The organism is Sinomonas notoginsengisoli, assembly GCF_021554725.1.
GTDB lineage: Bacteria > Actinomycetota > Actinomycetes > Actinomycetales > Micrococcaceae > Sinomonas > Sinomonas notoginsengisoli.
Map to the genome: position 1 here is coordinate 57,672 of NZ_JAIZDP010000005.1, position 57,671 is coordinate 115,342.

At 70.1% G+C, this 57,671-nt stretch carries 47 protein-coding genes (2 of these 47 cut by a window edge); 26 read left to right on the top strand and 21 right to left on the bottom strand.

Features of this window, described 5'->3' with window-relative positions; translation table 11 throughout:
* Positions 1-2,120, top strand: the 3' portion of a protein-coding gene (mfd, locus tag LF262_RS10240) for a transcription-repair coupling factor (RefSeq protein ID WP_372462767.1). 1,507 nt of this gene lie to the left of the window's left edge; the window shows 2,120 of its 3,627 coding nt (coding positions 1,508-3,627); the start codon falls outside the window, past its left edge; the stop codon is at positions 2,118-2,120.
* 60 nt (positions 2,121-2,180) lie between these two features.
* Here the strand turns inward: mfd and LF262_RS10245 are convergent, their stop codons facing one another.
* Positions 2,181-3,374 carry a pyridoxal phosphate-dependent aminotransferase gene (locus LF262_RS10245; RefSeq protein ID WP_235780224.1) on the bottom strand — a complete coding sequence of 398 codons (1,194 nt, stop codon included), beginning with the start codon at positions 3,372-3,374 and terminating at the stop codon, positions 2,181-2,183.
* A gap of 104 nt (positions 3,375-3,478) precedes the next feature.
* On the opposite strand from LF262_RS10245, the gene LF262_RS10250 reads away from it, so the two are divergent.
* Entirely contained in the window at positions 3,479-4,405 is a 927-nt protein-coding gene (locus LF262_RS10250; protein ID WP_235780225.1) for a 2-hydroxyacid dehydrogenase, read from the top strand.
* Between the two features lie 88 nt (positions 4,406-4,493).
* On the opposite strand, the gene LF262_RS10255 is transcribed toward LF262_RS10250, so the two are convergent.
* The 5 genes from LF262_RS10255 to nirB all read right to left on the bottom strand — a co-directional run bounded on the left by LF262_RS10255 (position 4,494) and on the right by nirB (position 10,361).
* A complete protein-coding gene (locus LF262_RS10255) occupies positions 4,494-4,724 on the bottom strand; it encodes a hypothetical protein (protein ID WP_235780226.1) in 231 nt (76 codons plus the stop codon).
* A 20-nt stretch (positions 4,725-4,744) separates the two neighbouring features.
* Positions 4,745-5,443, bottom strand: a complete 699-nt coding sequence (deoC, locus tag LF262_RS10260; protein WP_235780227.1) for a deoxyribose-phosphate aldolase — start codon at positions 5,441-5,443, stop codon at positions 4,745-4,747.
* 61 nt (positions 5,444-5,504) lie between these two features.
* Entirely contained in the window at positions 5,505-6,674 is a 1,170-nt protein-coding gene (locus LF262_RS10265) for a uroporphyrinogen-III synthase (protein ID WP_235780228.1), read from the bottom strand.
* Entirely contained in the window at positions 6,671-7,753 is a 1,083-nt protein-coding gene (cobA, locus tag LF262_RS10270; RefSeq protein WP_235780229.1) for a uroporphyrinogen-III C-methyltransferase, read from the bottom strand. Before cobA ends, LF262_RS10265 begins: the two co-directional genes overlap by 4 nt.
* A gap of 1 nt (position 7,754) precedes the next feature.
* Positions 7,755-10,361 (bottom strand): nitrite reductase large subunit NirB, encoded by a 2,607-nt coding sequence (gene nirB, locus LF262_RS10275; RefSeq protein WP_235780436.1) that lies wholly within the window; start codon positions 10,359-10,361, stop codon positions 7,755-7,757.
* Between the two features lie 338 nt (positions 10,362-10,699).
* Here nirB and nirD point away from each other — a divergent pair, with 338 nt between their 5' ends.
* The 3 genes from nirD to LF262_RS10290 all read left to right on the top strand — a co-directional run bounded on the left by nirD (position 10,700) and on the right by LF262_RS10290 (position 11,859).
* On the top strand, positions 10,700-11,089 hold the full coding sequence (gene nirD / locus LF262_RS10280; protein WP_235780230.1) for a nitrite reductase small subunit NirD: 390 nt from the start codon (positions 10,700-10,702) through the stop codon (positions 11,087-11,089).
* A 72-nt stretch (positions 11,090-11,161) separates the two neighbouring features.
* Positions 11,162-11,371: a helix-turn-helix domain-containing protein gene (locus LF262_RS10285; protein WP_235780231.1), complete on the top strand. Its 210-nt coding sequence runs from the start codon at positions 11,162-11,164 to the stop codon at positions 11,369-11,371.
* 32 nt (positions 11,372-11,403) lie between these two features.
* Positions 11,404-11,859: a Clp protease N-terminal domain-containing protein gene (locus LF262_RS10290; RefSeq protein WP_235780232.1), complete on the top strand. Its 456-nt coding sequence runs from the start codon at positions 11,404-11,406 to the stop codon at positions 11,857-11,859.
* A 165-nt stretch (positions 11,860-12,024) separates the two neighbouring features.
* On the opposite strand, the gene LF262_RS10295 is transcribed toward LF262_RS10290, so the two are convergent.
* Complete coding sequence (locus LF262_RS10295; RefSeq protein ID WP_235780233.1) at positions 12,025-13,884, bottom strand: phospho-sugar mutase; 1,860 nt, start codon at positions 13,882-13,884, stop codon at positions 12,025-12,027.
* A 13-nt stretch (positions 13,885-13,897) separates the two neighbouring features.
* Positions 13,898-14,695 carry a purine-nucleoside phosphorylase gene (locus LF262_RS10300; RefSeq protein WP_235780235.1) on the bottom strand — a complete coding sequence of 266 codons (798 nt, stop codon included), beginning with the start codon at positions 14,693-14,695 and terminating at the stop codon, positions 13,898-13,900.
* Positions 14,696-14,850: 155 nt separating this feature from the next.
* On the opposite strand from LF262_RS10300, the gene LF262_RS10305 reads away from it, so the two are divergent.
* The 3 genes from LF262_RS10305 (at position 14,851) to LF262_RS10315 (ending at position 18,322) form a co-directional block, all read left to right on the top strand.
* A complete protein-coding gene (locus LF262_RS10305; RefSeq protein WP_235780238.1) occupies positions 14,851-16,275 on the top strand; it encodes an NAD(P)H-quinone dehydrogenase in 1,425 nt (474 codons plus the stop codon).
* A gap of 90 nt (positions 16,276-16,365) precedes the next feature.
* The gene (locus LF262_RS10310; protein ID WP_235780239.1) at positions 16,366-16,893 is read left to right on the top strand and encodes a hemerythrin domain-containing protein; all 528 of its coding nucleotides are present in this window, start codon (positions 16,366-16,368) and stop codon (positions 16,891-16,893) included.
* 103 nt (positions 16,894-16,996) lie between these two features.
* The gene (locus tag LF262_RS10315) at positions 16,997-18,322 is read left to right on the top strand and encodes a benzoate/H(+) symporter BenE family transporter (RefSeq protein ID WP_235780240.1); all 1,326 of its coding nucleotides are present in this window, start codon (positions 16,997-16,999) and stop codon (positions 18,320-18,322) included.
* Here the strand turns inward: LF262_RS10315 and LF262_RS10320 are convergent.
* Genes LF262_RS10320 through LF262_RS10330 form a run of 3 tightly spaced genes read right to left on the bottom strand, consistent with a single transcriptional unit; the run spans position 18,288 to position 23,619 of the window.
* A complete protein-coding gene (locus LF262_RS10320; protein WP_308190521.1) occupies positions 18,288-19,853 on the bottom strand; it encodes an FAD-dependent oxidoreductase in 1,566 nt (521 codons plus the stop codon). The two genes, LF262_RS10315 and LF262_RS10320, sit on opposite strands and share 35 nt — an antisense overlap.
* Positions 19,850-22,093: a molybdopterin oxidoreductase family protein gene (locus LF262_RS10325; protein ID WP_308190522.1), complete on the bottom strand. Its 2,244-nt coding sequence runs from the start codon at positions 22,091-22,093 to the stop codon at positions 19,850-19,852. The genes LF262_RS10320 and LF262_RS10325 overlap by 4 nt, the downstream gene beginning before the upstream one ends.
* Complete coding sequence (locus LF262_RS10330) at positions 22,090-23,619, bottom strand: MFS transporter (protein ID WP_372462763.1); 1,530 nt, start codon at positions 23,617-23,619, stop codon at positions 22,090-22,092. The genes LF262_RS10325 and LF262_RS10330 overlap by 4 nt, the downstream gene beginning before the upstream one ends.
* Positions 23,620-23,797: 178 nt before the next feature.
* Here LF262_RS10330 and LF262_RS10335 point away from each other — a divergent pair, with 178 nt between their 5' ends.
* Positions 23,798-25,207: an MFS transporter gene (locus LF262_RS10335; RefSeq protein WP_235780243.1), complete on the top strand. Its 1,410-nt coding sequence runs from the start codon at positions 23,798-23,800 to the stop codon at positions 25,205-25,207.
* A gap of 120 nt (positions 25,208-25,327) precedes the next feature.
* On the opposite strand, the gene LF262_RS10340 is transcribed toward LF262_RS10335, so the two are convergent.
* The 9 genes from LF262_RS10340 to LF262_RS10385 form a co-directional block, all read right to left on the bottom strand.
* On the bottom strand, positions 25,328-27,142 hold the full coding sequence (locus tag LF262_RS10340; RefSeq protein WP_235780244.1) for an acetyl/propionyl/methylcrotonyl-CoA carboxylase subunit alpha: 1,815 nt from the start codon (positions 27,140-27,142) through the stop codon (positions 25,328-25,330).
* A gap of 129 nt (positions 27,143-27,271) precedes the next feature.
* Positions 27,272-27,958 carry a Maf family protein gene (locus tag LF262_RS10345; RefSeq protein ID WP_235780246.1) on the bottom strand — a complete coding sequence of 229 codons (687 nt, stop codon included), beginning with the start codon at positions 27,956-27,958 and terminating at the stop codon, positions 27,272-27,274.
* A gap of 416 nt (positions 27,959-28,374) precedes the next feature.
* Complete coding sequence (locus LF262_RS10355; protein ID WP_235780247.1) at positions 28,375-30,024, bottom strand: LuxR C-terminal-related transcriptional regulator; 1,650 nt, start codon at positions 30,022-30,024, stop codon at positions 28,375-28,377.
* 110 nt (positions 30,025-30,134) lie between these two features.
* Positions 30,135-32,753, bottom strand: coding sequence for an MMPL family transporter (locus tag LF262_RS10360; protein ID WP_235780249.1), 2,619 nt, complete (start codon positions 32,751-32,753; stop codon positions 30,135-30,137).
* 74 nt (positions 32,754-32,827) lie between these two features.
* Complete coding sequence (locus LF262_RS10365) at positions 32,828-33,439, bottom strand: TetR/AcrR family transcriptional regulator (protein WP_235780250.1); 612 nt, start codon at positions 33,437-33,439, stop codon at positions 32,828-32,830.
* A 284-nt stretch (positions 33,440-33,723) separates the two neighbouring features.
* The gene (locus tag LF262_RS10370) at positions 33,724-35,142 is read right to left on the bottom strand and encodes a dicarboxylate/amino acid:cation symporter (RefSeq protein WP_235780251.1); all 1,419 of its coding nucleotides are present in this window, start codon (positions 35,140-35,142) and stop codon (positions 33,724-33,726) included.
* Between the two features lie 158 nt (positions 35,143-35,300).
* On the bottom strand, positions 35,301-37,052 hold the full coding sequence (locus tag LF262_RS10375; RefSeq protein ID WP_372462764.1) for a DUF885 domain-containing protein: 1,752 nt from the start codon (positions 37,050-37,052) through the stop codon (positions 35,301-35,303).
* Between the two features lie 50 nt (positions 37,053-37,102).
* Entirely contained in the window at positions 37,103-37,360 is a 258-nt protein-coding gene (locus tag LF262_RS10380; protein WP_235780253.1) for an acyl-CoA carboxylase subunit epsilon, read from the bottom strand.
* Positions 37,357-38,949, bottom strand: coding sequence for an acyl-CoA carboxylase subunit beta (locus LF262_RS10385; protein ID WP_235780255.1), 1,593 nt, complete (start codon positions 38,947-38,949; stop codon positions 37,357-37,359). The genes LF262_RS10380 and LF262_RS10385 overlap by 4 nt, the downstream gene beginning before the upstream one ends.
* 265 nt (positions 38,950-39,214) lie before the next feature.
* Here LF262_RS10385 and LF262_RS10390 point away from each other — a divergent pair, with 265 nt between their 5' ends.
* From LF262_RS10390 to LF262_RS10450, 13 genes are all read left to right on the top strand, one after another.
* Positions 39,215-40,111: an SDR family oxidoreductase gene (locus LF262_RS10390; protein WP_268933769.1), complete on the top strand. Its 897-nt coding sequence runs from the start codon at positions 39,215-39,217 to the stop codon at positions 40,109-40,111.
* A gap of 80 nt (positions 40,112-40,191) precedes the next feature.
* On the top strand, positions 40,192-41,094 hold the full coding sequence (locus LF262_RS10395; protein ID WP_235780256.1) for a biotin--[acetyl-CoA-carboxylase] ligase: 903 nt from the start codon (positions 40,192-40,194) through the stop codon (positions 41,092-41,094).
* Positions 41,087-41,677 (top strand): PH domain-containing protein, encoded by a 591-nt coding sequence (locus LF262_RS10400; RefSeq protein WP_235780258.1) that lies wholly within the window; start codon positions 41,087-41,089, stop codon positions 41,675-41,677. The genes LF262_RS10395 and LF262_RS10400 overlap by 8 nt, the downstream gene beginning before the upstream one ends.
* Entirely contained in the window at positions 41,677-42,921 is a 1,245-nt protein-coding gene (locus LF262_RS10405; RefSeq protein WP_235780260.1) for an adenylate/guanylate cyclase domain-containing protein, read from the top strand. The genes LF262_RS10400 and LF262_RS10405 overlap by 1 nt, the downstream gene beginning before the upstream one ends.
* 177 nt (positions 42,922-43,098) lie before the next feature.
* On the top strand, positions 43,099-43,863 hold the full coding sequence (locus LF262_RS10410) for a PP2C family protein-serine/threonine phosphatase (RefSeq protein WP_235780262.1): 765 nt from the start codon (positions 43,099-43,101) through the stop codon (positions 43,861-43,863).
* A 291-nt stretch (positions 43,864-44,154) separates the two neighbouring features.
* On the top strand, positions 44,155-46,482 hold the full coding sequence (ligA, locus tag LF262_RS10415) for an NAD-dependent DNA ligase LigA (RefSeq protein ID WP_235780440.1): 2,328 nt from the start codon (positions 44,155-44,157) through the stop codon (positions 46,480-46,482).
* On the top strand, positions 46,479-47,381 hold the full coding sequence (locus tag LF262_RS10420) for an inositol monophosphatase family protein (RefSeq protein WP_235780267.1): 903 nt from the start codon (positions 46,479-46,481) through the stop codon (positions 47,379-47,381). Before ligA ends, LF262_RS10420 begins: the two co-directional genes overlap by 4 nt.
* Before the next feature lie 5 nt (positions 47,382-47,386).
* Positions 47,387-47,917 (top strand): GNAT family N-acetyltransferase, encoded by a 531-nt coding sequence (locus LF262_RS10425; protein WP_235780268.1) that lies wholly within the window; start codon positions 47,387-47,389, stop codon positions 47,915-47,917.
* 95 nt (positions 47,918-48,012) lie between these two features.
* Positions 48,013-48,309 carry an Asp-tRNA(Asn)/Glu-tRNA(Gln) amidotransferase subunit GatC gene (gene gatC, locus LF262_RS10430; RefSeq protein ID WP_235780269.1) on the top strand — a complete coding sequence of 99 codons (297 nt, stop codon included), beginning with the start codon at positions 48,013-48,015 and terminating at the stop codon, positions 48,307-48,309.
* Between the two features lie 3 nt (positions 48,310-48,312).
* Positions 48,313-49,890 carry an Asp-tRNA(Asn)/Glu-tRNA(Gln) amidotransferase subunit GatA gene (gatA, locus tag LF262_RS10435; protein ID WP_235780271.1) on the top strand — a complete coding sequence of 526 codons (1,578 nt, stop codon included), beginning with the start codon at positions 48,313-48,315 and terminating at the stop codon, positions 49,888-49,890.
* A 2-nt stretch (positions 49,891-49,892) separates the two neighbouring features.
* Positions 49,893-51,404 carry an Asp-tRNA(Asn)/Glu-tRNA(Gln) amidotransferase subunit GatB gene (gatB, locus tag LF262_RS10440; RefSeq protein WP_235780273.1) on the top strand — a complete coding sequence of 504 codons (1,512 nt, stop codon included), beginning with the start codon at positions 49,893-49,895 and terminating at the stop codon, positions 51,402-51,404.
* An 86-nt stretch (positions 51,405-51,490) separates the two neighbouring features.
* On the top strand, positions 51,491-51,862 hold the full coding sequence (locus tag LF262_RS10445; protein ID WP_235780275.1) for a VOC family protein: 372 nt from the start codon (positions 51,491-51,493) through the stop codon (positions 51,860-51,862).
* 95 nt (positions 51,863-51,957) lie between these two features.
* Positions 51,958-52,500, top strand: a complete 543-nt coding sequence (locus LF262_RS10450; RefSeq protein ID WP_235780279.1) for a hypothetical protein — start codon at positions 51,958-51,960, stop codon at positions 52,498-52,500.
* Here the strand turns inward: LF262_RS10450 and LF262_RS10455 are convergent.
* Positions 52,497-53,426: a LysR family transcriptional regulator gene (locus LF262_RS10455; RefSeq protein ID WP_235780282.1), complete on the bottom strand. Its 930-nt coding sequence runs from the start codon at positions 53,424-53,426 to the stop codon at positions 52,497-52,499. The genes LF262_RS10450 and LF262_RS10455 overlap by 4 nt on opposite strands.
* Between LF262_RS10455 and tdh the strand changes: the two genes are divergently transcribed.
* The 4 genes from tdh to LF262_RS10475 all read left to right on the top strand — a co-directional run.
* Positions 53,425-54,471: an L-threonine 3-dehydrogenase gene (gene tdh, locus LF262_RS10460; RefSeq protein WP_235780285.1), complete on the top strand. Its 1,047-nt coding sequence runs from the start codon at positions 53,425-53,427 to the stop codon at positions 54,469-54,471. The genes LF262_RS10455 and tdh overlap by 2 nt on opposite strands.
* A 70-nt stretch (positions 54,472-54,541) precedes the next feature.
* Positions 54,542-55,765, top strand: a complete 1,224-nt coding sequence (locus LF262_RS10465) for a glycine C-acetyltransferase (RefSeq protein ID WP_235780287.1) — start codon at positions 54,542-54,544, stop codon at positions 55,763-55,765.
* Positions 55,766-55,882: 117 nt separating this feature from the next.
* Entirely contained in the window at positions 55,883-57,010 is a 1,128-nt protein-coding gene (locus LF262_RS10470; RefSeq protein ID WP_235780288.1) for an NAD(P)/FAD-dependent oxidoreductase, read from the top strand.
* Positions 57,011-57,021: 11 nt separating this feature from the next.
* Positions 57,022-57,671 carry the 5' portion of an amidohydrolase family protein gene (locus tag LF262_RS10475; RefSeq protein WP_235780289.1) on the top strand. The gene runs 613 nt beyond the window's last position, so 650 of the gene's 1,263 nt are visible here — the first part of the coding sequence; its start codon is at positions 57,022-57,024; its stop codon lies beyond the right edge, outside the window.

Genomic DNA, 57,671 nt, shown 5'->3' on the forward strand with positions numbered 1-57,671 from the left:
GCGCCGCGGGGACCCGCGACATGCGGAAGATGCCCTCCCGGCGGCGCAACGCCGTCGACCCTCTCTCGCTCCACTCGGGCGACTTCGTGGTGCACGAGCAGCATGGGATCGGCAAGTTCGTCGAGCTCGTGCAGCGCCGTGCCGCGGGGGCCGGTCCCGACACGACGCGTGAGTACATGGTCCTCGAGTACGCGCCGGCCAAGCGCGGGGCGCCGGGCGACAGGCTCTTCGTGCCAACCGACCAGCTCGACCAGATCACACGCTACGTCGGCGGGGACACGCCGGCGCTGTCCAAGATGGGCGGCGCCGACTGGGCGTCGACCAAGTCCAAGGCCAAGAAGGCCGTCAAGGAGATCGCAGGCGAGCTCATCCGGCTCTACTCCGCGCGGATGGCGTCCAAGGGCCATGCCTTCGGCCCGGACACGCCGTGGCAGCGTGAGCTTGAAGAGGCCTTCCCGTACGTCGAGACGCCGGACCAGCTCACCTCCATCAACGAGGTCAAGGCGGACATGGAGCGCGAGGTCCCGATGGACCGCCTCGTGTCCGGCGACGTGGGCTACGGCAAGACCGAGATCGCCGTGCGGGCTGCCTTCAAGGCAGTTCAGGACGGGAAGCAGGTAGGCGTGCTCGTGCCCACCACCCTGCTGGCCCAGCAGCACTTCGAGACGTTCTCCGAGCGGTTCTCGGGCTTCCCCGTGCGCATCCGGGCGCTCTCCCGGTTCCAGACCGCCGCAGAGGCCAAGGACACGCTCGAGGGGCTCAGGAACGGCTCGGTGGACGTGGTGATCGGCACGCACCGGCTCCTCTCCAAGGAGGTCCACTTCAAGGACCTCGGCCTCGTGGTCATCGACGAGGAGCAGCGGTTCGGGGTCGAGCACAAGGAAGAGCTCAAGAAGATGCGGACCAACGTGGACGTCCTCGCGATGTCTGCGACCCCGATCCCGCGCACGCTCGAGATGTCCCTCACCGGAATCCGCGAGACCTCCACCCTCGCCACCCCGCCCGAGGAGCGGCACCCCGTCCTGACCTACGTGGGTCCGTACACCGACAAGCAGGTTTCGGCGGCGATCCGGCGCGAGCTCATGCGCGAGGGCCAGGTGTTCTTCGTGCACAACCGCGTCTCCTCGATCGAGAAGCAGGCGGCGGCCATCCGCGAGCTCGTGCCCGAGGCCCGGGTTGAGGTTGCCCACGGGCAGATGTCCGAGTCCCGGCTCGAGAAGATCATCGTGGACTTCTGGGAGAAGCGCTTCGATGTGCTCGTCTGCACCACGATCATCGAGACCGGGCTGGACATCTCCAACGCGAACACCCTGATCATCGACCGGGCCGACCAGTACGGGCTCTCCCAGCTGCATCAGCTGCGCGGCCGCGTCGGGCGGGGGCGCGAGCGGGCCTACGCGTACTTCCTGTTCCCTGCGGAGAAGCCCCTCGGCGACGTCGCGCTCGAGCGGCTCAAGGCCGTGGCCGCCCACAACGAGCTCGGCGCCGGTATGCAGCTGGCCATCAAGGACCTCGAGATCCGCGGCGCGGGCAACCTGTTGGGCGGGGAACAGTCCGGCCATATCCAGGGCGTGGGCTTCGACCTGTACATCCGGCTCGTGGGGGAGGCCGTTGCGGACTTCCGCGGCGAGGGCGAGGAGAAGGTCGCCGAGATGAAGATCGAGCTGCCGGTCAACGCCCACCTCCCGCACGACTACGTACCGGGCGAGCGGCTCCGCCTCGAGGCCTACCGCAAGCTCGCCGCCGCGACGGATGACGCCGGCATCTCCGAGGTCATGGACGAGCTCACCGACCGGTACGGCGAGCCGCCGGCGCCCGTGCAGAACCTCGCGGCCGTGGCCCGTTTCCGGGTCCGGGCCCGTGCGGCCGGGCTGACCGACGTGGCGCTCCAGGGCACCATGGTCCGGTTCGCGCCCGCGGACCTGCCCGAATCCAAGCAGATGCGGCTCACCCGCATGTACAAGGGAGCCCAGTACAAGCCGGCCCTGAACGCGGTGCTCATCCCCAAGCCCAAGACCGCGCCCGTGGGCGGGCGAGACCTGATCGACGGTGAGATCCTCGCGTGGGCGGACCAGGTGGTCGAGGCGATCTTCGCCCCGGCCCCCGCGCCCGCCGCATGACGCAGCGCGTGACGGGCGGCGCAGGACGGCCGGCGCCCGGCCAGCCCACGGTGGATCTGCTCAGCCTTCGAGCCAGGACCGGAGCAGGCCGAGCCCCTCACGGATGTCGTCCACGGGCAGGCCCGAGTAGGCGAGCCTCACGTACGAGCGGTCCTCGCCGGGCTGTGGCCGGCCGAAGTGCAGCCGCGTGCAGAAGGAGACGCCGGTGGCCTGCAGCGCCTCGGCGGCGAACGTCGGCAGGTCGCTGATGCCCTTGAGCGTCATGGCCTCGGTGACGTCGGGAAACAGGTAGAACGTTGCGTTGGGCTTCGCGACCGTGACGCCCGGCATCGAGTTCAGCAGGTCGACCGCGGCGTCGCGGCGCGCCTCAAGCTCGGCGAGGATGGCCCGCGGACCCGCCTGGTCGCCGCGGAGCGCCTCGACCCCGGCGTGCTGGACAAAATGGGTGGTGCAGGACTCGTTGTTCGTGTTCAGCTTCGCGATGGCGGCAGAGACGTCCGGGGGTGCGACCGCACACCCCAGCCGCCAGCCCGTCATGGCGAACTTCTTGCTGAACGTGTACAGGATGACCGTGCGCTCCGCCATGCCCGGCAGCGCGGCGATCGATTCGGACGTGCCCGAGTAGCGCATCTCGAAGTACGCCTCGTCGGAGAGCACCCACAGGTTGTGGCGCTGAGCCAGTTCGGCAATGGCCCGCCGCTCCTCGGCGGTGGATTCGGCCCCGATGGGGTTCTGGAGATCGTTGTACACGATGGCCTTGGTCTTGGGCCCGATCATCGAGGCGACCTGATCAAGGTCGATCGCGAAGCCCGTCCCGGTGGGGATGTACCGGTAGGGACGCGCCACGCCGCCGAAGTACTCGATCTGGCTCTCGTAGATGGGGTAGCCGGGGTTCGGGTGGAGCACCTCGTCGCCCGGGTCCATGACGGCTTGGATGAACTTGGTGATGACGGGCTTGCCACCGGGGTGCACGGTCACCTGCTCGGGGCTGATCTGCATTCCGCGCGCCGCCCCGATGTCCTCGGCGAGAGCCTCGCGCAGGAGGGGAATCCCCGGTCCGGGGCAGTAGCCTGTCTTGCCGGCACCGATGGCCTCGTCCATCGCGTGGACGATGTTCGCAGGCGTCGGCAGGTCGATGTCCCCCAGGTGGAACGGATAGACACGGTGACCGGCAGCGGCCCACTGCTCCGCGGTGCGCGACACTTCGAAGGCAGTCTCTGTGCCCAGTCTTCCCAGCCGTTGTGCGAGTTCCACGTTCCACCCTCGTTCTGACACGACGGGCCCTTGAGCCTCAGGGGCCCGGTGCCGCCATCCTACGACTGTCACGGCGCCCAGCATCGGGGTATAGGCTCCGTTGCATGGCACCCAGAGATCTCGTGGTCAGCATTCCGGACAAGGCCCTGGGGCGTGCTTTCGGGGAAGCGCCCGAGGGTGTGGAGGTCATCGAATGGGACATGTCCAGGCCCGCTCCGAGGGCCGAGATCGACATTGTGGTGCCGCCCTACATGAGCGCACCGACCCTTCTGGCCGCCCTCGACGGCGTCGCCACTCGGCTCGTGCAGAGCCAGTCGATCGGGTACGACGGTGTGGCCGCGGCCCTCCCCTCAGGGCACGTGTTTGCCAATGCGGTCACCGTGCACGAGACGTCCACGGCCGAACTGGCGGTGGCGCTCATGCTCGCCGTGCAGCGGGGCCTGCCGGACTTTGTCCGAGCCGCTTCCCGGGGCACGTGGGCGCCGGCCCGGTATGCCTCTCTCGCTGACCGGACGGTGCTGTTGCTGGGCTACGGCGGGGTGGGCCGGGCCATCGACGAGCGGCTGCGCGGGTTCGAGACGACCGTGCTGCGCGTGGCGTCGCGTGCGCGCGACGAGGGCGGGGTGCATGTGCACGGGATGGACGAGGTGGACTCGCTCGTGCCGCAGGCCGACATCGTTGTCGTCGGCGTGCCGCTGAACGAGACGACGACACGCCTCGTCGACGACCGGTTCCTCTCTCTCCTGCCGGAGGGTGCCCTCCTCGTGAACATGGCCAGGGGACCCGTTGCGGACACAAACGCGATCCTCGACCATGCCCGGCGCGGCCGGCTGCGGTTCGCGCTGGACGTGACGGATCCTGAGCCCCTCCCGGATGGGCATCCCCTGTTCGCGCTGCCGAACGTGCTTCTGAGTCCGCATGTCGGCGGGGCGTCGAGCGCCATGACGCCCAGGATGGCGCGGCTGCTGCGACGCCAGGTCGAGCGAATGCAGCGCGGCGACGAGCCGGAGAACGTGGTGGTCCGGAGCTGAGGCGCGCCGCTGGGCTCCCGGACTAGGACGCCAGACGCCCGCCGTCTCCCCAAGGGAGGCGGCGGGCGTCTGCGACGAGTGCGTCGGTCTAGTGGCGGTGCTCGCTGCCGCTGTCGTTCCTGGCCATGAACGTCATCGGGATTCCGAACGTGGCGGCGAAGAGCAGGATGAGCGCGGCCATCGGCCAGACATTCGTGAAGTCAAGGAACTGCACGAGGTACAGGCCCACGAGGAAGAGGACCATGAAGATCACGAAGAAGATGATGCTGCCGCGGAGGGGGTTCGGCTCGAGGGTGCGGTTGTACTGATCGTCAGACATGTCTCTCCTGTACGGTGCGTCTAGTAGCCGCCGGTGCTCTGCAAGCCACCGGTGACGATGGCCACGCCGGAGCTCGCTCCGATCCGGGTGGCACCCGCAGCAATCATAGCCCGCGCCTCATCCGCAGTGCGCACACCGCCGGAGGCCTTCACACCGATGTCGGCGCCCACCGTGGCCCGCATGAGCGCCACGTCCTCGACGGTTGCCCCGCCGCCGTTGAAGCCGGTGGAGGTCTTCACGAAGTCGGCCCCCGCCTCCACGGCGGCCTCACAGGCAAGGACCTTCTGCGCATCGGTCAGCAGGGAGGTCTCGATGATGACCTTGATGATCGAGGAGCTGCCGTGCACGGCCTCGGCGACCGCCTGGATGTCCTCGGCGAGTGCCCCCCGGTCATCGGCGCGAGCGGCGGCGATGTTGATGACCATGTCGACCTCGTCCGCGCCGTCGAGTGTCGCCCCGCGCGCCTCGAAGACCTTGACGTCTGTCGGCGTCGCCCCGAGGGGGAAGCCCGCGACGGCGCACGTGAGCACACCCGAGCCCCTCAGTGCCTTGTTCGCCGCCTTGACCCACACAGGGTTGACGCACACTGACTTGAACCCGTACCGGACAGCCTCGCTGCACAGGTCGAGGATGTCCCCCTCACTCGCCTCTGGCTTCAGGAGGGTGTGGTCGATGTAGCCGGCAAGGTCCGCGGGAGTCAGTGCGGGCTCGGAAGACACGTCTGCGTCCTTTCGCTTGGGTCATCCCATACTGGCACACCGACCCGATGGCGCGAACGCCTTACGCCCGGGGCGCGGCGACCCGCAGCCGGTACCCGCGCTTCACCACGGTCTGGACGAGCTCGGACATGGGCAGGGCAGCCCGCAGGCGGCTCATTGCCATGTCGAGAGCGTGGCCCGAGGCGCTCGGCGAGACGAGCCGCGCGAGCGCCTCCCGCGGCACGACAGCCCCGCCGGCGTCGAGGAGCGCGCGGAAGAGGAGCATGGCGGCGGGTGCGAGGGACAGCTCCTCGCCTCCGATCGTGATTCCACGGCCCCGCACCTCGATCTCCCCGGCGGGCGACGCGAGGCACCTGACCTGGCACCGGGTGAGATTGTCCGCGACGAGCCGGATGAGGGCGCCCATGCGGAACCGCTCGGGAACCCAGGGGCGCAGGCCGGCTGCCGCGAGCGGCGCGGCCGTGACGGGCCCGACGGCGGCGCTTGCCACCCGTCCGCGCAGGGCGGCGATGAGCTGCGGGTAGGCGCCGAGCTCGTGGGCCGTGCTGAACAGGGCGTCGACGGCGGGGGCGCTCGTGAACGTGACGACGTCGAGTTCGCCCGCGCAGATGGCTCTGATGAGCGACTCGACCCGTTCGCCTTCCGCCGGGCGGACCCAGCGGTAGGGCGTGATGGTGGTCAGGTCTGCTCCTGCGGCGCGAAGCCGGTCGAGCTGGGCGCCATCGGTGTAACCGTGGAGCTGCATGACGATCCGTCTGCCATCGAGTCGGCCGCCTGATTCGTGCAGGACCATGCCGACGAGTGTCGCGGTCGTCTCGTCGTGCGCGATGCCGACGTCGGCGAGCCCGGCCGCGCGGACCGCGCCGCGGGCCTTCGGGCCCCGCACGTACAGCGACGCGCGGCCTAGGACATCCTGCAGGGCGTCGCCGAGGCCAGCAGCCTCCGCGACCTCGAGCCACCGGCGCATGCCGTAGGCGGTGGTGACGATGCACGTGTCCGGGCGTGCAGCGATGGTCGTCCGCGTGTCCTCGATGACGCCGAGGTCCTGGTCCACGGGCGCGATGGTGAGGACGGGGGCGTGCAGCACCTCGGCGCCGCGCCGTTCGAGCGCTTCGATGAGGTCCTCGGAGCGTCGGTGGGACGTGACGCCGACGCGGAATCCCCTGAGCACCGTCTCGAGTCCCTGGCCGGCCGCCGAGGTCGTGGCCGCTGCTGGGCTCTCATGGATCATGTGGCCCCTCCGGCCCCCATCATGAGCGACTCCGCGAGGTCCCGCAGCTCCTCGCCGTCCGCGCTGCCCCGAGCGAGCCGCACCACGCGGCCGATCACGATGACCGCGGGGTTCTCGCACGCCCCTGCATCCGCCTCGACCTTGCCGAGGTCCGTGATCGTGGTGCGCTGGCCGGCCTGATGGCCGCGTTCGACGACGGCGAGCGGCGTGTCCCGTCCGAGTCCCGACCGCCTGAGCCCGGCGGCGAGATGAGGAAGATTGGCGATCCCCATGAGCACGACGACGGTGCCCCCTTCCGCTGCCAGCCCGGCGAGGTGGAGGTGCTCCGCCTCCGTGAGCGGTGCGTGCCCGGAGATGACCGTGAACGAGTGGCTCACGTCCCTGTGGGTGACGGGGATCCCGGCGGCGGCCGGCACGGCGATCGAACTCGAGATCCCGGACACGACGCGTACGGTCACACCCGCCGCGACGCATGCGGCCGCCTCCTCGGCACCACGGCCGAACACGAAGGGATCGCCGCCTTTGAGCCGGACCACATTGGAGCCGGCTCCATCACCCCCGCCAGTCGCGTACTCGACGATCAGGCGGTTGATCTCGTCCTGGGGCACTCTGTGGTGGCCGGGGAGCTTCCCGACGTCGATGAGCTGCGCGGTGGTGAGGTCTTCGAGCTCGCGCCACGGTGCGAGCCTGTCGAACAGGACCACATCGGCGTCACGCAGCGCCTTGACGGCGGAGACCGTGAGGAGCCCGCGGGACCCCGGGCCGCCGCCCACGAGCGTCACGTGGCCTCGGCGCCCGGCGGGCGGCTCGTCGACCTGCGGGACCCCGAGCTTGCGGTAGTGGTCGAGCACAGGCGACCACGCGTCGTCGTGCGTGCCGCGCTCCTTCACAGGGGAGCCGACGACGGCGACGAGCGCTGGCCGCGCGGGCACGGCCACTGCCGCCATGAACGCGGCTGGCGACTCGAAGTGCGCGAGGACTGCGCCCGCCCTGCGGTACCGAAGGACGGCCTGACGCGCGGCGTCCGCGTCGCCGAGCAGGACGACAGGCATCCCCTCCAGGCTGATGCTGAGCTGCATGTCAGGCCTCCTGCCCGGCCGTGCCCGTGCGGACGGGGATCTCGAAGCCCAGGGAGACCTTCTCGCGCTCCGCCGGCGTGGCTGGCCTGATCTGGTCGCGCTCGGTGACGTGGACGATCGAATCATCCGAGGCCCCGGGCGCGTTGACGAAGGAGCGGAACCGGCGAAGCCGCTGCGGGTCCTTCAAGGTCGCTGCCCACTCGTCCTCGTAGTTCTCCACATGGGTGGCCATCGCGGCCTCGAGTTCGGCGGCGATCCCGAGGGAGTCCTCGACCACCACCTGGCGGACGTGCTCGAGCCCGCCGTCGAGCTCCTCCTGCCAGCGGGCCGTGCGCTGGAGGCGGTCCGCGGTGCGGATGTAGTACATGAAGTAGCGGTCAATGTAGGCGATGAGCGTCGCATCGTCGAGGTCCTTGGCAAGGAGCTGGGCGTGGGCCGGGGTCGCGCCGCCGTTGCCGCCCACGTACAGGTTCCAGCCGTCGGCCGTCGCGATGACGCCGACGTCCTTGCCGCGGGCCTCGGCGCACTCGCGCGCACACCCGGAGACGCCGAGCTTGAGCTTGTGCGGGCTGCGGAGGCCGCGGTACCGCAGCTCGAGCTGGATCGCCATCCCCACGGAGTCCTGTTGGCCGTAGCGGCACCAGCTTGAGCCGACGCAGCTCTTCACGGTGCGCAGGCTCTTGCCGTAGGCCTGCCCGGACTCCATGCCCGCGGCGATGAGCTCGGCCCAGATGTCGGGCAGCTGTTCGAGGCGCGCGCCGAACATGTCGATGCGCTGGCCACCCGTGATCTTCGTGTAGAGGCCGTACCTCTGGGCGACGGCCGCGATCACTCCGAGCTTCTCCGGGGTGATCTCGCCGCCCGGGATGCGCGGGACCACCGAGTACGTGCCGTCCTTCTGCATGTTCGCGAGCGCGCGGTCGTTGGTGTCCTGGAGGGTGCCGCGGCCGGCGTCGAGCACGTAGGCCGAGGTCTGGGAAGCGAGGACCGAGGCGATGGTCGGCTTGCAGATGTCGCACCCGGCACCCGTCCCGTAGCGGGACATGATGTCCTCGAACGAGGTCAGCTGCAGGACGCGGATGGCGTCGAAGAGCTCCTGGCGCGAGAGGGAGATGTGCTCGCAGAGCGCCTTGCTGACGGTCACGCCGGACTTGGTCAGCTCGGCCTCGAGGAGCTTCTTGATCATGGGCACACACGAGCCGCACTGGGTTCCGGCGCGGGTGCAGGCTTTGAGGCCGGGGACGTCCCGCACTGGGTCCTTACCTTCGCACGTCCCGCACGCGTTCACCGCATCGCGGAGCGTGCCCGCAGCGACGTTGTTGCACGAGCAGAGGATCGCGTCGTCGGGGAGTTCGGTCTCGGGTGCATCGCCGCCCTCTGCGCCAGCAGTTGACGCGGTGAGGAAGGCGCCGGGCTCGGCCGGCAGTTCGCGGCCGAGGAGCGGGCGCAGCGCCATGTAGGGGGAGGCGTCGCCTACGAAGATGCCGCCGAGGAGCGTGCGCGCGTCGTCGGTCGTGACGATCTTCTGGTACACGCCGCGGGCGGGATCCGCGTAGACGATCTCGAGCGCGCCGGGCTCCTTAGCGAACGCGTCCCCGAAGCTCGCGACGTCCACGCCCGAGAGCTTGAGCTTCGTCGCCGTGTCGAAGCCGGGGAACGTCGCATCGCCGCCGTGGAGGCGGTCTGCCACGATCTCGGCCATCGTGTTCGCGGGGGCCACGAGGCCGAGGCACATGCCGCCGAAGCTCGCGACCTCGCCGATGGCCCACACATTCGGTGCCCCGGTGGCGCAGGCCTCGTCGATCACGACGCCGCCGCGCGGCCCGAGCGCGAGGCCGGCGCTGTCCGTGCTGCCGGTGCTGCCCGCCTCGACGGCCGCATCGACCGCTGCGCGGATGAGCTCATCCCGGGGCCGGACGCCGATCGCGACGACCACGAGGTCAGCGTCGATGACGCGCTCGTCAGCCATGAGGACTCCGGTGACCCGGCCGGCGTCGTCCGTCTGGACCTCGGAGGGGAACACGCCACCGTGGACGGTGAAGCCCTTCGTCCCGATGAGGCGGGTGAGTGCTTGGCCTGCGCCCTCGTCGAGCTGGCGGTTCATGGGCCATGGCGAGCCGTCGATGATGATGGCCTCGGCGCCCAGGGACTTGGCGCCCGCCGCTGCCTCGATGCCGAGCAGGCCTCCGCCGATCACGGCGACGACGGGCGTGCGGCCCAGATCCTTGGACAGGCGGCCGATCTCGGCGCGGAGGAACCAGACGTCCTCGAGCGTGCGGTACACGTAGGACTTGTCGGAGCCGGGGATGGGGAGCCGGGCCGCGTTCGAGCCGGTCGCGAGCACGAGCTCGTCGTACGCGTGCCCTTCGGTCTGGCCGGTGCCGTCCTCCGTATAGACGATGCGAGTTTCGGTGTCGATGCTCACCGCGCGGGCCCCGGTGCGGAGCGTCACACCGGTCTGATCCCACATGGAGGGGTCGCCGAGCGTGAGGTCGACGTCGGCCGGGTCCCCCGTGAGGGCCTTGGAGAGCGCCACCCGGTCATAGGGGAGGTGCGCCTCCTCGGCGATCGCAGTGACCGCGAAGCCGTCGAGGCCACGGGCGGCCATCGCGTCCACGAAGCGGTGCGCGGCGGGACCGCCGCCGACCACGACAACGCGTCGCAGACCAGGGCGTGCGCCAGTCTCCGGGGCCGGGGAGGTCGGCTTCTCGGGCTGAAGGGGAATGCTCACGTGTGGGGCCTTCCGTCGAAGTGGGAGCCGGCAACGGGCGCCGGCGAAACGATTTCCTCCAGCGTACGAACCGGCGATTTCGGTCCAGTTGCCCGTGTGTAACGGCCGATGAACTTCGCTGTCACGAGGATGTTTCGGCCTGTGTGAGGCCTGTTTTACGTGGCTGTGACACAGACTCAACCCCGCCGAAATGGCCCACTCCGTAGCGTTGGAGCATGACGATCACCGCCGACTCACCCGCCCCCGCCGCCCCGACAGACGACGCCCCCCTCGCCCTTTCGGCGGGCGCGTGGCACAGCGTCTGCAATCTGGCTGACCTTGAGCCCAACTGGGGCGAGGCTGCCCTCATCGGTGGCCGGCAGATCGCCGTCTTCCGTCTGGCGACGGACGAGGTCTTCGCCGTCGAGCAGCGCGATCCCGCAACCGAGGCCCATGTCATGGCGCGCGGCATCGTGGGCTCGCGCGGAGAGCGCCGCACGATCGCCTCCCCGCTCCACAAGCAGGTCTACGATCTGGCGACGGGGGAGCGGCTCGACGGGCCCGGCACGTCCATCGCCGCCTTCCCGACGCGCGTGGTCAACGGGATCGTGGAGATCGCGGCCTGAGCCTTCCCCGGGCAACATGCGTCTGTCAGTTTGCATTGACACAATCGTGCCTGTCAGGCTAGATTGACAGATATGGACGAACAGCAGTTATCGCGCTCGCTGGCATCCGAGGATCCCGCCGTGGGCCTCCGGGCGGTCGGAGCGCTCCATCGACTCGCCGAGTCCACGGAGACGCGCTACGTGGCCCTTGCCCGCGAGCGGGGCTGGACCTGGGAACAGATCGGGGATGCTCTCGGGGTGTCCCGCCAGTCCGTCCATACCAAGCACGGCAAGGCACGCTGAGGCGCGCCCTGCCCATCTGAAGGGCGGATGACATGTTCGAACGATTCGCAGCTGCGGCACGCACCACCGTGACGGAGGGGATGCGCGAGGCCGAGCGTCGGGGAGACCGGCGCATCGGCACCCAGCACCTCCTGCTCGGTCTCCTCCACGATCCGGACAGCGCCGCGACGCTCGGCACCGGGCTCAAGGATGCACGCGCTGCGGAGGAGGCCCTGGACCGTGAGGCGCTCGCCGCCGTCGGCATCGATCCGGGGCCGGGACCGCTCGCCGAGGTTCCGGCGAGGGTGGGACGCCTCCCATTCACATCAGGGGCGAAGGGGGTGCTTTCCCGCTCCGTCGGGTATGCAGGTTCCGAGAAGTCCCGCACCATCACGGGCCGGCATCTGATCCTCGCGCTCCTGGACGCACCAGAGCCCGACCCCGCGGCATCGCTCCTCGCGCGCTTGGGCGTTGACCCGCGCACGGTCCGCGCGCGGCTCGCCGCGTGAATCCACGGGTCGTTCGCTTCCTACGACCGTCCTGAGACGCATAACCATCCCTGGGCGGCATAACCGTTGTCACCGCGGGCCGGTTATGCCTGCGAGGGACGGTTGTGCCTGCGAGGAGCGGTTATGCCCGCAAGCCACTCGTCCGAGGGCGTAGCGCCCTCAGGGTCAGAGCCCGAGGGCCTCGCGCACGTCGTCGATCGCCGCGTCCAGCGCGCGGCGCGCCTCCTGGCGCGCCGCGGCGAGCTCCGCGGAGCTGTCCACGGGCCTGATCACCTCCAGATAGCACTTGAGCTTTGGCTCGGTGCCGCTCGGGCGGATGATGACTCTCGTCGCGTCCCGCGTCAGCCATTGGAGCCCCTCGGTGGGAGGCAGCTCCTCGGAACCGGCAGAGAGGTCCAGAGCCGCCTCGACAGGGGAGTCGGCGAAGGACGTCGGCGGGTCGTGCCGCAGGCGCGTCATCATCGCGTCCAGCAGGCCGAGGTCCGCCACGCGGACGCTCAGCTGGTCGGTCAGATGCACGCCGTGCAGCACGTGCAGCGCGTCGAGCCGGTCGAAGAGCGAGAGGCCGTGGGCCTTCACGTCCGCGGCCAGCTCGGCGACGAGCAGGGCAGCGGAGATGCCGTCCTTGTCCCTCACGAGACCGGGCGCGACGCAGTAGCCGAGGGCCTCCTCATATCCGTACACGAGGCCCGGCACACGGGAGATCCACTTGAAGCCGGTGAGAGTCTCGCGGTGGCCCAGACCGGCCGACACCGCGATCCGGGCCAGCAGCCGGGAGGAGACGATCGAGTTCGCGAACACGGGCGCGGCCGCTGAGGCAGCGGGTTCGCCGTCCGCCGCTGCCAGAGGTCCGGCGGCGGGTGAGCCGTCAGCGGCCGGCAGGGGGACGTCGTCGTCCGTCAGGCCCTGAGCCCGCCCGAGTCGCCGCGCCACGTGCGAGCCCAGCAGTGCGCCCACCTCGTCGCCGCGCAGCATGCGCCACTCGCCCGTCGCCGGATCCGGGGCGGCCACGGCACAGCGGTCAGCGTCGGGATCATTGGCGATCACGAGGTCCGCGCCGGCGGACTTCGCCGCCTCGATGGCCAAGTCCAGAGCACCGGCTTCTTCAGGGTTCGGGAAGGCGATCGTCGGGAACGCGGGGTCAGGCTGCGCCTGCTGGGAGACGAGGGAGACGTCGGTGAATCCGGCCGCCCTCAGCACGCTGATGGCCGTCTCGCCGCCCACACCGTGCATTGGCGTGAGGACCACCCTGAGGTCCCGCGCGGGGAACATCTCTGGCTTGGCGAGACGCACGACGGCGTCGCAGTAGTCCGCGGCGATGCTCGCCGGGAGCACGGTCCAGCCGCTCTCGGCAAGGGCGATGTCCCCGACCGGCCCGATGCCCTCGATGAGCTCGGAGATCTCCGCGTCGGTCGGGGCGACGATCTGTGCGCCGCGCCCGGACTCCTCCACGGTGCGGCCGCCGAGGTAGACCTTATAGCCGTTGTCCTGCGGCGGGTTGTGGCTCGCGGTCACCATGACGCCGGCATCGCAGGCGAGGGCCCGCAGCGCGTACGCCAGAACGGGCGTGGGCAACGCCGATGGCAGGAGGCAGGCGTCGATCCCGGCGGCGGTGAAGATCGCCGCCGTCTCGGCCGCGAAGACGTCGGAGTTGGTGCGCGCGTCGTAGCCGACGACGGCGCGCGGCGGGGCGCCGCCGTCGTCTTCCGTCGCGCGGACGCGCCGCGTCAGGAACGCCGCGAGCCCGGCCGCGGCCCGGCGCACGGTGACACGGTTCATCCGGTTCGGCCCGGGCCCGAGGGCAGCGCGCAGGCCAGCGGTGCCGAACTGCAGCGTCCCCGAGAAGGCGTCCGAAAGCTCCTGGACGGCCGCATCGCGGGCGGGCGAGGGACCCGCCGCGGAGGCCCGTGCGAGGGTCTCGCGCAGCTGCGCGGCCGTCTCGGGGTCGGGGTCGGCTGCCGCCCAGACCTCCGCCAGCGGGGCGAGGTCGGCGAGGTCGGGCGTTCCAGGGGGGAGCGTGCTCATGGGGTGCAGTCCTTCAGATCGCGGCGATGACGTCGGCGAGGAGGCGGGAGATGCGGGGTCCCGCGGCGCGGCCCGCCTCGAGGACTTCCTCGTGGCTCAGCGGTTCGGTGCCGATGCCTGCCGCGAGGTTGGTCACCAGCGAGATTCCGAAGACCTCGAGCCCGGCATGGCGTGCGGCGATCGCCTCGAGCGCCGTGGACATGCCGACGAGGTCCGCTCCGATCCGCTTGGCGTACTGGACCTCCGCCGGCGTCTCGTAGTGCGGCCCGGTGAACTGGGCATACACGCCCTCGGCGAGGCTCGGGTCGATGGACCGGGCCACGGCCCTCAGCCGCGCTGAGTACAGGTCCGTCAGGTCCACGAAGGTCGCGCCCTCGAGGGGAGAGGCGGCCGTGAGGTTGATGTGGTCGCTGATGAGCACGGGGGTGCCCGGCGCCCAGTCCGCATTGAGCCCGCCGCAGCCGTTGGTCAGGACCACGATTCGGCAGCCGGCGGCCGCGGCCGTGCGCACTCCATGGGCCACCGCGCGCACGCCCTTGCCCTCGTAGTAGTGGGTCCGGGCTCCGAGGACGAGGGCGCGCTTGCCGTCCGGGGTGAGCACCGAGCGGACGGTCGCCACGTGCCCCTCGACGGCCGGCGCCGAGAATCCGGGGATCTCGGACGCCTCGAGCGACGCCGTGGTCTCGCCGACGAGATCCGCCGCACCGCCCCAGCCGGAGCCGAGGACGAGCGCGATGTGGTGCCGCTCAACGCCGGTTGCCCGCGCAATGTGGTCTGCCGCGGCATGGGCCAGTTCGAAGGGGCTGTCCATGATCGCCGTCCTCGCCGTTGTCGTCACAGGAAGAACCTACCAATCCGCACAGACCCGGAGCACGCACGTCCGCCGTACTGGCTGCGCGCGGCACACACGGCCGGACGCGGGGCGGGAATGGCCCGCAGGGCGCAGCCGGGGCAGAATGGGTGTCCGTGACGATGAATCCTGACTTCGCGGCTCCTCATATCGCAATCCTCGGCGGCGGCCCCGGCGGCTACGAGGCGGCATCGGTCGCGGCCTCGCTCGGTGCCAGGGTGACGATCGTCGAGCGTGCCGGCCTCGGCGGGTCGGCGGTGCTGACCGACGTGGTCCCCTCCAAGACCCTCATTGCCACCTCAGACCTCATGACCCGCGTGGAGGAGGCCTCCTCGGCTCTGGGCCTCCGCCTCGCCTCGGACGAGGGCGGCCCGCTCCAGCGCTCTGACCTGCACGCCGACCTCCGCATCGTCAATGACCGCCTGCTCGGCCTTGCGCGGCAGCAGTCCGAAGACATCCGTGCGGCCCTGGCTGCCCAAGGCGTGCGGATCGTCATGGGCTCCGGTCAGCTCGTCGACGGCAGCGTCATCGAGGCCACGACGGTGGACGGCGCCGAGCGCATCGAGTCCGATGCCGTGATCCTCGCCGTGGGCGCACACCCCCGGGAACTGCCCACGGCCCGACCCGACGGCGAGCGCATCCTCAACTGGGCCCAGATCTACAGCCTGGAGGAGATCCCCGAGGAACTGATCGTGGTCGGCTCTGGCGTGACTGGCGCCGAGTTCGCCTCGGCGTACAACGGCCTCGGCTCCAACGTCACCCTCATCTCGTCCCGCGACCGGGTCCTCCCCGGCTCCGACACGAACGGGGCCGAGGTGCTCGAGAAGGTCTTCGCGCGCCGCGGCGTCCGCGTCCTGTCGCGGTCCCGGGCCGAGGCGGTCGAGCGGACCGGCGACGGTGTGGCCGTGACCCTCGGCGACGGCACCAAGGTGACGGGCACCCACTGCCTCCTGTGCGTGGGATCCATCCCCAACACCGACGGGATCGGCCTCGCACAGGCCGGCGTTGCGGTCACCGAGAGCGGCCACATCAAGGTGGACGGCGTCTCCCGCACCACCGCGACTAACATCTACGCCGCGGGGGACTGCACGGGTGTCCTGGCACTGGCCTCGGTCGCCGCGATGCAGGGCCGCATCGCCGTAGCGCACATCCTCGGCGACCAGGTCACCCCGCTCAACCTCAACCACGTGGCGTCCAGCATCTTCACCTCGCCCGAGATCGCCTCGGTGGGCGTCTCCGAGGAGGATGTCACGAGCGGTCGGGTCGCCGGGGACATCGTGATGCTGCGGCTCAAGAGCAACCCCCGGGCCAAGATGCGCAATACGACGGACGGCTTCATCAAGGTCATTTCCCGTAAGGGCTCGGGGACGCTGATCGGCGCGGTGGTCATGGGCTCGAACGCCTCTGAGCTCATCTTCGGCCTCGCGATGGCCGTCGAGCAGAAGCTTCATGTGGACGACGTTGCGAACACGTACGCCGTGTACCCGTCGCTGTCGGGGTCGGTCGCCGAGGCCGCCCGCCGCCTTCACGTGCACATGTAGGCGGGCCCCTCAAGGAGAAGTTCGCGGAGTTCGAGGAGTTCGGGCCTCTAGTCCCTTGAGGACTGTCTGCGGCGCGCGGACGATGGCGGTATGGCACACACTGATGAGGAACACGCCCGCTCCCACTCCCATGCGCATTCCCACTCCCATCGCGCCTTCGACAACGACGACGACGCCCTGGCAGCCATCGAGGAGCACCACACCCACATGCTGCACCGGGTGACAGCGCTGTCCGATGCCCTGATCGCCGCCGTCGCCGGGGGAGACGGCGGCACCGCCTACGACGAGCACGCCACCCTCGTTGCGTGGTGCGAGGACGAGCTGATTCCGCACGCCGTGGCCGAGGAGGGACCGCTGTACGGCCCGGCCCGGGACACGCCTGAGGGCCGCCTCCTGGTGGAGGGCATGCTCCTGGACCACCAGACAATCATCGGCCTCGTCGAGGAGCTCCGGCCCGCCGAGGGTGCACGGGCTGCCGCGCTGGGCCTCGTGATCACCCGGGCGTTCGCGCTCCACCTCCGCAAGGAGAACGAGCTGCTCTTCCCCTACATCGCGCGGAATCCGGACATCTCGCTTGCGGAGGCCGTGGCTGGGCTCGAGGAGGTCGTCGGACAGTAGACCTGGCCCCGCTCGGATTGAGACGCAGGGAGTTTCGGCTCATATCCGCCTTCTCCGCTACCGTGGCCTCCGTCACAGGGAAGGTCGCAGCGCGAGGAGGACCATGACTAGGACCGCAGAGGAACTCACCGGCGCCGACGACCGCGCCGCCACCGGTACGGGCTCAACGGGGGAGGGCGCCCGCTCAGTGGGGGAGGGCACAGGGCATCCGCGCGGACAGGGGCTGCTTGCGGCGGCGTCGTTCTCTGCCGTCGCCGCCGGCTTCATCGCCGTGGCGGTCTCGTATGCGGGGCCGATGGTCGTGGTGCTGCAGGCCGCCCAGGCCGCGCACCTCAGCGCCGAGCTGACCGCGTCGTGGGTGAGCTCGATTGCGATCGCGAGCGGGATCACGTGCGTCGTCCTGAGCCTGCTCACGCGGCAGCCGGTCGTCGTGGCCTGGTCCGTGCCGGGCGCGGCCCTTCTGCTCACTGCGCTCGGCCATTACTCGTACAGCGATGCCCTCGGCGCCTACATCGTCGCGGCGGCAATGGGGCTCGTGCTCGGCGTGACGGGCCTGTTCGGGAAGATCCTGAACGCGGTTCCCAGGCCCGTGGTGGCGGCCGTGCTGGCCGGAGTCCTGCTGCCGTTCGTGCTCAAGGCGAGCGGCGCCGTCGTCGATGCCCCGCTCGTGGCCGGCGGGCTCGTCCTCGCGTTCCTCGCCGGGCGTCGGTTCGCGCCGCGCTACGCCGTCCTGGTGGCGCTCGCGGCCGGCGTCGTGCTTGCTGCGGCGACAGGCGGAATGGCGGCGCCGAGTGTCGCGTGGGACTTCGCCGGTCCCGTCTGGACCACCCCGACGTTCGGCGCGTCGGCCATTGTCGGCATCTCGGTGCCCCTGCTCGTCGTGACGATGGCCGGCCAGAATGCGCCGGGTCTGGCGATGATGCGCCAGCTCGGGTACAGCGCCGGGGACCGCCTCATGATCGGTGGCGCGTCCCTCGCCTGGCTCGTCTCGGCACCCTTCGGCTCGCACGGGATCAACCTCGCGGCCATCACGGCAGGGATCTGTGCGGGCCGCGAGGCGCACCAGGATCCCTCCCGGCGCTACGTGGCGGGCGTCTCGTGCGGGGTCTTCTATATCCTGTTCGGGCTGTTCAGCACGGCGGCCGTGGCGCTCGTCGCTGCGGTGCCGGCCGCGCTCCTGACCGTCTTGGCCGGCGTCGCGCTCCTCGGCGCGACTCAGGGCGCGATCATCGACGCCGTGACCCACCCGCGCGACGGCGCTGCGGCGCCGCACGCGATCGAGGCAGCGGTGATCACGCTCGTGGTCACGGCCTCAGGGGTCAGCGCGTTCGGCATTGTGGCGCCCTTCTGGGGGCTCCTGGCAGGGACGGTAGCGTACGTCCTGCTCGGTGCACTCAGGCCGCGACGGCCGCGAAATGCCGTTCGATGAGCTCGCGCACGTCGTCGCGGCAGCCGCCGCAGCCGGTCCCCGCACGCGTCGCGCCCGAGACCTCCTCGGTCGTGACGCACCCTCCGGCAACGGCCTGCTCCACCGTCCCGCGGCTCACGCCCGCACAGCGGCACAGCGTCGACTCGGGGCCGGCCGCGATGCCGGGCAGCCCGGAGCCCAACGTCGCCTCGGGGCCGTCCAGGCGCAGGATCACCGACCGGTCGGCCGGGAGCTCGGCACCCGACTCGTACAGGAGCGTGAGCTCTGCGGCGGCGCGCGGCATGCCGAGTGCCACGAACCCCGTGAGGACGCCGGACCGGGTGGCCATCTTGACGTAGGCGCCGTGCTCGGGGTCGGACCACACCGAGACGCTCAGCGGCGCGGGGCCTCCCTCGCTGCCCGCGTGGTCGAGCGCGAAGGCATCGAGGGGATCGGCGCCCACGTCCCCGGCAGTGGCCAGGTTCACTCCCCGGGCCTTGAGGAGGATCACGCCGGGCCCCTCGGCTGCGAGCGGGGCGGGGGCCGGCGCGCCAAGGAGTTCGTGGCGGAACTGGGCCGCGAGCCACTCCGCCTGCCGCCACCCGGGGCCGATGAGACCGCTCGGGGCGGCCTCGCCCGGCTGCGCGCAGTCGCCGATCGCGAACACGTGCTCGGTGTGCAGGGCACCTAGGCCCGCGTCGACGAGGACACCGGGGCCCACGGCGAGTCCGGCGCCCTCGGCGAGCTCCGTCCGGGGCCTCGCCCCGCACGCGAGGAGCAGCAGGTCCCCGTCGACTGCAGACCCATCGTCGAGCAGGAGGGCCCGGAACGACCCGTCCGGCCCGGTCTCGAGCCCCGTCGACCGGGCGTTGCCCGCCACGCGGACCCCCCGCCAGCGCAGGACCGCGGCAAGGGTTGCTCCGCCGAGTTGGTCGATCGAGCGCCCGAGTGGCCGGTCGCCGTGGTGGACCACGGTCACCGTGGCCCCTTCCTCGCTCGCGCCGAGTGCGGCCTCGAGCCCGAGGACGCCGCCGCCGAGGACCACGATCCGCCCGCGCGCCTTGACCGCCGCGGCCAGCCGGGCGGCGTCGTCCGTGTCGCGGAGCGCCGTGACCCCCGGCGGAAGGACCGGGTGGAGCGGATCCGGGTTGAGGCCGGTCAGGTTGGGAACGACGGCGCGCGCGCCCGTCGCGAGGACCACGCGGTCATAGGGGAGCGTCTCCCCGCTGGCCAAGCGGACAAGCCTGCGGGAGCGGTCGAGGCGCACCGCGCGGGTTCCGACCAGGACGCGCACATTCTCCGCCGCGAGCTGGTCCGCGTCGGCGAGGCCCATGAGGCCCAGGTGCGTCCTGCCGACGCCGAGGTCCGCGACGAGGACCCGGTTGTAGGCGGCATGCTCCTCGTCGCCCACCACGGTGACCTCGACGGCTCCCGCGGCAGCCGCGGGGAGCATCTCGTCCACGAACCGGGCGGCCACGGGTCCGAAGCCAACGACGACGATGCGCGGCGGCCGGCCCGAGGGCTCGGCGCGCTGGGGGAGCGGGCTGGTCACGGTGCCTCCTGGAGGTCGGGCGCTGCGGCGAGGGTGCTGCGTGCTGCAGGGGCGAGGACGGGGCCCGGGACCGGCGCCCGCTCCACGATCACGTGGGTCGTCTTGAACTCGGGCATCCCGGAGGTGGGGTCCGTGCGGGCCTCGGTGACGCGGTTGGCCGTGCCGGCGCCGGGGAAGTGGAACGGAAGGAAGACCGTGTCCGGCCGGAGGCCGAGGGCCAGCTCGGCGCGGACCAGGACCGCAGGGCCGGCGGACGACGCCCGGGCAGCCCCGGCCTCCCCCGAACGCCGGACCCGCACCCAGTCGCCGTCCGCGATCCCGAGCCCAGAGGCCGCTGCGGGATGCAGCGAGAGCCGGCCCTCGGGTTGGGCAGCCGAGAGGGAGACGACCCGGCGGGTCTGCGTGCCGGACTGGTACTGCTCGAGCACTCGGCCGGTCGCGAGCGCGAACTCGCCGCGCCCGGACGGACGGACGGAGACGGCGGCACGGACCGCCACGAGACGCGCGCGGCCGTCGGGGTGCGCGAAGCGCTCGGCGAAGAGCCGCGGGGTGCCCGTCGGAGGGATCCCGTCCCGCCCCTGCGGGCACGGCCAGTGCAACGCCTCTCCGGCGTCGAGCCGCTCATAGGTGATCCCCGAGTAGTCGGCAGGGCCGCCTGCCGAGGCGGCGCGCAACTCCTCGAACACCTCGCGTGGGTCGTCGGGGAAGGCGGACGGCGCATCCAGGAGCGCCGCGAGCCGGTTGAGGATCCACAGCTCGGACCGGGCCCCGGCGGGAGGGCTGACGGCGCGCCTGCGCCGCAGCACGCGGCCCTCCAGATTCGTCATGGTGCCTTCCTCCTCGGCCCACTGCAGCACGGGCAGCACGAGGTCCGCCTCGCGCGCCGTCTCGGAGAGGAAGAAGTCGCTCACCACGAGGAAGTCGAGCGCCTGCAGCCCGCGGCGGACGGCCGTGGCGTCCGGGGCGGAAACCAGGATGTTGGCACCGTGCACGAACAGGCACCGCACGCCGCCCGCCTGGCCCTCGGCCGCCGGTGCGCCCAATGTTGCGAGGAGTTCGACGGCGGGCAGCCCCGTCCCCGGGATGCTCGCCTCGGGCACGCCCCAGACACGGGCGAGGTGGTCGCGTGCCGCGGGGTCGGTGATCTTGCGGTAGCCCGGGAGCTGGTCCGCCTTCTGCCCGTGCTCGCGGCCGCCCTGGCCGTTGCCCTGGCCAGTGAGCGTGCCGTAGCCGCCGCGCGCCGAGCCGGGCAGGCCGAGCAGGAGGGCGAGGTTGATGGCAGCGGTCGTGGTGTCCGTGCCGTCCGCGTGCTGCTCGATGCCGCGGCCCGTGAGGATGTAGCACGAGCCGGTGCGGGCCGAGTGCGCGAGGCGTGCAGCTGTCTCCCGGACGAGGGCCGCCGGGACGCCGGTGGCCGCCTGCACGCGCTCGGGCCACCATGGTGCCACCGAGCGGATCAGGTCCTCCATGCCCTCGGTGCGCTCGGCGAGGTAGGCGCGGGCGGCGAGGCCGCCGTTGATGACAACGTGCGCGAGCCCGAGGAGCAGGATGAGGTCCGTGTGCGGAGCGGGCTGGAGGTGGAGCCCGGCGCCGTCCGCCGTGAGCGCCGCCGTCTCGGAGCGGCGGGGGTCGACGACGATAAGGCCGCCGGCATCCCGCGCGCCGGCGAGGTGCTGCACGAACGGCGGCATCGTGTCCGCCACGTTGGATCCCAGCAGGAGGACCGTGTCCGCCCCGGCGAGGTCCGCGACGGGGAACGGCAGCCCGCGGTCGAGCCCAAACGCGCGGTTCGCGGCCGCCGCGGCGGAGGACATGCAGAACCGGCCGTTGTAGTCGATGCGCGAGGTGCCCAGCGCGACGCGGGCGAATTTGCCGAGCAGGTAGGCCTTCTCGTTCGTGAGGCCCCCGCCCCCGAACACGCCGACGGCGTCCTTCCCGTACCGGTCCTGTGCCGTCCGCACCTCCGCCGCGATCCTAGTCAGTGCCACGTCCCAGCTCACGGGGCGGAGCTCGCCGTCATCCGAGCGAAGGAGCGGCTCCGTGAGGCGCTCGGGGTGGCCGAGTAGCTCGGCGGCTGTCCAGCCCTTGCGGCACAGCCCGCCGCGGTTGGTCGGGAACTCGCGTCCTGCCACCTCGGGTGCGGCCGGGGCCGGGCCGGTGGATGGGCCCTGCGGCGTTGCCACCACGGACATCGCGCACTGGAGCGCGCAGTAGGGGCAGTGCGTGTCGGTCACCGTCACACCCCTGCCCGTGCGGCGTGTGCGCCACGGCGCAGGTAGCACGCCCACGAGACCGCGAGCATGAGCACATAAGCGCCCACGAAGCCGAAGAACGCGGGGACGTAGGAGCCGGTCGAACTGCTCGAGGCGCCTAGTACCTGCGGGATGACGAACCCTCCGTAGGCGCCGATTGCCGAGATGAGGCCAAGGGCAGCGGAGGCGAGCCGGGTGGTGTACGACGGCGCGGTGCCGGCGCGTGCGGCGCGGCTGGACGTGGCGAAGATGGCCGGGATCATGCGGTACGTCGACCCGTTGCCGATGCCGCTGGCTGCAAACAGCACGAGGAACAGGGCGAGGAAGAGCCAGAAGCTCCTCAGGGGGAGGGTGGCGATGACCGCGAGGGTCACGAGTGCCATCGCCGCGAACGAGGCGACCGTGATCCGTGCGCCGCCGAAGCGGTCGGCGAGCCTGCCGCCGTAGGGCCGGGCGAGCGAGCCCACGAGCGGGCCGAGGAAGGCGAGCGAGAGTGCCACGGGGACGCTGGCCGCGTGGAGGGTGAAGGTGGAGTAGGCGGGGAAGATGTCGTGGATGAGCTTCGGGAAGACTCCGCCGAACCCGATGAATGAGCCGAACGTGCCGACGTAGAGGAATGCGATGACCCACAGGTGCGGTTCCCTGAGCGCCGCGAGCGAGCCCGCGACGTCGCCCTTCGCGTGGGAGAGGTTGTCCATGTTCCGCCAGGCGCCGAAGGCGGCGACGAGGATCAGCGGGATCCACATGAGGCCCGCCACGGCGAGGGTCGTGCCGTGCGCGCCGGTGAGGAGGGCGGCCGTGAGGCCCACGGCGATCGGGACGGCGAGCTGGGCGACTGCGGCGCCGAGGTTCCCGCCTGCGGCGTTGAGTCCGAGCGCCCAGCCCTTCTCCTTGGCGGGGAAGAAGAACGTGATGTTGGCCATCGAGCTTGCGAAGTTGCCGCCGCCGAAGCCGGCCAGGCCCGCCACCGCGAGCATGAGCCAGAACGGCGTCGAGGGGTTCGAAACGCAGGCCGCGAGGCCGATGGCCGGGATGAGCAGGAGCAGGGCGGAGACGATGGTCCAGTTGCGGCCGCCGAAGCGGGAGACCATGAAGGTGTAGGGGATACGCAGGGTCGCGCCGACGAGGCTCGGCATGGAGAGCAGCCAGAACGTCTGGGCGGTGTCGAAAGCGAAGCCCGCAGCGGGGAGTTGGACCACGACGATCGACCACAGCTGCCACACCACGAACCCGAGGAACTCCGCGAAGATCGACCACCGCAGGTTGCGGCGGGCCACGGTGCGGCCCTCGTGTTCCCACTGGCGTGTGTCCTCGGGATCCCAGTGCTCGATCCAGCGGCCCTTGCGGACGTCGAGACGGAGCGAGGGTTCCCGGGTAGGTGCGGGTGCGGCGTCGTGCGCCGTCTGGGATTCGGTGCTCACTGGTCCTCCTCGGGAGCGGGCTCTGTGCTTGCCTTCCACGGTAGGAACGGGGCGTTTCGCGGAGTGGCGCCAGCCGTAAACAGGTTGTGACATCCACCTCTCCGCGTCCCGCGGCATTCCGTGAGGCGGGGGACCATGCTGTTTCGTCCCAGCTTTGACGTCTCACTATATGGACAATTTGTCCGTTGCGTGGACGGGCCGGACGTAGGATGGCTTGTACTCAAACCCAGGGCCGAAGTCAATCCTCGGTCCAGCATGTGAAAGCGAAATCATGTCTACCACTTCCGCGGTGACGGAGCCCTCGGCCGGCCAGGCGGCCAACACGAAGGGCCGGGTCATCTTCTCGAGCCTCATCGGCACGACCATCGAATTCTTCGACTTCTACGCGTACGCGACCGCTTCGGTCCTCGTGTTCCCGAAGCTCTTCTTCCCGAACGCATCGGACATCAACGCGATCCTGTCCTCGTTCGCGATCTTTGGCGTGGCATTCATCGCCCGGCCCGTCGGCTCGATCATCTTCGGTCACTTCGGCGACAGGCTCGGGCGCAAGGGCACCCTCGTGGCGTCGCTGCTCACCATGGGTGTTGCGACGTTCCTCATCGGGCTCCTGCCGCCTGCGACGACGGCGGGCTGGACGGTCCTGGCCCCGCTCGCACTCGTGATCCTCCGCTTCCTGCAGGGCCTCGCCCTCGGCGGCGAGTGGTCCGGTGCCGCGCTGCTCGCCACCGAGAACGCACCCGCCAACAAGCGGGCCGTGTGGGGCACGTTCCCGCAGCTCGGCGCCCCGATCGGGTTCATCATCGCCAACGTGATGTACGTGGTCATGAACTCGTTCCTGTCCGCAGCGCAGTTCGAGGCGTGGGGCTGGCGGATCCCGTTCCTGTTCAGCATCATCATGGTCGCCGTCGGCCTGTACGTGCGGCTCAAGCTCGTCGAGAGCACGTCCTTCAAGAAGGTCGTCGAGGCGGAGAAGGTCGCCAGGGTCCCGCTCGCCGCGACCTTCAAGCACCACTGGCGCGAGGTCATCGCCGGCACGTTCATCATGCTGGCGACCTACGTGCTCTTCTACCTGACCACGAGCTTCACCCTGACGTACGGCACGGCGACGGACAAGGTCGACGAGGCCAAGGCTGCCGCCGCCAAGGCCGGCAAGACGTTCGACGCCTCCTCGTTCGTCCCGGGCCTCGGGATCGACCGCGGGCTGTTCCTCTGGATGCTGATCATCGGCGTCGTCTTCTTCGGCATCTTCACGGTCGTGTCCGGCCCGCTGGCCGAGAAGTACGGCCGCCGCAGGTTCCTGCTCTGGGTCACCGGACTCATCTTCGTGTTCGGCCTCGCCTGGGGCCTCATGTTCGGCCCGGGCACCGGTGCTGCGATGGTCGGCCTCATCGTGGGCTTCACGCTCATGGGATCCACGTTCGGCCCCATGGCCGCGATCCTGCCGGAGCTGTTCCCCGCGAACGTCCGCTACACGGGCTCCGCCATCGCGTACAACCTCTCGTCCGTGCTCGGCGCCGCCCCCGCCTCCTTCGTGGCGATCGCGCTGTGGCAGTTCGGCAAGGGCAGCACGGTGTGGGTCGGCGTGTACCTCGCGGCCGCCGCGGTCCTGACGTTCGTCGCGCTGCTGATGACCAAGGAGACCCGCGACAAGAAGTTCGAGGACAACGTCTCGGCGAAGTGACCTCGGGACGCTGAGAGGTGACCCCGCGACGGATTCTTCCGTTGCGCGGTCACCTCTCGCGTTTGCGGCGTCTTCGGCCGGCGCTTGCGGGGTCCTTGTCGCCGAGTCCCCTTCGGGGCGTCAGTCCTCGATCGTGGCGATGACCGCGCCCGCGGCCACGGTACGGCCCGCCTCGGCCGTGAGGCCCTTCACTGTGCCCGCCTTATGGGCCGTGAGTGGCTGCTCCATTTTCATGGCTTCGAGCACGACGACGAGATCGCCTTCCGCGACCACGTCACCGTCCGCGACAGCGACCTTGACGATCGTTCCCTGCATCGGGGCCGTCAGGGCGTCGCCGCTCGCCGCCGCGGTCGCGGGACCGCGGGAGCTGCGGCCCTTCTTCTTCGCCTTGGGCGCCTTGGCGACGCCCAGCGACAGTCCGGCCGGAATCGTCACCTCGAGGCGCTTGCCGCCCACCTCGACGACGACGCTCTGCCGCGCCGCGTCGTCGTCTGCACCATCAGCAGCACCAAGTGGGCCGGCGTATGCGGGAATGTCGTTGGCGAACTCTGTCTCGATCCACCGCGTGTGCACGCTGAAGGGGCCCTCGGCCGGGGCGAAGGCCGGATCGCGGACGACGGCGGCGTGGAACGGCACCACGGTCGGCATGCCCGTGATCTCGAGCTCGTCGAGCGCGCGGCGGGCACGCTGGAGCGCCTGCTGCCGCGAGGAGCCGGAGACGACGAGCTTGGCGAGCATCGAGTCGAAGTTGCCGGAGATCACGTCCCCGGCCACGACGCCGGAGTCGACGCGCACGCCCGGCCCGGTCGGGTAGGTGAGCGTCTCGACGGTGCCCGGGGCGGGCATGAAACCGCGGCCGGGGTCCTCGCCGTTGATGCGGAACTCGAACGAGTGGCCGCGGATCTCGGGGTCGTCGTAGCCGAGCTCCTCGCCGCGGGCCAAGCGGAACTGCTCACGCACGAGGTCTAGGCCGGTGACCTCCTCGGAGACGCAGTGCTCCACCTGGAGGCGTGTGTTGACCTCGAGGAAGCTGATGGTGCCGTCCTGGCCCACGAGGAACTCGCACGTGCCTGCACCGAGATAGCCTGCCTCGGCGAGGATGGCCTTGGACGCCTCGTACAGGCGCTTGTTCTGCTCCTCGCTCAGGAACGGCGCGGGGGCCTCCTCGACGAGTTTCTGGTTGCGGCGCTGGAGTGAGCAGTCGCGGGTGGAGACGACGACGACGTTGCCGGCCGCATCAGCGAGGCACTGGGTCTCGACGTGGCGCGGCGCGTCGAGGAAGCGCTCGATGAAGCACTCGCCCCGGCCAAACGCGGCGGTCGCCTCTCGGACGGCGGACTCGAACAGCTCGGGGATCTCCTCGAGCGTGCGGGCCACTTTGATGCCTCGGCCGCCACCGCCGTACGCGGCCTTGATGGCCACCGGGAGGCCGAACTCGCGGGCGAACGCGAGGACCTCGTCCGCGGACTCGGCCGGATCCGGAGTGCCGGGGACGAGCGGGGCGCCCACCTTCTCGGCGATGTGGCGGGCGCGGACCTTGTCGCCGAGCGCGGCAATCGCCTCGGGGGAGGGACCAATCCACGTCAGCCCCGCGTCGATGACGCGCTGGGCAAACTCGGCATTCTCTGACAGGAAGCCGTAGCCGGGGTGCACGGAGTCCGCGCCCGAGGCGCGCGCCGCGTCGAGGATCTTCTCCATGACGAGGTAGGACTCGGCCGCGCTGCTGCCGCCGAGTCCGAAGGCCTCGTCCGCGAGCCGCACGTGCAGCGCATCCCGATCCGGGTCCGCGTACACGGCGACTGAGGCGATGCCCTCGTCGCGGGCGGCGCGGATGACGCGCACGGCGATCTCGCCGCGATTGGCGATGAGCACCTTCGTGATGGGCCGGCTGGTGGGCTCGTGGGCAGCGCTGGAGGACGCGGCATTGGGAGACAAGGGCAACTCCGTTCTGTACTCCGCGAAGCCTAGCGCTCAATTGGTGGGATCGCCCATATTGGTGGCGGATTCCGCCCGTAGGTGGTCGATCTGTTGTAGAAGACCTACAAAAGGTGCCGGAGTCGCTCCTCAGCGGTCGACGGCGGTCGCCCACCAGTCCGTGAGGCGCACCCCGACTCCGGCAAGGAGGGCCCGAAGGGTCGAGACGGACAGCCCCACGACGGTGTGCGGGTCCCCGTCCACGCGGGCCAGGAACGCCCCGCCCAGCCCGTCGATCGTGAACGACCCCGCGCATTCCAGCGGCTCGCCGGTGGCCACGTAGGCCGCGATGTCCTCCGTGCTCATCGCCGTGAACTCGACCCCGGCGGAGGCGACCTCGCCCGCCCCGGGGGACCACGCGGCGTCGTGCGCCCCGTCCTGTTGGTCCTGGACGGGCCGACGGTCCACGAGCCAGTGCCCCGTGTGCAGGACGCCGGCACGCCCGCTCATCGCGGCCAGACGCTCGCGGGCGACATCAGGCGTGTAGGGCTTGCCGAGGGCTTCGCCGTCGAGCTCGAAGACCGAGTCGCAGCCCAGCACGAGGGTTCCGGCAGCGGCGGGCAGCGCGGCCACGGCCTCGGCCTTGGCACGGGCCAGGAGGAGGGCCTTCTCGGCGGGGGATGCGCCGGGGTGCCCCGCGGCGACGGACTCCTCGTCCACGGCGGAGACCAGGATTCGGTGCGGAATCCCGGCCTCCTCGAGCAGCTTGGTCCGGGCTGGCGACTTCGAGGCGAGGATGAGCGCGGGCGGGGCGGGAGGCGCGGTGTGCACGGTCACCCGCCCAGCCTAGCCCCGCGGCATGGCGGACCTCCGCCAGCCGGGCGCCCCGTATTCGTGAGCGGGAAGACGCAAACCGCAGGTACCAGACGAGCATTAACAGCATGGTGACCACGTAGAACCCGTGCAGGGCCCAGATCGGACCCGCCGGAAGGCTCAGCACGTAGAACGTGTGGATCCCGTTCGCCAGATTGGACAGCATCAGGTTGGCAAGGCTGTACGAGGCGAGGTTCCGCGTCCGCGCCGCCTTGACGAGCATCGGAAGGTTGCTCGATGCGAAGAGCGCCGTCGAGACGGTGCCGGCGAGGACTGCGGGTTCCATGCCTTTCACGCTACGCAGTGCGGGCATGCCGCGAATCGGCACGATTGCCCATGCGCGGCCCATTTCGCGCCCCATTCTGGGCTGCACCCCATGGTCATTTCGGCCCGGGCGCGGCAAGGCCCGCGCGGAACGCCTGTGCCGCTGCGGCCGTCCGTGAGGCAACGCCGAGCTTGGCGAGGATCGCGGCCACATGGTGGGCAACCGTCCGTTCGCTCAAGAACAGCTGCAGGGCGATGTCCCGATTGGACAGGCCCGTGCACACAAGCTGCAGGACGTCCAGTTCTCGCGGACTGAGAGGAGCGTCCGACGACGGTGGGTCGCCTGATGCGGTGCTGTCGCGGCCCGTCGGGGTGCCTGCGGGAGACCCGGCGCCGAGGTCGGCCAGCATGGCCCGGGCTGCTTCCATCTCGAAGCGCGCGGTGACTGGGTCGGCGAGCGAGAGGCAGGCCTCCGCCTTGAGCGCGAGGGCGCGTGCCGCCTCATAGGGGACTCCGAGCCTCGACCACAGTGTCCAGGCCCGGTCCGCCTCGCGCAGCGCGTCGCGGACCAGTCCGGCTCGCAGATGGATCCGGGCTGACGCCGTCGAGGCGAGGGCGGATGTCCATTCGGTCGGGTGCTGCTCATCGAGGCTGGCCAACTTCCGGCATGCCGCCTCCGCGGCCTCCGCGTCTCCGGCAGCCAGTTCCACCTCGACGCGCGCCGCGAGGAGTTGGTGCCCGTAGGCTGCGTTGTCCAAAAGCGCGGAACTGCGCAGGAGGGCCTGAGCCTCCGCCGTGCGGCCCTGGTCGAGCCGCAGCAGTGCGAGCCCGGGCAGCGGGTCCCATCCGCAGCGCAAAGCCTGCGCGTACAGCTGGTCGGCCTCCTCGTGCCGGCCCCTGAGCCGCTGGATCTCGGCTTCCTCGTAGAAGGAGCTGAACCCGGCAGGGAAGTCACCCGCCCGGTACTTCGTCTGCGCGTCACGCGCTGCTTCAAGCGCCTCGTCCCAGGCCCCGTGCAGGCGGAACAGCTCGGCACGGTGCGCGTCGCACTTGCCGGAGAACTCCACGAGGTCGCCCTCGTTGTTCCTCCAGGCCGCTAGTGCCGCGGTCCACTCGCGCGCCCGCGTGAGGTCGAAGGCCACGTGGCAGCATTCGATCGCGTGGCAGTACACGATCCCTGCCGTGAGCGGACCGGTTGCCCCTGAACCGATGATCGCGATGGCCTCATCGAGCAGCCCGAAGGCCTCGTCGAATTCGCCAGCCCCCACGAGCGTGAATGCGAGTCCCATCTCGGCGATCGCGAGGACTTCCGGGTCTCCCAGGGGCCTCGCGATCTCGAGCGCGCGGCGGAAGAGCGCCTCGGCGCGTGGCCTCTCCCCTTGGAACTGCAGGGCGAAGGCCTCCGGGGTCAGGGCCAAGGCGTGCTCGGGGGTGGGCTCGGGAAGATCGTCGAGGAGTCTCTGGCACCTCACGGTCCAGCCCAAGCACTGGGAAGGCTGCGCGCGCATGAGGAGGTAGAACGCGAGCCACAGCCCCACGCGCGCCGCGCTTCGGGCGTTGCCTGACCTCTCGAACGCCTCGTGGGCTCGGACGAGCCCGGCGATGGTCTCGGAACTCCGGCCCAGCATCCAGTAGCTGGTAGCCAGCCGCTCCGCGTCCCGAGCCTCGAGTCCGACCGCCCCGTCCTCCGCGAGCAGGCCTTGAGCTGCCTCACCCCACCTGCGGGAGGCGAAGGCCTCTCGCGCGGCGTCCAAGGCCCCGGACATCGCGGCACCTCCTCAGCGCGAGGGGGACAGGCGCGCGGAACTGCGCGCCGTGTCCCCACCAGCTGCCCTCAGGATAGACCCGGGGCCGCGCCGCCTCAACGGGCGCCTTGCTAGCTGCCCACCGGCTCCCGTTCCTCCTCCGCGCGGGGGCGGGCGGCCGCCGTCGTGCGCTCCAGCTTGGCGCCCTCGATGTCGAGGTCAGGCAGGAGCCGGTCAAGCCAGCGCGGGAGCCACCAGGCCGCTTTGCCGAACAGTCGCATGACGGCGGGCACGAGCGTCATGCGGACCATGAACGCGTCCAGCAGCACGCCGAGCGCGAGCCCGAACCCAAGCGGCCGGACCATCGTGAGGTGGCTGAAGATGAAGCCCGCGAACACGCTCACCATGATGATCGCCGCGGCTGTGATGACCTTGGCGGCGTGGTGGAAGCCGGTCCGGACGGCCAGGTGTGCCTCCTGGCCGTGCGCGAAGGACTCGCGGATGCCCGAGGTGATGAAGACCTGGTAGTCCATGGCGAGTCCGAACAGGATGCCGATGAGCAGGATCGGCATGAAGCTCAGGATTGGGCCGGGGTGCGTGACGTCGAAGACCGGGCCGAGCCAGCCCAACTGGTACACGGCCACCACCGAGCCGAACGCCGCACCGAGCGAGAGCAGGAAACCGGCCGTGGCGAGCACCGGCACGAGCAGTGACCGGAACACGAGCAGCAGGAGGAGGAACGAGAGCCCCACCACGATCGCTAGGTAGACCGGCAGAGCGTCCGCGATCTTCGAGGTCACGTCCACATTCGCAGCGGTCTGGCCGGTCAACCCGATCGAGACGCCGGTCTGGGACTGGATCGCCGGGCCCTCGGCCCGCAGGTCGTGGACCACCTGGACGGTGCTCGCGCTTGCGGGACCCTCCGTGGGGACCACGCGGAACACGGCCGTGCGGTGGTCCGGGCTCAGCGCCAGCGGGACGGCGGCCACCACGCCCGGCACGGAGCGGAGCTGGTCCACGACGTCGAGCTGCTTGACCTTGGCCGCGGTATCGTCGAGGCCCGCGGGGAGTTCGCCGACCACGACGATGGGTCCGGTCATGCCTGCACCGAAGTACCTGCCGGTGGCGTCATAGGCCTTGTACGAGGTCGAGTCCACGGGGTCGGCGCCGCCGTCCGGGAGTGCGAGGTGCAGCTGCGCCGCAGGGATGGTGAGCGCGCCGAGCAGGAGCACCGAGGCGACGACGGCGATCCACGGGTGCCCCGTGACCCACGCTCCCCAGCCGTGGTTGGACTTGTCGAGGTCCGCGCGGGCCGCCTCGGCCTCGTGTCCGGGCTTCACGTTCTCCCGGTCGGCCTTGGCCCAGCGGCGCTTCGAGACGATGCGCCTCCCGACGAGTCTCAGGACGGCGGGCAGGAGCGTGACGGCGATGAGCACCGCGACTGCGACCGTGGCGGCGGCCGCAACGCCCATGACCGCGAGGAACGGCAGTCCGGGGACCACGAGGGCAACCAGTGCGATGACCACCGTGAGGCCGGCGAACACGACAGCGGTGCCGGACGTGCCGATCGCGAGCGCGACGGACTCCCGCGGATCCATGCCGTTTAGCAGCTGGTTGCGATGTCGATTGAGGATGAACAGCGAGTAGTCGATGCCGACCGCAAGGCCGAGCATGAGGCCGAGCATCGGCGTCACCGAGCTCATCTCGATCAGGCCCGTGAGGGCGAACGTGCCGCCGACTCCGGCCGCCACACCGACGAGCGCCATGACGAGGGGCAGGCCGGCAGCGACGAACGTGCCGAGCATGACGATGAGCACGAGGGCCGCAACGGCAACGCCGATGGCCTCGGCCGGCCCGAAGATCTGGTTGATGTCCTGAGTGAGCTCCTTGCTCGCGTACCCCTTGACCCCGTTGACGCTCGAGGCGATGTCCTGGATCTGGGTGCGCAGCGACTGCGGGAGGCTGTCCGTCGACTTGGTGAACTGGATCGGCGCGATGGCGGCGCGGTTGTCCGTGGAGACGAACCTCAGGCCCGCGGATGCGTCAGCCTGGCGCTTGCCGAGTGCCAGATCGGCCTTCTTCTGGGCGATGGTCTCGGCGCCGTCGGCGGCCTGCTTGGCACCGGCGTCGTACTTCGCCTTGCCGGCCTCGTACTGGGCGCGCCCCGCGTCGAGCTGTGCCTGGGCTGACGCGGTGGCCTGGGCGATCGCGGCCTCGGGAAGGCCCTGCGCGGCGAGGGCCCGCTTCTGCGCGTCGAGCTGCGCCTGGCCGGCGTCGAGCTGGGCCTTCGATGCATCTAGCTGCGCCTTTGCGGCGTCGAGCTGTGGCTTGCCGGCGTCGAGCTGGGACTGGGCCGCGTTAAGCTGCTTCTCGCCGTCGGCGATCTGCGGGGTGGCGCCGTCGAGCTGGGCCTGGGTGGCGAACGGGTCCGTGACGCTCTGGACGCCCTCGAGTCCCTTGATCTTCTGCAGCGCGGCGCTGAGGTCCTTCCTCTGCGCCTCCGCGAACGGGGCGTCGGGGGACTCGAAGACGAGGGTCGCGTTGCCGCCGGCTGAGGACGGCAGGTCTGCCTTCAGTTTGTCCAGCATGCGCTGGGTCTCGGTGCCCGGAATCTGGAACGTGTTGGTCGTGGTGCCGTGGAACGCGGCGGCCGAGCCTCCGACGGCCGCGATGATCACGACCCAGAGGGCGATGACGAGCCACCGTCGGTCGTAGGCGAACCTGCCGATGCGGTAGAGGAGTGAAGCCATGGGTCTCTCTCTGGGGTGGGACGGAAGTGCGGAATCGCGTGGGGCGGGTGGAGTTCGGGCGAGCTGCCCGCAGATCAGGGCACGTCGAAGCCGGCTCGGAGGTGGGTGATCGCCTCGCGGAGAAGCGCGCGGAGCCTGGCGAGGGACGACGGCGAGAGGTCGCCTTCGCGCTCGGCGAGCCAGACCTCGAGGGCGGCTTTCCCGCACGCGATGACGCTCGCGGAGAGGGCCTCGACGTACAGGGCGCCGAGTCCGGGCTCGCGGGAGCGGATGGCAGTGGCAATCTTCTCGGCGCACTCGTCGAACGCCTGGAGCTGGAAGCGGGTCACGGGATCGTGGCCCACGCCCAGGAGGAATGATTGGGCCATGGGGGCGATGAGGTCATTGTCCGCCAGGCCGGTGAGGACGTGGAGGGCCGAGTCGAGGAGGGATTCGTCGACCGGCCGGTCGGCCAGCTCGCGCAGAGCGGTGTCGAGGAAGCCGAACGTGGGTGCTGCGATGGCCTCGTCCACGCTGCCGAAGTAGTTGAAGAACGTGCGCCGGGACACGCCGGCCGCGTCCGCGAGTTCCTCGACGGTGAATCCGCCCACGCCACGCTCGGCCGCGAGGGCCAGCCCGGCGGCGATGATGGACTCCCGCGTCGCGGCCTTGTTCTGCTCGCGGCGGGAGGGTGTTTCGGTAGTCACCCCATTACACTAAGTGCAACTTTGCACGAAGGGCAAGTTTGCACCCGGGCGCAGTGCAGAGCTTGAGGGGTCATGTCCCTGCGCTGAGGGGTCATCACCCTGCGCTGAGGGGTCATCTCCCTCGCACGGGCGCAAAGACGCCCTGCCGCGAGGAGATCGCCTGGAGGCGTCTCGTTCGCGACAGGGCATCTCGTGGGAAGTCATTGACCAGTCACGGCAGGGATATGACCCCTCAACGCGGGGGCGGGGCCCTCAACGCGGGGAGCCGAGCGTTTGGCTAGCCCTCAGCGGGCGGCAGCCAGCTCGCCGTCGTGCGCATTCTCGGCGCCATCAGCGCTGGCGCTCCCCTCACGGGACTCGTCATTGAACGGGTCGCCGTGGCGCGGCGCGTTGTAGAGGCCGAGGTCGAGGATGCCCTGGCGCCTGCTCACGATCGTGGGGACGAGCGCCTGCCCGGCCACGTTCACCGCGGTGCGGCCCATGTCTAGGATGGGGTCGATCGCGAGGAGCAGGCCCACACCGGCCAGCGGGAGGCCGAGGGTGGAGAGCGTCAGCGTCAGCATGACGACGGCGCCCGTGGTGCCCGCCGTCGCGGCGGAGCCGAGGACCGAGACCAGCACGATCAGCAGGTACTGGCTGAAGTCCAGGTTGATGCCGAAGAACTGGGCCACGAAGATCGCGGCGACAGCCGGGTAGATCGCCGCGCAGCCGTCCATCTTGGTGGTCGCGCCGAGCGGCACGGCGAAGGAAGCGTAGCCGGACGGCACGCCGAGGTTTCGCTCGGTGACGCGCTGCGTGAGCGGCAGCGTGCCGATCGAGGAGCGTGAGACGAACGCGAGCTGCACGGCCGGCCACACACCGGAGAAGTACTGCTTGATGGACAGGCCATGGGTCTTGACCAGAATCGGGTAGACCACGAACAGGACGAGGACCAGCCCCGCATAGATCGCGACGGTGAACTTGCCGAGTGCGCCGATGGTGTCCCATCCGTAGACGGCGACCGCATTGCCGATGAGGCCGACCGTACCGAGCGGGGCCAGGCGGATGATCCACCAGAGGACCTTCTGGATGATCTCGAGGGCCGAGCGGTTAATCGTCAGGAATGGCTCCGCGTTAGTGCCGATCTTCAGTGCGGCGACGCCCACGGCGATCGCGATGACGAGGATCTGCAGGACGTTGAAGCTCACGCTCGTGGTGACGGCGCCGCCGTCCGCTACCGTCGAACTCGCGGACAGTCCGAGGAAGTTCTTCGGGAACAGGCCGGTGAGGAAGGCCCACCAGTCGCCCGTCTTTCCGGCGTACTTGGCCTCCTGGGTAATCCCGGTGTTCGCACCCGGCTGGAAGAACACGCCTAGGCCAATCCCGATCATGACCGCGATGAACGCTGTGATGGCGAACCACAGGAGAGTGTTCCAGGCGAGTTTGGCCGCGTTGGAGACCTGACGCAGGTTGGCGATCGAGCTCACCACGGCGGTGAAGATGAGGGGGACCACCGCCGTCTGCAGGAGGCTCACGTAGCTGCTGCCGATCGTGGCGAGGGTGCTGCCGAGGCCGTTCGGGCTGGCCTTCGTGCTGCCCGTGTACTTCGCAAGGAGCCCGAGGGCAAGGCCGACGACGAGGGCAGCGATGATCTGCGGGCCGAACGAGGTGGCCCACGTGGGGAGCCGGCGCTCGGCGCTCTGGGTGCTGGTGGAGGTGCTCACCGGTACACCGTAGGGCGGACACAAATAGCATACGATGCTTGTATTTCGCAGTGTGACGCCGAGTATGACGGCGTGGTGACCGCACATTCCCCGAAAAACGTGCCTTCAGGCGGCATTTATTACGCTATTCCCCCTCTCCGTATGGGATATCTCACCCCTCAGGCCACCAGCGCGCGACGCAGCGTGTCGAGGCCCACCGAGCCTAGATTGAGGGCGCGCGTGTGGAAGGCCTTGAGGCTGAACTCGCGGCCCTCCGCCTCGGCTTGGGCCTTGAGTTCCGCTCGGATCTGCTCCCAGAGCCTCTGGCCCACCTTGTAGGACGGCGCTTGGCCTGGCCAGCCGAGGTAGCGGTGGAACTCGAAGTCGAGCTGGCCCTCGGAGATGTCCAGGTTCTTCTTGAGGAACTCGTAGCCCTTCTCGGCTGTCCACGTCCCCGAGCCCCACCGCCCGGGGACCTCGAGCTCGAGGTGGACGCCGATGTCGAACACGACGCGTGCCGCCCGCATCCGCTGGCCGTCCAGCATGCCCATCCGGTCGCCTGGGTCGGCGAGGTACCCGAGCTCGTCCATGAGCCGTTCCGCGTAGAGCGCCCAGCCCTCGCCATGGCCGGAGACCCAGCAGATGTTCCGCCGCCAGTCGTTGAGGAGCTCGCGGCGGTAGACGGCAGTGGCGCACTGCAGGTGGTGGCCCGGCACGCCCTCGTGGTAAACGGTGCTCGTCTCGGCCCACGTGGTGAAGGTGTCCTCGCCCTCGGGCACCGACCACCACATGCGGCCTGGCCGGGAGAAGTCGTCTGAGGGGGCCGTGTAGTAAATGCCGCCGTCCTGAGTGGGCGAGATCATGCACTCGAGCTCGAGCATGGGGCCGACGATCTCGAAGTGCGTTCCGGCGAGGTCCGCCACGGCCCGGTTCGAAAGGCCCTGCATCCAGGCCTTGAGCGCATCCGTGCCCTTGAGCTGGCGGCCCGGATCGGCGTTGAGGGCCGCCTTGGCCTCGGCGATGGTTGCGCCGGGCTTGATCTGCTCGGCCACAGCCTCCTGCTCGGCGATGATGCGGTCCAGCTCCGCCACACCCCAGGCGTACGTCTCCTCGAGGTCCACCACGGCGCCCAGGAAGCGGCGCGACTCGAGCGCGTAGCGCTCCCGGCCCACCGCGTCCTTCTCCGGCGCCTGCGGAAGGAGCTCGTCCTCGAGGAAGTCCGCGAGGCCGGCATACGCTGCGGAGGCCGCGGAACAGCCCTGCCCGAGGGCTTCGGCGACGTCCGCCGGGAGCCGCGCGCCGCCGTCGAGCGCCGCGCCTGCAGCGAGCTGGGCGAAGAATCCGGTGCCGCTGGCTGCGTACTTGCGGCATTGGCCGACCACGGCACGCACCTGCCGTGCGGCGGCGACCTTTCCGTCGTCGGCGGCCGCCCGCAGCGAAGCAAGGTAGCCTTCAAGGGCGCCGGGGACGTTGGCCGCGCGTCCGGCGATGTGGCGCCACTGCTCCTCGGTGTCGGTGGGCATCAGGTCGAAGACCGCGCGGATGCGCTGGGCCGGCGAATGGATGTTGTTCAGCTCGGCGGCGACCCACCCGCTCTCGTGGCGTTCGACCTCGAGGCCGAGCCGCTCGCGCATCGCATCGATCGTGACATCGTCGATCTCATCGGCGCCTCTCACGCCGTCGAGGGCAGCGAGCGTTTCCCGGACCAGGGCGACGTGGGCCTCGTGACCGGCCGGGGAGTTGTCACCGTACTCCGTTTCGTGGCCCGGGTGCCCGAGCTCGGTGGCAAGCGCGGGGTCGAGTTCGAGGAGCCTTCGGGTGAAGTCGTTGGCGACCGCATCGGCCGCGCTCACTTCGTGTCCCTTGGGGTGTTCGGTGGTCTTGTCAGTGTTCTGCGTCACGCTGACGAGCCTAGCGCCCCACACCGACATCTGAAAGAACCCCTGCAGATTGACGCCGCCGATCCGCGGTGTGGATGACGTCAGGCGCGGCCGCGACGCTGCGCGATCATGTGCCGCGGGCGCAGGTTCGCCCGGCGGATGCGCTCCCGGCGCGTCGGGGAGGTCGGCGTGGCCTGGGGTCCGGCCGGGACGGCGCCAGCAGCGATTGCCACTGTGAGCGCCGCGATCTCCTCCGGCGTCGGATTGCCCTTCGTGACCGAGAAGAGCAAGGGCGCGCAGACGACGGCGGGCGCCTCCCCGCCGTCGTGTGTCGCCTCGGTCTTCGGATCTGTGCTCACAGCGGGATGTTCCCGTGCTTCTTGGCGGGCATGGACGCGTGCTTGTCGCGCAGGGCACGCAGGCCGCGGAGCAGCTGCACGCGGGTCTCGGAGGGTGCGATGACAGCATCCACGTGCCCGAGCTCGGCGGCCTGGTACGGGTTGAGGAGCTCCTCCTCGTACTGTTGGATGAGCTCGGCACGTTTGGCCTCGACGTCCCCGCCCTCGCCGCCGTCCGCGACAACGGCGGCCAGCTCGCGCCGGTACAGGATGTTGACGGCACCCTGCGCCCCCATGACGCCGATCTGCGCAGTGGGCCACGCGAGATTCAGGTCCGCGCCGAGCTTCTTGGATCCCATGACGATGTAGGCACCGCCGTACGCCTTGCGGCAGATCACTGTGAGCTTGGGGACGGTGGCCTCGGCGTACGCGTAGAGCAGCTTGGCACCACGGCGGATGATGCCCTGGAACTCCTGCTCTTTGCCGGGCAGGAAGCCGGGGACGTCCACGAGGGTGATGATCGGGATGTTGAACGCGTCGCAGTGACGGACAAAGCGGGCGGCCTTCTCGGAGGCCGCGATGTCGAGCGTCCCGGCGAACTGGATCGGCTGGTTCGCGACAATCCCCACGGTGTGGCCCTCCATGCGCCCGTAGCCGATGATCACGTTCGGCGCGTAGAGGGACTGCATCTCGAGGAAGTTGCCCTCGTCGACGATTCCCTCGATCACGGTGCGCATGTCGTAGCCCTGACTCGCAGAGTCGGGGACGAGGGCGTCGAGGGCCGCGTCCTCCGGGGTCTCCTCAAGCTCCTGGTCGGACTCGAGGACGGGTGCCTCGACGAGGTTGTTCGAGGGCAGGAAGTCGAGGAGCTCGCGGACAAACTCGATGGCGTCGGCTTCATCGGAGGCGAGGTAGGTGGCGGTGCCGGTCGTGGCGTTGTGCTGCCGTGCGCCGCCGAGAGTCTCCATGTCCACCTCCTCGCCTGTGACGGTCTTGATGACGTCTGGCCCGGTGATGAACATGTGGCTCGTCTTGTCGACCATGACGATGTAGTCGGTGAGTGCGGGGGAGTACGCCGCGCCGCCGGCCGAGGGACCCATGATGACGGAGATCTGGGGTACTACCCCGGAGGCGGCGACGTTGTTTCGGAAGATGTCCGCGAACATCGCCAGGGACGCGACGCCCTCCTGGATGCGGGCTCCGCCGCCGTCCAGGATGCCCACCACGGGGAAGCCGTTGCGCAGCGCGTACTCCTGGACCTTGACGATTTTCTCGCCGTTGACCTGGCTCAGCGAGCCGCCGTAGACGGTGAAGTCCTGGCTGTAGACGGCGACTGGGCGCCCGTCCACCGTGCCGTAGCCCGAGACGAGCCCGTCGCCGAGCGGCTTCTTCTTCTCCATGCCGAACGCCGCGGAGTGGTGCACGCGCAGGGAGTCGAACTCGACGAAGCTGCCGGCATCGAGCAGGAGATCGATGCGCTCCCGTGCCGTGCCTTTGCCGCGCGCGTGCTGCTTCTCGATCGCCTCCCGGCCCGACGGCGCGAGCGCGGCCGCCCGCCGGTCGCGGAAGTCTGCGATCTTGCCTGCGGTCGTGGTCAGGTCGTGGGTCACGCTCACTCCAGCTTGTCGGTCGGTGCGCACTCGCGGTGGCTTTCGTAGGTTCCGCACAATCGGCGAAGCCGTCACCTCAGTCTAGTGAGGCGGACTCGGCAGACGCGTGTAGGAACCCTACAATGTCCGTCGCTGTGGAAGGGACTGGGCGCACGACGGCGCCGGCGGGCTCGGCGGAGTCGGAACCTCCAGCGGGGCGGGCCGAAGTCAGTACTCCCCGCCGATCAAGTTACTGACTAGTAACATCGTGTCGTACACTGTCCGCATGACGCGGATCACATCGCACGCGGGAGGGACCGCGAACGCCATCATCACCCCGGGCGCCGTCCCCACGCTCGCCAGCCGGACCATCCTCATGAGCGGCGGCAGCCGTGGCATCGGCCTCGCGATCGCGAAGCGCGCGGCCGCGGACGGCGCCAACGTCGCCCTCCTGGCCAAGACTGCACTGCCGCACGCGAAGCTCTCCGGTACGGTCTACACGGCGGCCGAGGAGATCGAGGCGGCTGGCGGCCAGGCGCTCCCGATCGTCGGCGACGTCCGCAAGGACGAGGATGTGGCGCGCGCCGTTGCGGCGACCATTGAGCGGTTCGGCGGGATCGACGTCGTGGTCAACAACGCCTCCGCGATCGACCTCTCCACCACGGAGGCCGTGGACATGAAGCGCTACGACCTGATGCAGGACATCAACGTCCGAGGCACGTTCCTCCTCTCCAAGCTCTCCCTCCCGGCCCTGCGCGCCTCCTCCCGGGCCGGCACCGACGCCCACATCCTCACGCTCTCCCCGCCCCTGAACCTCGACCCGACGTGGGCTGGCCGCCACCTTGCCTACACCATGGCGAAGTACGGCATGAGCCTCACGACGCTCGGCCTCGCCGAGGAGCTGCGAGCGGACGGGATCGGCGTCAACTCCCTCTGGCCCGCGACCCTCATCGACACCGCGGCGATCCGCGCGATGCCCGACGGCGACACGCTCGCCTCCGCGGGCCGCTCGCCGCAGATCGTGGCCGACGCCGCGCACGTGCTCCTCACGAGCGACCCTCGCACCACCACGGGCAACTTCTTCATCGACGAGGAGGTCCTGGCCGCGCACGGCGTGACGGACTTCGCCGAGTACAGCCCCGGCACGCCCGAGGACCGCCTCATTCCGGACATCTTCCTCTGACGAGGTGCCCTGCGCCGATTCGCGGACACCTTCCCCGAAAACCCCCCGGCGCCGGAACCCGGCGTCGGTACGATTCATTCATGGACGATCACGCGCAGCCCCAGGTCCAGGACCACGCCCGCGGACCTCTTGACAGGTCCCTCCTGGGCCCGGGCCTCGCGCAGGAGGCTGGCATGTCACGCCTCGAGGTGGTGGACGATATCGACTCGACCAACACCGAGCTCGTACGCCGGGCCGGGGCGGACCCGGACGGCTGGGGCGACTTCTCCGTGCTCGTCGCCGGCCACCAGACCGCTGGCCGTGGCCGGCTCCAGCGGCACTGGGAATCGCCCGTCGGCGCATCAGTGGCCGTCTCATTCGTTCTGCGCCCTCACCGCCGCGATGCACGGCCCCTGCGGACCCAGAGCTACTCGTGGATCTCCCCGCTCGCTGCCCTCGCGCTCCGGGAGGCGCTTGCCGTCTCCGCCGGGATCGAGGCGAGTGTCAAGTGGCCCAACGACGTGGTCGTCGACGGCCGCAAGATCTCTGGAATCCTCGCCCAGCTGGCGCCGGGTGCGCACGGGGCTCCGCCCGCCGTCGTGCTCGGGACCGGCATCAATGTGGGCCAGGTCGAGGAGGAGCTTCCGGTTCCCACCGCCACGAGCGTTGTCCTCGCGACCGGCCGCCAGATCAGGCGCGAGGACGTCCTCGTCGCGTACCTCCTCGCGTTCGGCCGCCGGTACCGCGAATTCTGCGCTGCCGACGGCAACCCCGAACTGCCGCTCTCAGACGGCCGCGGCCTGTGGGGGCAGGTTGAGGACGCGACGGTCACCTTGGGCAAGCGCGTGCGGGTGGAGCTCCCCGGCGGACGGACGCTCGTGGGGCGGGCCACCGGGCTGGATGCCCATGGTGCCCTGCGCGTGGTCGAGGAGGACGGCTCCCGCCACTCGGTCGCGGCGGGTGACGTGGTGCACCTGCGTCCGGCCGATGGCGGCTATGCGTAGGATCCTCACACCCGGGGAGCAGCTCATCGTCACGACGCGGCGCCATGGCAGGATGCTGGTGCCTCCCGCCGCGGTGCTCGTCCTGGCCAGTGGTCTGGGCGCGTTCGCGGCCGGGTGGCTGTCCCGAGGGCATCTCGAACAGGCTGTCACCTGGCTGCCGAGCGGTGTGCGGCCGTGGCTCGCGCTCGTGCCGGTGGCCCTGGCCGTCTGGGTGATCCTGGGGTACTGCCTGCGGGAGCTCGTCGCGTGGCGCTCTGTGAGCTATGTGCTCACGAGCCGCCGGGTGCTGCGGCGCGAGCGGGGCCTCACGCGGCGGGACCGCGAGATGCCGCTTTCCTTGGTGCGAGACGTCAACGTACGTCAGGGATTCATGCAGGGGATGCTCAGGTCCGGAACGATAATCTTGTCCTCGGGCCAGTCGGCGCAGTTGACGCTCGCCGACGTGCCGGAGGCGCGCCGCTTCAGCGAGTTCGTCCTCGACGCCATCGAGGAGCTGCCCAGCGATGACTGGGAGGCGGATCGGGGCGATGAGATCACAGACTTCAGCGATGCGTCGCTTCCGTGGGAACTGAGGGAGGACTGATGGACGAGCCGACGGGAGAGCCGCGGGCCGGCGCCGCGGAGGACGCTGATGCCACGGCCGACGCAGCTGCCACCGCCCCGGTCCTCGGCCCCTACCTCGACGAGGACGCCGACGCGGACGCCGACGCGGACGACGACGAGTACGACGACGATGCTCACGGTTTTCCCGTCGAGGCCTCCCAGCCCACCGTTCCCGCACGGGGGCTGGGCCCTTCGCGGCGTGTGAAGGAGCTCGAGGCCCTGCTGCTCGGCGGAGAGCGGACACTCAAGCGGCGGGAGGTGGCCGCGGGGGTGGGCCTCTCCTTGTATTCCGCCCGCAAACTGTGGCGGGCCCTCGGCATGCCCAACTACACCGACGACGACTTGGCGTTCACCCAGGCGGACCTCAGACACCTCAAGGTCGTCCCCGCGCTTGTGCGCGAAGGCGTCATTACGGAGGATGCCGCGCTCTCGGTGACGCGTGCTATCGGCCAAATGACGGACCGCATGGTCGTGTGGCAGGTCGAGGCGCTCGTCGAGGACATGGTCTCGACCCAGGGAATGACCGATGCCGAGGCGCGGCTCGCCCTCCTCGACAGGATCCCCGAGCTCATCGAGCCGCTCGAGGAGATGCTCGTCTACTCCTGGCGCCGCCAGCTCACGGCCGGTGTTCAGCGGCTCGTGCTGCGAGTTCAGGCCGGTCTCGAATCGAGCGCGGAGGGCCGCGACGGGTCGGAGGACGACGCTCCACTTCCGCTCGCACGCGCCGTCGGCTTCGCGGACCTCGTCTCCTACACCTCCCTGTCCCGGCGCATGAACGAGAAGACTCTCGCTCAGCTCGTGCAGCGCTTCGAGAACCGGAGCTCCGAGATCATCACGATGGGCGGTGGCCGCCTCGTGAAGACGATCGGCGACGAGGTGCTGTACATCGCTGAGACGCCCGCAGCGGGGGCGCAGATCTCACTGGCCCTGTCCAAGGAATTCGAGGACGACGAGATCCTTCCCGAGTGCCGCGTCGCCATGGTGTGGGGGCGCGTGCTGAGCCGGCTCGGGGACATCTACGGTCCCACCGTGAACCTGGCGGCCCGCCTCACCTCGATCGCGGACCCCGGACAGGTCCTCGTGGACGACATCACGGCCAAGGCGCTCAGTGGCGACGACCGGTTTGTGCTTGAGCCCCAGGAGCCGGAGATGGTCCGTGGTTTTGGGGAGATTCATCCGGTCGCACTCCGGCACGGGGCTGGGCCGGGCATCGTGCTGGATTGAGCTCGCTGCGCGCCGGACTGAGCCTGCCGGGCGCAGGTCCGCGCGTGTGACAGTATGGTCGGGCAGGGGCGCCCTTGGGCCCGAAAGCGGTGGGCCGCAGACAGTTCAGGGCCTCTGGCCCGCGCTGACGGACTCCACGTTCCACCGCCGCCCCCCAGCGAACGGAAGGGGACACGCGTGACCGACAGCCACGCGCAGGAACATGTTCCGCACTTGCGGCTGGCTGTGGGCTTCGGCACCGACCGTGGCCTCCGCCGCGAGCTCAATGAGGACTCGTTCCTCGCGCAGGATCCTGTGTTCATGGTCGCCGACGGCATGGGCGGGCACGAGGCCGGGGAAGTGGCGAGCGGGCTCTGCGTCGAGACGCTGCGCGATGCCGCGAGCTTGGCCCCTGGGACGCACCAGGCCACGGCGCAGGACATCCAGCAGGTGATCGAGCAGGCCGACCGTCGCATCAGGGAGGCGACCGGTGCCCGCGCCGGCACCACGCTCTCCGGGGCAGTGCTCTTGGAGATCTCCTCGATGCCCTACTGGCTGGTCGCGAACGTGGGTGACTCGCGCACGTACCGTCTCGCTAGCGAGGGCCGCCTCACCCAGATCAGCATCGACCACTCCGAGGTGCGCGAACTGATCGATGCCGGGGAGATCACCCCCGAGGAGGCGCTGTTCCATCCGCGCCGACACGTCGTGACGCGTGCACTGGGAACGGGGGAGGACGCCGAGGCGGACTTGTGGCTCCTGCCCGTCGAGGACGGCGACCGCATCCTGGTCTGTTCTGACGGACTGACGGGCGAGCTGCGGGACGAGGAGATCCGTGGCCTTCTCTCCACCCGGGCGGATCCGCAGGACGCTGTCGAGGCCCTCATCGATGCTGCTCTCAGGGCCGGCGGCCGGGACAACGTCACCGTGATCGTGGTCGACGCGCAGGACGTCGCTGGTTAGTCGGGTCGGCGTGCAGCCGCAGCGGGAACTCGTGTCCGCTGCTCATGCCATGAGTATGATACTTATATACGATGCTGAGAGCGAGCATTACAGGGAATAGTGCATATATTCGAAACAATGCGGGCTGATCCCCAAGGGGCGGCATACGGCGGATGCGCGCCGCCGTCCTGCGCCTTCTGACGCTGCGGGGAACCTGCAGAAGTGTCCGAGCCATGGGGCAAGATAGTCAGCGTGAGCCCAGAAGCAGCGAGCACCCAGGCAACGAGCACAGCAGCGGCAGACGGCGCGGCGGTGGTGCCGTCTGAGTCGCTCCGCGAAGAGTACGACGCCCTCGCGGACGAGGTCCGCCGGCATCGCGCGCTGTACTACAACGAGGACGCACCCCTCATCTCCGACGCGGAGTACGACGCCCTGTACCGGCGACTGGAGGAATTCGAGGCGCTCCACCCCGAGCTCGTAGCCAATGACTCGCCGACGCAGGAGGTCGGCGGCGAGGCCACGGCGGCATTCGCCCCGGTCGAGCACCTCGCACGCATGTACAGCCTCGAGGACGTCTTCTCGCTCGACGAGCTCGAGGCCTGGATCCGCCGTGCGGAGGCGAGCGTCGCGGCCATGGGGCTCCCTCCGGCGAAATGGCTCACGGAGCTCAAGATCGATGGCCTCGCCGTCAACCTCCTTTATCGCAAGGGCGAGCTCGTCCGGGCTGCCACGCGCGGTGACGGACGCACCGGCGAAGACGTCACGCACAACGTCCTGACCATCAAGGACATCCCGACCCGTCTCGCGGGCGAGGGCCATCCCGAGGAAGTCGAGATCCGAGGCGAGGTCTACATTCCCACCAAGGCGTTCACCGAGTTCAACGAGGCGCTCATCGCCGCGGGCAAGGCACCGTTGGCCAACCCGCGCAACGCTGCCGCCGGCTCGCTGCGCCAGAAGGACCCGGCCGAGACGGCCAAGCGTCCTCTGAGCATGTTCGTCCACGGCATCGGCGCCCGCGAGGGCCTTGCAGCCAGGAGCCAGGCGGAGACATACGAGCTGCTCAAGGCTTGGGGACTGCCCACCAGCCCGTACTGCGAGGTCCTCGACTCCTACGAGCAGGTGCTGGCGTTCATTGAGAAGTACGGCGAGAAGCGGCACAGCCTCATCCATGAGATCGACGGCATCGTGGTCAAGGCCGACGACTTCGCGACGCAGCGCGCGCTCGGCCATACCTCCCGCGTGCCGCGCTGGGCCGTCGCGTTCAAGTACCCGCCCGAGGAGGTCCACACGAAGCTCCTCGACATCCTCGTCAACGTGGGCCGCACGGGCCGGGTAACTCCCTTCGGCCTCATGGAACCGGTCAAGGTAGCCGGATCCACCGTGGAGATGGCCACACTCCACAACCAGGACGTGGTCAGGGCGAAGGGCGTGAAGATCGGCGACGTCGTGGTGCTGCGCAAGGCCGGGGACGTGATCCCCGAGATCGTCGGCCCAGTCCTCGCGCTGCGAGAGCAGCAGGATCCTCCTGTCCGGGACTTCGTGATGCCCACCGAGTGCCCCTCGTGCGGCACGCCGCTCGCGCCGAGCAAGGAGGGCGAGGTGGACATCCGCTGCCCCAACGCCCGTTCCTGCCCGTCCCAGCTGCGCGAGCGCGTGTTCCATCTCGCAGGGCGCGGCGCCTTCGACATCGAGGCGCTCGGCTGGGAAGCTGCGATCGCGCTGACCCAGCCGGCCGAACCGACGGTACCGCCGCTGCAGAACGAGGCCGGGATCTTCGAGCTCACCCCCGAAGACCTCCGGGATGTCAGGATCCGCCGCGAGAAACGCTCCAAGGGCAAGGGCACAGGCCAGTGGGACCTCGTGCCGTACTTCTACACGAAGCCGACCGCCAAGGCCCCGTCCAAGCCGACCGCGAACACCGAGAAGCTGTTCCGCGAACTCGAGAAGGCCAAGGGCCAGCCGCTGTGGCGCGTGCTCGTCGCACTGTCCATCCGCCACGTCGGTCCCACCGCTTCACGCGCGCTCGCCACACGGTACGGCTCGATGAGGGCGATGCGCGAGGTTCTCGCGACCGAGAACGCGCGGGAGCAGCTCTCTGAGGTGGACGGGGTGGGACCCATCATCGCCGATGCCCTCATCGAGTGGTTCGCCGAGGACTGGCACCGTGAGATCGTGGATCGCTGGGCCGCAGCCGGCGTGAAGATGGAGGACGAGAAGCACACCTCGGCGCCCCGCACGCTGGAGGGGCTCACCGTGGTCGTCACCGGAAGCCTCGAGGGGTTGAGCCGGGACGAGGCGAAGGAAGCCATCCTCATCCGCGGTGGCAAGGCGGCCGGCAGCGTGTCGAAGAAGACGGACTACGTCGTGGCAGGCGAGAGTGCGGGGTCCAAGCTCGATAAGGCCGAGCAGCTCGGTGTCCGGGTCCTCGACGAGGAGGGCTTCCTCGCGCTGCTCGCGCAGGGCCCGGCGGGGGTCGGGGATGCGCCGGTTGGTGACGAGGGCGCGCAGGCCGTGGGGGAGCGGAGCGAGGCGGAGCCGGAACGCGTTGCTCCAGCGCACGACGGCGGCGCTGACGCCGCCTCCCGCGAGGAGCTCGCCGCCCGCATCGGCGAGGCCGAGGCCGAGGAGGATCCAGAATGAGCCACCCTGACTCCGAAACCGCGCAGCCGGCCGAGTTCGCCGCCAGCCTCCTGCAGACCGCCCGGCGCGCGGCGGCGGCGGGTGCCGCAGTCCTTGCGGGGCGGGACGCGGGCGTGCTGAGCCGCGTGGACGGCGCAGCGGAGACGAAGAGCTCGGGCAGCGACTGGGTCACCGAGTTCGATCTCGCTGCTGAGAAGGCCGTCCGGGCGGTGCTCGCGGCCGAGAGGCCGAATGACACGGTCACCGGTGAAGAACAGGGAACGAGCCGTGTCACCGAGCCGAGCGGCTTCAGATGGTCGATCGATCCGCTCGACGGCACGACCAACTTCATCCGGGACATCGTCTACTACGCGACGAGTGTCGCTGTGGCCGATGCCGAGGGGGTGTGGCTGGCCGGTGTGGTCAACGCGCCCGCACTGGGCCGGGAGTACTGGGCGGTGCGCGGTGGCGGGGCCTGGCGGCTCGACGTTCCCCGCTCGCTCGGAGGCGAGGGCGGGTCGGAGCCGTGGCCGCGGCGCCTCAATGGCCCTGCGGCGGGCCGTGCCGAGGCCGGATCGGCGCTCCTGGCCACCGGCTTCAGCTACGATCCCGGCGTGCGCGCAGAACAGGCAGCCTCCCTGCCCGGGCTGATGGAGGGCTTCGGGGACATGCGCAGGCTGGGATCGGCCGCCTTGGACCTCTGCCTCGTGGCTGACGGAACCCACGACGCCTATGGGGAGCGGGGCCTCAACGAGCACGATTTCGCCGCGGGAGCCCTCATCGCCGAGGAGGCCGGCTGCTGGGTGCGCAGGCCGATCCTCACGAGTCCGCTCCTCGGCGGGCCGAGCGACCAGGAACGCCTTGCCGGCTGGACCTGCGCTGGAGGACTCGAGTTCTCCGGCCGCTTCCCCGTCGAGTGACCACTGTGACTGAACCGAGCGAAGCGCAGCGGAGACACGGGACGTCACTCACCATCCGCGAAGCGAGCCCCGAGGACTATCCAGAGATCGTCCGCATCACCGAGGCCGCCTATCTCGGCGCCGGGTATTTCGAGGGACCCGAGCACCCCTACATGCGCCAGATCGCAGACGTCTCCTACCGGGCAGCGCGGGGCACGGTCCTCGTCGCGGAGCGTGACGGCCGGATCGTGGCCTCGGTGACGGTCATGGCCCACGGCGACGGCTTCGACCAGGTGGCCCGCCCAGGCGAGTACGAGTTCAGACTCCTCGTGGTGGACCCGAAGGCGCAGCGGATGGGGGCCGCGACCGCACTGGTGGCCGAGGTCGAGGCGAGGGCCCGACGCGCGGCAGCGACCGCCGTCGTGCTGACCACGGGTGAGGGCTGGGAGGCCCCGAACGCGCTCTACCCCACGCTCGGGTACGAGCGCGCGCCCGAACTCGACTGGCCTGTCCCCGGCACGGACATCATGCTGCCCGTGTACATCAAACGGCTTTGACGGGGCCGGAGCCGGACCGGGACCTCCGCGCAGACTGCCTTCCCGTCCCGCGACTAGACTGGTCCGCGAACACTGAAACCTTCATAGGGAGATCCATGGCTGAGATCACTCGCGACGACGTTGCGCATCTCGCGCAGCTCGCGCGGATCGAGATGAGCGACGCGGAGCTGGACAAGATGGCGGGCGAGCTCGCCCACATCGTGGACGCCGTCAAGAGCGTGAGCGAGGCCGCCGGGCCTGACGTTCCGGCCACGAGCCACCCGATTCCGCTGCAGAACGTCTTCCGCGAGGATGTGGTCGGCCACGTCCTGACCCCGGCCGAGGCGCTCGCGGGCGCACCCGATTCCGACGGGGGCCGCTTCAAGGTCCCGGCCATCCTGGACGAGGAGTAAGCCATGTCCCTCAATGAGAAGATCCTCAGCGAACTGATCACGTCCAGCGCATCCGCCCTCGCCGAGAAGCTCGCCGCCAAGGAGGTTTCCTCGGAGGAGGTCACCCGGGCCCACCTCGACCGCATCGGCGAGGTCGACGGCGGCGAGAGGGGAGTCCACGCCTTCCTGCACGTCAACACGGAGGAGGCCCTCGGCGTCGCACGTGCGGTGGACTCCGTCCGCGCGGCGGGCGGGGACGACGCCTCGGCCCTCCACCCGCTCGCGGGCGTCCCCATTGCGATCAAGGACCTCATCGTCACTGTCGGGCAGCCCACCACGGCGGGCTCCCGCATCCTGGAGGGCTGGATGAGCCCGTACGACGCAACAGTCATCAGGAAGATCCGCGCCGCGAAGCTCCCGATCCTCGGCAAGACCAACCTCGACGAATTCGCCATGGGCTCCTCGACCGAGCATTCGGCGTTCGGCCCGACCCGCAACCCCTGGGACCTCGACCGCATCCCGGGCGGCTCGGGCGGCGGGTCAGCGGCGGCTGTCGCGGCGTTCGAGGCCCCGCTGGCGCTCGGCACCGACACAGGCGGATCCATCCGCCAGCCCGGCGCCGTCACCGGAACCGTCGGTGTCAAGCCGACGTACGGTGCCGTCTCGCGCTACGGTGCCATCGCGATGGCCTCGAGCCTCGACCAGATCGGCCCGGTATCCCGCACGGTCCTCGACTCGGCGCTCCTCCAGGAGCTCGTCGGGGGCCATGACCCCTACGACTCGACGTCGCTCACCGACTCCTTCGACACGCTCGTCGCCGCGGCCCGCAGTGGCGCCGTCGAAGGCTCGCTCGAGGGAGTGCGCATCGGCGTGGTCAAGGAGCTCGGCGGTGAGGGCTACCAGGCCGGCGTCGAGGCCCGCTTCCGCGAGGCGCTCGCACTGCTCGAAGGCGCGGGCGCGCAGGTCGTCGAGGTCTCCTGCCCGAACTTCAAGTACGCGCTCGGTGCCTACTACCTCATCATGCCGTCCGAGGTCTCCTCGAACCTCGCCAAGTTCGACGGGGTCCGCTACGGTCTCCGCGTGATGCCGCAGGACGGCCCAGTGACCATCGAGCGGGTCATGGCCGCCACGCGTGCCGCTGGATTCGGCGACGAGGCCAAGCGCCGCATCATCCTCGGCACATACGCGCTCTCGGCTGGATACTACGACGCCTACTACGGCTCGGCGCAGAAGGTCCGCACCCTCATCCAGCGGGACTTCGACAACGCGTTCGCTCAGGCCGACGTTCTCATCTCCCCGACCGCGCCCACCACGGCGTTCCCCCTCGGAGAGAAGCTCGACGACCCACTGGCGATGTACCTGAACGATGTCGCCACCATCCCGGCCAACCTGGCCGGCGTCCCGGGCCTGTCCCTCCCGAGCGGCCTCACCGAGGAGGATGGCCTGCCCGCCGGCATCCAGCTCCTCGCCCCAGCCCGCGAGGACGCGCGCCTGTACCGTGTGGGTGCGGCTCTCGAGGGCCTGCTCGAGGAGCGGTGGGGCGGTCCGCTGCTCGCCAAGGCGCCGGTGCTCGGGGCCGAGAAGACGACTGGAGTGAAGTAGAGATGGCATCCACCGACACGATCCTGTCCTTCGAGGCGGCCATGGAGCGCTTCGACCCGGTTCTCGGCTTCGAGGTCCATGTCGAGCTGAACACCAGGACCAAAATGTTCTCCTCAGCGCCGAACGTGTTCGGCAACGAGCCGAACTCCGACGTCAACGAGGTGGACCTGGGCATGCCCGGCGTCCTGCCCGTGGTCAACAGGGCCGCCGTCGAGTCGAGCATCAGGATCGGCCTCGCGCTCAACTGCGAGATCGCCGAGTCCTGCCGGTTCGCCCGGAAGAACTACTTCTACCCGGACACGCCCAAGAACTTCCAGACCTCGCAGTACGACGAGCCGATCGCCCATGACGGGTGGCTCGACATCGAGCTCGAGGACGGCACGGTGTTCCGCGTCGAGATCGAGCGCGCGCACATGGAGGAGGATGCCGGCAAGCTCACCCATATGGGCGGCGCGACCGGCCGCATCCAGGGCGCGGACTACTCCCTCGTGGACTACAACCGTGCAGGTGTGCCGCTCGTCGAGATCGTCACCAAGCCGATCGTCGGCGCTGGCTCCCGCGCCCCTGAGCTGGCCCGCACCTACGTGGCTGCGGTCCGCGAGATCGTGAAGAACCTCGGCGTCTCGGACGCCCGGATGGAGCGGGGCAACGTCCGCTGCGATGCCAACGTCTCGCTCATGCCCAAGGGTGCCACGCAGTTCGGCACCCGCTCGGAGACCAAGAACGTCAACTCCCTCCGCTCGGTCGAGCACGCGGTCCGCTTCGAGATCCAGCGGCACGCCGCAGTCCTCGCAGCGGGGGAGAAGGTCATCCAGGAAACGCGGCACTGGCACGAGGACACGCGCACGACGACGGCCGGCCGCCCCAAGAGCGACGCCGACGACTACCGCTACTTCCCCGAGCCCGACCTCGTGCCCGTGGTCCCGAGCCGCGAATGGGTCGAGGAGCTGCGCGCGTCCCTGCCCGAGCCGCCGGCGGAGCGCCGGAAGCGCCTCAAGGAGGCCTGGGGCTACGCTGACGCCGAGTTCCGCGACGTGGTCAATGCCGGCGTCGTCGACTCGATCGAGGAGACCATCACCGCGGGTGCGACCCCCCAAGCCGCCCGCAAGTGGTGGATGGGCGAGATTGTGGGCCGTGCCAAGGCCGCGGACGTCGACCCAGCCGATCTCGGCGTGACACCCGAGGCGATCGTCGAGCTCAACGGCCTCGTCGAGGGCGGCAAGCTCAACAACAAGATGGCCGGCCAGGTGCTCGACGGCGTGATAGCGCGCGAGGGCACGCCTACCCAGGTTATGGCGTCCCGCGGCCTCGTGCTCGTCTCCGACGACGGCCCCCTCCTGGAGGCCATCGACGCCGCGCTCGCCGCCCAGCCCGGCGTCGCGGACAAGATCCGCGGCGGCAAGGTCCAGGCCGTCGGCGCGATCGTGGGCGCAGTCATGAAGGCCACCCGCGGCCAGGCCGATGCTGGCCGCGTCAAGGAGCTCATCCTCGAGCGGCTCGGTGTGAAGGCCTAGCAAGCTCCTGCACACGACGGCGCCACCCACCTCGGCCGGTCTGCGGAACCTACTCGTGGGGGCGTCGTCGTGCGTATTCTTGCCGCATGGCGCCCCTCATCAGCTACCACGCTACGGTCCTCGGAAGCCCCGATCCCCAGACGGCGGCCCGCTTCTACTCCAACCTTCTGGGCTGGGAGCTCGGCGACGACGAGCAGGAGTGGGCCACAGTGCTCAATCCTGGGGGTGGGCCGAAGCTCTCGTTCCAGTTCGAGGAGAACTACGAGCGGCCAGCGTGGCCCGAGGAGCAGGGGAAGCAGCAGATGATGATGCATCTGGACCTCCTCGTTGAGGACCTGGCCAAGGCCTGCGCGCATGCCACCGAGTGCGGTGCCGTGCGTTCCCCCCACCAGCCGCAGGATGACGTCATCGTGTTCTTCGACCCGGACGGTCACCCGTTCTGCCTGTTCGAGAATTGACTCCGGGGGTCCGAAGCTGTGAGAGGCCTTTCGATTCTCTGATGATTCCGACCCGCCATGGACAGGAGTCCGGTCTGTGGGCGCATCATGGAGTCATGAGTTCTTCCACGCCCCGTCGTGCGCGGCGCGCGCTCGTGATCGGCGCCCTCGGCGTTGCCCTCGCTGCGGGCGGCGGCGCTGCCGTGTCGGCCGCCTCGGCTCCTTCACCCTCGGCCTCGCAGTCCGCCTCGCCGCACCAGGGCGCGGCCCACGGAAACGGCCACGCCCTCGAGGCCCGCCATGGTCTGCACGGCGAGACGACCGTCAAACGGCCCGATGGGACGTATGCGACGCTTGTGGGCCAGCGCGGCACGGTCACGGAGGTGACCGATGCGAAGCTCACGGTCAAGAGCGAGGACGGGTACACGCACTCGTATGTGCTCAACGGCAGCACGAAGATCCGGTCTGCGTCAGACCGGAACGCCGCGGCGCTCAAGGCCTCCGACCTCAAGGCCGGCGACGAGGTGGCCGTGCGTGCCGAGCGAAACGGCAGTGACGACACCGCTACCGCCGTGGCCAAGGGGCCGTTCCCGGCCAAGTCCGCCGAGGCGCAGAACGGCCAGGGCGGCCACCGAGGCCACAAGTCCCAGGGCAGCTAGGGCACCACAGCGGCGGACTCGGCCTCGGCGACGAGTTCAGCCATGAGCGCCCGAAGCTCGCCGGCTACCGTCTGGACTGATCTCCTGCGCGCATTCTCGGGGCGAATTAGAAGGTCGATGCTGCGCCTCGTGCCGATCCCGGCGAGTGGGCGGAGCACGACGCCGTCCGGCAGCCCAATCGTTGCGGTATACCGGGGAAGCAGGCCTAGGACGCCGCCGCCGGCCACGATGGCGGCGACGGTCGAGTAGTCGTTGATGTGGTGGGCCACGTCGGGAGACCGGCTCGTGATCGCCCCGATCGTGGAGAGCACGTCCGCGGGCGAAAAGCCCGGACGGCTGGAGACCCAGCGCTCGCCTGCGACATCCTCGGGAGCCAGCGTCGCGCTCGTCGCGAGGCGGTGCCCGGCTGGCAGCGCGACGTCGAACGGCTCCTGCACGAGCGGAACGACGATGAGCCGGTCCGATGGCCACGCCTCCGTGTGGGCAAGACGGTGCGCCAGCACGATGTCGTGCTTGGCGGTGAGCGCCGGGAAGCTGTGCTGCGGGACGTCCTCGTCGGTGAGGCGCAGCCGGGGGAGCCCCGGGGCCGAGGCGGGAACGGCGTCGTCGTGCGCCTCCGGCGCCTCAGGGGAGAACCGCCTCGTGAGCCGTCCGAACAGCGTCTGGGCGGCCGAGTGGAACGCGCTCACGCTCACCAGCCCGGCAGGGTCCTCGTGGTACATGCCGATCGCAGCGCGCGCGTCCGCCATGGCGCGCACGACGGCGCCTCCCGCCTCCGCGAGCACCCTCCCGGCGTCCGTGAGGACGAGAGTGCGGACCTCCTTGCGCGTCAGCTGGACACCGGCGCTGCGCGCGAGCAGTGCGAGCTGCTGCGAAACCGCCGAGGGGGTGACCTGGAGCTGTTCGGAAGCGTTGAATGGGCCCATGAAGGCCCTCTACAAGCCCGGCCCGCGGGCCGGCTTCGAGTTCACCGAGCGCCCCGAGCCAGTAGCCGGGCCCACAGACGCCAAGATCCGCGTGCTGGCCACCGGAATCTGCGGCACCGATCTCCACCTCGAGTCTTGGGATGCCTCCGCCCAGGCCATGTCCACGGCGCCGTTCATCCCCGGCCACGAGTTCTACGGCGAGGTCGTCGAGGTTGGCGAGGACGTTCACGTGGTCAGGGTCGGGGACCGGATTTCGGGCGAGGGCCATATAGTCTGCGGGATGTGCCGCAACTGCCGGGCCGGACGCAGGCAGATGTGCATCAACGTGGTCAGCGTGGGCGTGCAGCGCGACGGGGCCTTCGCAGAGTATGTGGTCATACCGGAGGCCAACGTCTGGGTCCACCACGATCCCTCCATCACCCCCGAACTCGGTTCAGTCTTCGACCCGTTCGGCAACGCTGTCCACACCGCCCTCAGCTTCCCGCTCGTGGGCGAGGACGTGCTCATCACCGGCGCCGGACCCATCGGGCTCATGGCCATCTCTGTGGCACGGCATGCCGGCGCCCGCAAGATCGCCATTACGGACGTCTCCCCGCGCCGCCTCGAGCTCGCCCGGAAGATGGGCGCGGACCTCGCTGTCAACGTCTCGGCCATGTCCGTGCGCGAGGCGCAGCGCGAGCTCGGCATGCTGGAGGGCTTTGACGTGGGCTTCGAGATGTCCGGGCGCCCCGCCGCGCTCGCGGGCATGATCGAGAACATGAACCACGGGGGCCGCATCGCCATGCTGGGCCTCCCGTCTCAGGCGGCGGAGCTGGACTGGACGAAGATCGTGACGCATATGCTCACGCTCAAGGGCATTTACGGCCGCGAGATGTTCGAGACCTGGTACGCCATGAGCGCCATGCTCTCCTCCAACCCCGTGCTCCACCGCAATGTCGCCGCTGTGGTGACCGATGTCCTGCCGGCCGAGCGCTGGGAGGAGGGATTCGCCGTTGCCCGCTCTGGCAGCGGCGGCAAGGTGGTGCTGGACTGGGCGAGCGTGTAGTCAGGGCGGGAGTGCAGGCAGGGCCGCACCGGCGGAGGCGGCGGGACGAAGCGAAGAGGGAGAAGCAGGCATGTTCGGAGGAATCAGGGAGCAGCTGGCCGCGGAGCTCGAAGGGATCCGTGCGGCCGGGACGTTCAAGGAGGAGCGGCACATCGACTCCCCGCAGGCGGCCCACATCGAGGCCGGAGCGCTCGGGAGGCCCGCGGGGGAGGTCCTGAACTTCTGCGCCAACAACTACCTTGGCCTGGCCGACCATCCGGAGCTCATCGCGGCGGCGAAGGACGCCCTTGACGCCCGAGGTTTCGGCATGGCATCCGTGCGCTTCATCTGCGGCACCCAGGACATGCACCTCACCCTCGAGCGCCGCGTCTCGGAGTTCCTGGGCACCGAGGACACCATCCTGTTCTCAAGCTGCTTTGACGCCAACGGCGGGGTGTTCGAGGCCATTCTCGGCCCCGAGGACGCGGTCATCTCCGACACTCTCAACCATGCCTCGATCATCGACGGCATCCGCCTGTGCAAGGCGGTGCGGCTTCGCTACGCCAACCGGGATATGGGCGAGCTCGAGGCGCGCCTCAATGAGGCGAAGGAGATGAACGACGGCGCTGGGGCGCGTCGGGTGCTCGTCGTGACCGATGGCGTCTTCTCCATGGACGGCTACCTTGCGCCGCTTGCCGAGATCTGCGGCCTCGCGGAGAAGTACGGGGCGATGGTGATGGTGGACGACTCCCACGCTGTCGGGTTCATGGGAGCCACCGGCGCCGGGACCCCCGAGCACGCGGGGGTCTCGGACCGGGTGGACATCTACACAGGCACGTTCGGAAAGGCACTTGGGGGGGCCTCGGGCGGGTACGTCTCGGGCCGCGCAGAGATCGTGGCAACGCTGCGCCAGAAGGCCAGACCCTATCTGTTCTCGAACTCGGTTGCTCCGATGATCGTCGCGGCCACCCTCAGGGCCCTGGACCTCGTGGCGGGCTCGAAGGACCTTCGCGAGCAGCTCTTCGCCAATGCCGCACTGTTCCGGCGGCGCATGGGGGAGGAGGGCTTCGACCTCCTCCCGGGCGAGCATGCGATCGTTCCCGTGATGTTCGGAGATGCCGCGCTCGCGGGCCGGATCGCGGCCGAGATGCTCGCGCACGGCGTGTACGTGACTGCCTTCTCCTACCCCGTGGTCCCCCAGGGGCTGGCGCGCATCCGGGTGCAGCTCTCCGCCGCGCACACGTCCGAGGACGTCGAGACGGCCGTCGGGGCCTTCGTCGCAGCACGGGAGGCGGTGGGAGCCGCATCAGTGTGAGGCATTTCCCGGATATCGAGGGCGCTGCAGCCTACCCGGAACCCGGAGTGAACTCTCCCGGATCGTCAGAGCTCTAGGACCCTCCCGGGATCACCCGTGCGCGGGTATGGTGTGGCCATGACGGCCACCACCAACAGTGCGCACGACGTAGACGTCCTCATCGTCGGAGGGGGTATCGCGGGCCTTTCGCTCGCTTCGGCACTAGCAGGGAAATGCCGCGTTGCGCTCGTCGAATCGGAGCCCTCGCTCGCCTACCACACCTCCGGCCGGTCCGCGGAGCAGCTCATCCCCAGCTACGGTCCGCAGCCAATCCAGGAGCTGACCCGACGCACGCTCGGCACGCTCCGCGACGCCGCGGACGAGGACGGGCGGCGCCTCGTCTGGCCCAGCCGCTTCATGCTCGTGGGCGCCTGGGCGGACGTGGGCCAGGCCTCCCATGAGGGGATGCAGCCCCTCAGCCGGAATCAGGCACGCGAGCTCGTGCCTGCGCTGCGCGCGGACGGCTTCGAGGCGGCCGCACTGGACATCGGGTCCGTGCGGGTCGATGCTCCCGCGCTGCTCGCGTTCCACGAGGAGCGCGCGCGGGCCGCAGGAGTCCACATCAGCGTCGGAAGCCCCGTGCACACGGCACAGCGGGTCGGCGAGGGCTGGCTCGTGGGCGCCGGCGCGGAGGGTTTCCACGCGGTCAACGTGGTCAACGCTGCGGGTGCCTGGGCGGACGACGTCGCAATCCTGTTCGGCGTCGAGCGCCTCGGCCTGCAGCCATACCGCCGCACGGCCGCGCTCGTGTCCTTGGCCGAGCCCCTCGACCCGGATACCCCGATGGTCGCCGCAGCCGACAACACATGGTACTTCCGCCCAGACGAGGCCGGCGCGCTCGTCTCGCCGTCCGAGGCCGAGCCGTCCCGGGCCGAGGACGCCGTGCCGCGTCCTGGGGACGTCGAGAGGACCCTCGAGCTCATCCGCGCGGTCGCGGACCTCAAGGTGACGGGAGTGGTGAGGGCCTGGACCGGGCTGAGGACCTCCCCCAAAGACGGTCTCCCGGTTATGGGCTTCGATCCCGAGGGTCCCGGGTTCTTCTGGCTCGCCGGTCAGGGCGGGTATGGCTTCCAGACCTCGTCGGCGCTCGCCGAGGACGCCGCGGCCCAGCTCCTCGCGGGGCCAGGGGCGCTGCGAACGGGTGTGCGTCCGGCATCCGAGACAGCGAGGGCCCTCGACCCGCACCGGCTCTCCGTCAGGACCTAGAGCATGGGTATATGACCCTTCTCATCGACCACATCGGCGAGCTCTCCACCCAGCACCTCGCCGGTGAGGCGCGCCCAGCCGTTCTTGCCGCCGGCGGTGAGGCGGCCGGCGTCCTGCGGGAGGCCGCCGTCGTGATCGAGGGCGAGCGGATCGCCTGGGTGGGCCAGTCGTCGAAGGCCCCGGCCGCCGACGAGCGGTATGACGCGGAGGGCCGCGCCGTGCTGCCCGGATGGGTCGACTCGCACTCGCACCTCGTCTTCGCGGGAGACCGCACGGCGGAGTTCGAGGCGCGGATGGCCGGGAAGGCCTATTCAGCGGGCGGCATCGGGGTCACCGTGGGTGCCACGCGAGCCGCGTCCGACGCCGAGCTGCGGCGCTTGCTTGCTGCCCGCGTTGCTGAGGCGGTCGCCGGCGGGACGACGTATCTGGAGACGAAGACCGGGTACGGGCTCGACGTCGAGCAAGAGCGCCGAAGCGCGCAGCTGGCCGCGGAGTTCGTCGACGAGGTCACGTACCTCGGAGCGCATCTCGTGCCCGCCGGGTCCGATGCCGAGGAGTACACCGAGCTCGTGTGCGGGGACATGCTCGCCGCCGTGCGGCCTCACGTGCGCTGGGCGGACGTGTTCTTCGAGCGCGGGGCCTTCTCGGAGGAGCAGGCCCG

Excerpts from the sequence above, each read along its gene's own strand:
- LF262_RS10250 (WP_235780225.1), top strand. The coding sequence starts at position 3,479 with ATGGCACCCAGAGATCTCGTGGTCAGCATTCCGGACAAGGCCCTGGGG.
- LF262_RS10255 (WP_235780226.1), bottom strand. The coding sequence starts at position 4,724 with ATGTCTGACGATCAGTACAACCGCACCCTCGAGCCGAACCCCCTCCGC.
- LF262_RS10265 (WP_235780228.1), bottom strand. The coding sequence starts at position 6,674 with ATGATCCATGAGAGCCCAGCAGCGGCCACGACCTCGGCGGCCGGCCAG.
- cobA (WP_235780229.1), bottom strand. The coding sequence starts at position 7,753 with ATGCAGCTCAGCATCAGCCTGGAGGGGATGCCTGTCGTCCTGCTCGGC.
- nirB (WP_235780436.1), bottom strand. The coding sequence starts at position 10,361 with ATGGCCGCCCGTGGCCTCGACGGCTTCGCGGTCACTGCGATCGCCGAG.
- nirD (WP_235780230.1), top strand. The coding sequence starts at position 10,700 with ATGACGATCACCGCCGACTCACCCGCCCCCGCCGCCCCGACAGACGAC.
- LF262_RS10285 (WP_235780231.1), top strand. The coding sequence starts at position 11,162 with ATGGACGAACAGCAGTTATCGCGCTCGCTGGCATCCGAGGATCCCGCC.
- LF262_RS10290 (WP_235780232.1), top strand. The coding sequence starts at position 11,404 with ATGTTCGAACGATTCGCAGCTGCGGCACGCACCACCGTGACGGAGGGG.
- LF262_RS10295 (WP_235780233.1), bottom strand. The coding sequence starts at position 13,884 with ATGAGCACGCTCCCCCCTGGAACGCCCGACCTCGCCGACCTCGCCCCG.
- LF262_RS10300 (WP_235780235.1), bottom strand. The coding sequence starts at position 14,695 with ATGGACAGCCCCTTCGAACTGGCCCATGCCGCGGCAGACCACATTGCG.
- LF262_RS10310 (WP_235780239.1), top strand. The coding sequence starts at position 16,366 with ATGGCACACACTGATGAGGAACACGCCCGCTCCCACTCCCATGCGCAT.
- LF262_RS10315 (WP_235780240.1), top strand. The coding sequence starts at position 16,997 with ATGACTAGGACCGCAGAGGAACTCACCGGCGCCGACGACCGCGCCGCC.
- LF262_RS10330 (WP_372462763.1), bottom strand. The coding sequence starts at position 23,619 with ATGTCACAACCTGTTTACGGCTGGCGCCACTCCGCGAAACGCCCCGTT.
- LF262_RS10335 (WP_235780243.1), top strand. The coding sequence starts at position 23,798 with ATGTCTACCACTTCCGCGGTGACGGAGCCCTCGGCCGGCCAGGCGGCC.
- LF262_RS10355 (WP_235780247.1), bottom strand. The coding sequence starts at position 30,024 with ATGTCCGGGGCCTTGGACGCCGCGCGAGAGGCCTTCGCCTCCCGCAGG.
- LF262_RS10360 (WP_235780249.1), bottom strand. The coding sequence starts at position 32,753 with ATGGCTTCACTCCTCTACCGCATCGGCAGGTTCGCCTACGACCGACGG.
- LF262_RS10375 (WP_372462764.1), bottom strand. The coding sequence starts at position 37,052 with ATGTCGGTGTGGGGCGCTAGGCTCGTCAGCGTGACGCAGAACACTGAC.
- LF262_RS10390 (WP_268933769.1), top strand. The coding sequence starts at position 39,215 with ATGACGCGGATCACATCGCACGCGGGAGGGACCGCGAACGCCATCATC.
- LF262_RS10395 (WP_235780256.1), top strand. The coding sequence starts at position 40,192 with ATGGACGATCACGCGCAGCCCCAGGTCCAGGACCACGCCCGCGGACCT.
- LF262_RS10400 (WP_235780258.1), top strand. The coding sequence starts at position 41,087 with ATGCGTAGGATCCTCACACCCGGGGAGCAGCTCATCGTCACGACGCGG.
- LF262_RS10405 (WP_235780260.1), top strand. The coding sequence starts at position 41,677 with ATGGACGAGCCGACGGGAGAGCCGCGGGCCGGCGCCGCGGAGGACGCT.
- LF262_RS10420 (WP_235780267.1), top strand. The coding sequence starts at position 46,479 with ATGAGCCACCCTGACTCCGAAACCGCGCAGCCGGCCGAGTTCGCCGCC.
- gatC (WP_235780269.1), top strand. The coding sequence starts at position 48,013 with ATGGCTGAGATCACTCGCGACGACGTTGCGCATCTCGCGCAGCTCGCG.
- gatA (WP_235780271.1), top strand. The coding sequence starts at position 48,313 with ATGTCCCTCAATGAGAAGATCCTCAGCGAACTGATCACGTCCAGCGCA.
- gatB (WP_235780273.1), top strand. The coding sequence starts at position 49,893 with ATGGCATCCACCGACACGATCCTGTCCTTCGAGGCGGCCATGGAGCGC.
- LF262_RS10445 (WP_235780275.1), top strand. The coding sequence starts at position 51,491 with ATGGCGCCCCTCATCAGCTACCACGCTACGGTCCTCGGAAGCCCCGAT.
- LF262_RS10450 (WP_235780279.1), top strand. The coding sequence starts at position 51,958 with ATGAGTTCTTCCACGCCCCGTCGTGCGCGGCGCGCGCTCGTGATCGGC.
- tdh (WP_235780285.1), top strand. The coding sequence starts at position 53,425 with ATGAAGGCCCTCTACAAGCCCGGCCCGCGGGCCGGCTTCGAGTTCACC.
- LF262_RS10455 (WP_235780282.1), bottom strand. The coding sequence starts at position 53,426 with ATGGGCCCATTCAACGCTTCCGAACAGCTCCAGGTCACCCCCTCGGCG.
- LF262_RS10465 (WP_235780287.1), top strand. The coding sequence starts at position 54,542 with ATGTTCGGAGGAATCAGGGAGCAGCTGGCCGCGGAGCTCGAAGGGATC.
- LF262_RS10470 (WP_235780288.1), top strand. The coding sequence starts at position 55,883 with ATGACGGCCACCACCAACAGTGCGCACGACGTAGACGTCCTCATCGTC.